Annotated in this window: 65 protein-coding genes and 1 riboswitch (1 of these 66 running past the window's edge); of the genes, 4 read left to right on the plus strand and 61 right to left on the minus strand. The window is 32.2% G+C overall.

Features of this window, described 5'->3' with window-relative positions; genetic code table 11:
* Window positions 1-145 precede the first annotated feature (145 nt).
* From BJS11_RS00005 to BJS11_RS00085, 17 genes are all read right to left on the minus strand, one after another.
* Window positions 146-1,414, minus strand: a complete 1,269-nt coding sequence (locus BJS11_RS00005; RefSeq protein ID WP_069996017.1) for a dihydrolipoamide acetyltransferase family protein — start codon at window positions 1,412-1,414, stop codon at window positions 146-148.
* A 12-nt stretch (window positions 1,415-1,426) separates the two neighbouring features.
* Window positions 1,427-2,410 (minus strand): alpha-ketoacid dehydrogenase subunit beta, encoded by a 984-nt coding sequence (locus BJS11_RS00010; RefSeq protein WP_069996016.1) that lies wholly within the window; start codon window positions 2,408-2,410, stop codon window positions 1,427-1,429.
* Window positions 2,403-3,401: a thiamine pyrophosphate-dependent dehydrogenase E1 component subunit alpha gene (locus tag BJS11_RS00015; protein ID WP_069996015.1), complete on the minus strand. Its 999-nt coding sequence runs from the start codon at window positions 3,399-3,401 to the stop codon at window positions 2,403-2,405. The genes BJS11_RS00010 and BJS11_RS00015 overlap by 8 nt, the downstream gene beginning before the upstream one ends.
* Before the next feature lie 16 nt (window positions 3,402-3,417).
* Window positions 3,418-4,839: a dihydrolipoyl dehydrogenase gene (gene lpdA, locus BJS11_RS00020; RefSeq protein WP_069996014.1), complete on the minus strand. Its 1,422-nt coding sequence runs from the start codon at window positions 4,837-4,839 to the stop codon at window positions 3,418-3,420.
* Between the two features lie 10 nt (window positions 4,840-4,849).
* Window positions 4,850-5,911 carry a butyrate kinase gene (buk, locus tag BJS11_RS00025; RefSeq protein ID WP_069996013.1) on the minus strand — a complete coding sequence of 354 codons (1,062 nt, stop codon included), beginning with the start codon at window positions 5,909-5,911 and terminating at the stop codon, window positions 4,850-4,852.
* A 233-nt stretch (window positions 5,912-6,144) separates the two neighbouring features.
* Window positions 6,145-7,041, minus strand: coding sequence for a phosphate acyltransferase (locus BJS11_RS00030; protein WP_069996012.1), 897 nt, complete (start codon window positions 7,039-7,041; stop codon window positions 6,145-6,147).
* Between the two features lie 70 nt (window positions 7,042-7,111).
* Window positions 7,112-8,788, minus strand: a complete 1,677-nt coding sequence (gene recN / locus BJS11_RS00035; RefSeq protein ID WP_069996011.1) for a DNA repair protein RecN — start codon at window positions 8,786-8,788, stop codon at window positions 7,112-7,114.
* Window positions 8,789-8,809: 21 nt separating this feature from the next.
* Window positions 8,810-9,262, minus strand: coding sequence for a transcriptional regulator AhrC/ArgR (gene ahrC / locus BJS11_RS00040; RefSeq protein ID WP_069996010.1), 453 nt, complete (start codon window positions 9,260-9,262; stop codon window positions 8,810-8,812).
* 311 nt (window positions 9,263-9,573) lie between these two features.
* Window positions 9,574-10,461 carry a polyprenyl synthetase family protein gene (locus BJS11_RS00045; RefSeq protein ID WP_069996009.1) on the minus strand — a complete coding sequence of 296 codons (888 nt, stop codon included), beginning with the start codon at window positions 10,459-10,461 and terminating at the stop codon, window positions 9,574-9,576.
* Window positions 10,451-10,696 (minus strand): exodeoxyribonuclease VII small subunit, encoded by a 246-nt coding sequence (locus BJS11_RS00050; protein WP_069996008.1) that lies wholly within the window; start codon window positions 10,694-10,696, stop codon window positions 10,451-10,453. The genes BJS11_RS00045 and BJS11_RS00050 overlap by 11 nt, the downstream gene beginning before the upstream one ends.
* Window positions 10,686-12,032: an exodeoxyribonuclease VII large subunit gene (gene xseA / locus BJS11_RS00055; protein ID WP_069996007.1), complete on the minus strand. Its 1,347-nt coding sequence runs from the start codon at window positions 12,030-12,032 to the stop codon at window positions 10,686-10,688. Before xseA ends, BJS11_RS00050 begins: the two co-directional genes overlap by 11 nt.
* A gap of 6 nt (window positions 12,033-12,038) precedes the next feature.
* The gene (gene nusB / locus BJS11_RS00060) at window positions 12,039-12,434 is read right to left on the minus strand and encodes a transcription antitermination factor NusB (RefSeq protein ID WP_069996006.1); all 396 of its coding nucleotides are present in this window, start codon (window positions 12,432-12,434) and stop codon (window positions 12,039-12,041) included.
* A gap of 97 nt (window positions 12,435-12,531) precedes the next feature.
* On the minus strand, window positions 12,532-12,894 hold the full coding sequence (locus BJS11_RS00065) for an Asp23/Gls24 family envelope stress response protein (protein WP_069996005.1): 363 nt from the start codon (window positions 12,892-12,894) through the stop codon (window positions 12,532-12,534).
* Window positions 12,895-12,906: 12 nt separating this feature from the next.
* Window positions 12,907-14,265, minus strand: a complete 1,359-nt coding sequence (gene accC / locus BJS11_RS00070) for an acetyl-CoA carboxylase biotin carboxylase subunit (RefSeq protein WP_069996004.1) — start codon at window positions 14,263-14,265, stop codon at window positions 12,907-12,909.
* The gene (gene accB / locus BJS11_RS00075; RefSeq protein WP_069996003.1) at window positions 14,265-14,738 is read right to left on the minus strand and encodes an acetyl-CoA carboxylase biotin carboxyl carrier protein; all 474 of its coding nucleotides are present in this window, start codon (window positions 14,736-14,738) and stop codon (window positions 14,265-14,267) included. The genes accC and accB overlap by 1 nt, the downstream gene beginning before the upstream one ends.
* 233 nt (window positions 14,739-14,971) lie before the next feature.
* The gene (gene efp, locus BJS11_RS00080; RefSeq protein WP_069996002.1) at window positions 14,972-15,529 is read right to left on the minus strand and encodes an elongation factor P; all 558 of its coding nucleotides are present in this window, start codon (window positions 15,527-15,529) and stop codon (window positions 14,972-14,974) included.
* A gap of 28 nt (window positions 15,530-15,557) precedes the next feature.
* The gene (locus tag BJS11_RS00085) at window positions 15,558-16,616 is read right to left on the minus strand and encodes a M24 family metallopeptidase (RefSeq protein ID WP_069996001.1); all 1,059 of its coding nucleotides are present in this window, start codon (window positions 16,614-16,616) and stop codon (window positions 15,558-15,560) included.
* 104 nt (window positions 16,617-16,720) lie between these two features.
* Here BJS11_RS00085 and BJS11_RS00090 point away from each other — a divergent pair, with 104 nt between their 5' ends.
* On the plus strand, window positions 16,721-17,311 hold the full coding sequence (locus tag BJS11_RS00090; protein ID WP_069996000.1) for a hypothetical protein: 591 nt from the start codon (window positions 16,721-16,723) through the stop codon (window positions 17,309-17,311).
* A 20-nt stretch (window positions 17,312-17,331) separates the two neighbouring features.
* Window positions 17,332-17,574, plus strand: a complete 243-nt coding sequence (locus tag BJS11_RS00095; RefSeq protein WP_069995999.1) for an SA1362 family protein — start codon at window positions 17,332-17,334, stop codon at window positions 17,572-17,574.
* A gap of 80 nt (window positions 17,575-17,654) precedes the next feature.
* Here BJS11_RS00095 and lipM read toward each other — a convergent pair whose 3' ends face one another.
* Entirely contained in the window at window positions 17,655-18,485 is an 831-nt protein-coding gene (gene lipM / locus BJS11_RS00100; protein WP_069995998.1) for an octanoyltransferase LipM, read from the minus strand.
* Between the two features lie 170 nt (window positions 18,486-18,655).
* On the opposite strand from lipM, the gene BJS11_RS00105 reads away from it, so the two are divergent.
* A complete protein-coding gene (locus tag BJS11_RS00105; RefSeq protein WP_069995997.1) occupies window positions 18,656-19,042 on the plus strand; it encodes a rhodanese-like domain-containing protein in 387 nt (128 codons plus the stop codon).
* 267 nt (window positions 19,043-19,309) lie between these two features.
* Here BJS11_RS00105 and gcvPB read toward each other — a convergent pair whose 3' ends face one another.
* The 30 genes from gcvPB to ccpN form a co-directional block, all read right to left on the minus strand.
* Window positions 19,310-20,788, minus strand: a complete 1,479-nt coding sequence (gene gcvPB, locus BJS11_RS00110) for an aminomethyl-transferring glycine dehydrogenase subunit GcvPB (RefSeq protein WP_069995996.1) — start codon at window positions 20,786-20,788, stop codon at window positions 19,310-19,312.
* On the minus strand, window positions 20,775-22,127 hold the full coding sequence (gene gcvPA / locus BJS11_RS00115; RefSeq protein ID WP_069995995.1) for an aminomethyl-transferring glycine dehydrogenase subunit GcvPA: 1,353 nt from the start codon (window positions 22,125-22,127) through the stop codon (window positions 20,775-20,777). The genes gcvPB and gcvPA overlap by 14 nt, the downstream gene beginning before the upstream one ends.
* 17 nt (window positions 22,128-22,144) lie before the next feature.
* Window positions 22,145-23,236, minus strand: a complete 1,092-nt coding sequence (gene gcvT / locus BJS11_RS00120) for a glycine cleavage system aminomethyltransferase GcvT (protein WP_069995994.1) — start codon at window positions 23,234-23,236, stop codon at window positions 22,145-22,147.
* Window positions 23,237-23,309: 73 nt separating this feature from the next.
* Window positions 23,310-23,417, minus strand: a riboswitch (glycine riboswitch).
* Complete coding sequence (locus BJS11_RS00125) at window positions 23,414-23,929, minus strand: shikimate kinase (RefSeq protein WP_069995993.1); 516 nt, start codon at window positions 23,927-23,929, stop codon at window positions 23,414-23,416. Its footprint overlaps the riboswitch before it by 4 nt.
* Window positions 23,930-24,093: 164 nt before the next feature.
* Window positions 24,094-24,537 (minus strand): competence type IV pilus minor pilin ComGF, encoded by a 444-nt coding sequence (locus tag BJS11_RS00135; protein ID WP_069995991.1) that lies wholly within the window; start codon window positions 24,535-24,537, stop codon window positions 24,094-24,096.
* Window positions 24,515-24,808 (minus strand): hypothetical protein, encoded by a 294-nt coding sequence (locus BJS11_RS00140; protein WP_069995990.1) that lies wholly within the window; start codon window positions 24,806-24,808, stop codon window positions 24,515-24,517. Before BJS11_RS00140 ends, BJS11_RS00135 begins: the two co-directional genes overlap by 23 nt.
* Window positions 24,795-25,238 (minus strand): competence type IV pilus minor pilin ComGD, encoded by a 444-nt coding sequence (gene comGD / locus BJS11_RS00145; protein WP_245167039.1) that lies wholly within the window; start codon window positions 25,236-25,238, stop codon window positions 24,795-24,797. Before comGD ends, BJS11_RS00140 begins: the two co-directional genes overlap by 14 nt.
* Window positions 25,219-25,536: a competence type IV pilus major pilin ComGC gene (gene comGC / locus BJS11_RS00150; protein ID WP_069996020.1), complete on the minus strand. Its 318-nt coding sequence runs from the start codon at window positions 25,534-25,536 to the stop codon at window positions 25,219-25,221. Before comGC ends, comGD begins: the two co-directional genes overlap by 20 nt.
* 28 nt (window positions 25,537-25,564) lie before the next feature.
* The gene (comGB, locus tag BJS11_RS00155) at window positions 25,565-26,632 is read right to left on the minus strand and encodes a competence type IV pilus assembly protein ComGB (RefSeq protein ID WP_069995988.1); all 1,068 of its coding nucleotides are present in this window, start codon (window positions 26,630-26,632) and stop codon (window positions 25,565-25,567) included.
* Window positions 26,604-27,578, minus strand: a complete 975-nt coding sequence (comGA, locus tag BJS11_RS00160; RefSeq protein ID WP_069995987.1) for a competence type IV pilus ATPase ComGA — start codon at window positions 27,576-27,578, stop codon at window positions 26,604-26,606. Before comGA ends, comGB begins: the two co-directional genes overlap by 29 nt.
* A 92-nt stretch (window positions 27,579-27,670) precedes the next feature.
* The gene (locus BJS11_RS00165; protein ID WP_069995986.1) at window positions 27,671-28,294 is read right to left on the minus strand and encodes an MBL fold metallo-hydrolase; all 624 of its coding nucleotides are present in this window, start codon (window positions 28,292-28,294) and stop codon (window positions 27,671-27,673) included.
* Window positions 28,291-28,620 carry an MTH1187 family thiamine-binding protein gene (locus BJS11_RS00170; protein ID WP_069995985.1) on the minus strand — a complete coding sequence of 110 codons (330 nt, stop codon included), beginning with the start codon at window positions 28,618-28,620 and terminating at the stop codon, window positions 28,291-28,293. The genes BJS11_RS00165 and BJS11_RS00170 overlap by 4 nt, the downstream gene beginning before the upstream one ends.
* A complete protein-coding gene (locus BJS11_RS00175) occupies window positions 28,620-29,606 on the minus strand; it encodes a glucokinase (protein ID WP_069995984.1) in 987 nt (328 codons plus the stop codon). Before BJS11_RS00175 ends, BJS11_RS00170 begins: the two co-directional genes overlap by 1 nt.
* A complete protein-coding gene (locus BJS11_RS00180; protein ID WP_069995983.1) occupies window positions 29,603-29,806 on the minus strand; it encodes a YqgQ family protein in 204 nt (67 codons plus the stop codon). The genes BJS11_RS00175 and BJS11_RS00180 overlap by 4 nt, the downstream gene beginning before the upstream one ends.
* Window positions 29,790-31,247, minus strand: coding sequence for a rhomboid family protein (locus tag BJS11_RS00185; RefSeq protein WP_069995982.1), 1,458 nt, complete (start codon window positions 31,245-31,247; stop codon window positions 29,790-29,792). The genes BJS11_RS00180 and BJS11_RS00185 overlap by 17 nt, the downstream gene beginning before the upstream one ends.
* An 11-nt stretch (window positions 31,248-31,258) precedes the next feature.
* Window positions 31,259-31,801, minus strand: a complete 543-nt coding sequence (locus BJS11_RS00190) for a 5-formyltetrahydrofolate cyclo-ligase (protein ID WP_069995981.1) — start codon at window positions 31,799-31,801, stop codon at window positions 31,259-31,261.
* A gap of 231 nt (window positions 31,802-32,032) precedes the next feature.
* Window positions 32,033-32,182, minus strand: coding sequence for a 50S ribosomal protein L33 (rpmG, locus tag BJS11_RS00195; RefSeq protein WP_019469354.1), 150 nt, complete (start codon window positions 32,180-32,182; stop codon window positions 32,033-32,035).
* A gap of 127 nt (window positions 32,183-32,309) precedes the next feature.
* On the minus strand, window positions 32,310-34,361 hold the full coding sequence (locus BJS11_RS00200; protein WP_069995980.1) for a peptidoglycan D,D-transpeptidase FtsI family protein: 2,052 nt from the start codon (window positions 34,359-34,361) through the stop codon (window positions 32,310-32,312).
* A gap of 121 nt (window positions 34,362-34,482) precedes the next feature.
* Window positions 34,483-35,082, minus strand: a complete 600-nt coding sequence (locus BJS11_RS00205) for a superoxide dismutase (RefSeq protein ID WP_069995979.1) — start codon at window positions 35,080-35,082, stop codon at window positions 34,483-34,485.
* Window positions 35,083-35,367: 285 nt separating this feature from the next.
* Window positions 35,368-35,781, minus strand: a complete 414-nt coding sequence (locus BJS11_RS00210) for a Fur family transcriptional regulator (protein ID WP_069995978.1) — start codon at window positions 35,779-35,781, stop codon at window positions 35,368-35,370.
* Window positions 35,759-36,631 (minus strand): metal ABC transporter permease, encoded by an 873-nt coding sequence (locus BJS11_RS00215; RefSeq protein ID WP_069995977.1) that lies wholly within the window; start codon window positions 36,629-36,631, stop codon window positions 35,759-35,761. The genes BJS11_RS00210 and BJS11_RS00215 overlap by 23 nt, the downstream gene beginning before the upstream one ends.
* Window positions 36,628-37,401, minus strand: coding sequence for a metal ABC transporter ATP-binding protein (locus tag BJS11_RS00220; RefSeq protein ID WP_069996019.1), 774 nt, complete (start codon window positions 37,399-37,401; stop codon window positions 36,628-36,630). The genes BJS11_RS00215 and BJS11_RS00220 overlap by 4 nt, the downstream gene beginning before the upstream one ends.
* 139 nt (window positions 37,402-37,540) lie before the next feature.
* Complete coding sequence (locus BJS11_RS00225; protein ID WP_069995976.1) at window positions 37,541-38,431, minus strand: deoxyribonuclease IV; 891 nt, start codon at window positions 38,429-38,431, stop codon at window positions 37,541-37,543.
* A gap of 9 nt (window positions 38,432-38,440) precedes the next feature.
* Window positions 38,441-39,781, minus strand: coding sequence for a DEAD/DEAH box helicase (locus BJS11_RS00230; protein WP_069995975.1), 1,341 nt, complete (start codon window positions 39,779-39,781; stop codon window positions 38,441-38,443).
* Window positions 39,782-39,914: 133 nt separating this feature from the next.
* The gene (locus BJS11_RS00235; protein WP_069995974.1) at window positions 39,915-41,018 is read right to left on the minus strand and encodes a Nif3-like dinuclear metal center hexameric protein; all 1,104 of its coding nucleotides are present in this window, start codon (window positions 41,016-41,018) and stop codon (window positions 39,915-39,917) included.
* Complete coding sequence (locus BJS11_RS00240; protein WP_069995973.1) at window positions 41,019-41,696, minus strand: tRNA (adenine(22)-N(1))-methyltransferase; 678 nt, start codon at window positions 41,694-41,696, stop codon at window positions 41,019-41,021.
* Between the two features lie 185 nt (window positions 41,697-41,881).
* Window positions 41,882-42,988, minus strand: coding sequence for an RNA polymerase sigma factor RpoD (rpoD, locus tag BJS11_RS00245; protein ID WP_069995972.1), 1,107 nt, complete (start codon window positions 42,986-42,988; stop codon window positions 41,882-41,884).
* Window positions 42,989-43,119: 131 nt separating this feature from the next.
* Window positions 43,120-44,904, minus strand: coding sequence for a DNA primase (gene dnaG / locus BJS11_RS00250; protein ID WP_069995971.1), 1,785 nt, complete (start codon window positions 44,902-44,904; stop codon window positions 43,120-43,122).
* 46 nt (window positions 44,905-44,950) lie between these two features.
* Window positions 44,951-45,772, minus strand: coding sequence for a pyruvate, water dikinase regulatory protein (locus BJS11_RS00255; RefSeq protein ID WP_069995970.1), 822 nt, complete (start codon window positions 45,770-45,772; stop codon window positions 44,951-44,953).
* A 15-nt stretch (window positions 45,773-45,787) separates the two neighbouring features.
* Window positions 45,788-46,432, minus strand: coding sequence for a transcriptional regulator CcpN (ccpN, locus tag BJS11_RS00260; RefSeq protein ID WP_081333118.1), 645 nt, complete (start codon window positions 46,430-46,432; stop codon window positions 45,788-45,790).
* Window positions 46,433-46,755: 323 nt separating this feature from the next.
* Between ccpN and BJS11_RS00265 the strand changes: the two genes are divergently transcribed.
* Window positions 46,756-48,147, plus strand: coding sequence for a glycine--tRNA ligase (locus tag BJS11_RS00265; RefSeq protein ID WP_069995969.1), 1,392 nt, complete (start codon window positions 46,756-46,758; stop codon window positions 48,145-48,147).
* Between the two features lie 181 nt (window positions 48,148-48,328).
* On the opposite strand, the gene recO is transcribed toward BJS11_RS00265, so the two are convergent.
* From recO to dnaJ, 13 genes are all read right to left on the minus strand, one after another.
* On the minus strand, window positions 48,329-49,087 hold the full coding sequence (gene recO / locus BJS11_RS00270) for a DNA repair protein RecO (RefSeq protein WP_069995968.1): 759 nt from the start codon (window positions 49,085-49,087) through the stop codon (window positions 48,329-48,331).
* Window positions 49,088-49,108: 21 nt separating this feature from the next.
* Complete coding sequence (gene era, locus BJS11_RS00275; protein WP_069995967.1) at window positions 49,109-50,008, minus strand: GTPase Era; 900 nt, start codon at window positions 50,006-50,008, stop codon at window positions 49,109-49,111.
* Window positions 50,008-50,412, minus strand: coding sequence for a cytidine deaminase (gene cdd / locus BJS11_RS00280; protein WP_069995966.1), 405 nt, complete (start codon window positions 50,410-50,412; stop codon window positions 50,008-50,010). The genes era and cdd overlap by 1 nt, the downstream gene beginning before the upstream one ends.
* 102 nt (window positions 50,413-50,514) lie before the next feature.
* Window positions 50,515-50,853 carry a diacylglycerol kinase family protein gene (locus BJS11_RS00285; protein WP_069995965.1) on the minus strand — a complete coding sequence of 113 codons (339 nt, stop codon included), beginning with the start codon at window positions 50,851-50,853 and terminating at the stop codon, window positions 50,515-50,517.
* Window positions 50,854-50,861: 8 nt separating this feature from the next.
* The gene (ybeY, locus tag BJS11_RS00290) at window positions 50,862-51,323 is read right to left on the minus strand and encodes an rRNA maturation RNase YbeY (protein WP_069995964.1); all 462 of its coding nucleotides are present in this window, start codon (window positions 51,321-51,323) and stop codon (window positions 50,862-50,864) included.
* Complete coding sequence (locus BJS11_RS00295) at window positions 51,324-52,271, minus strand: PhoH family protein (RefSeq protein WP_069995963.1); 948 nt, start codon at window positions 52,269-52,271, stop codon at window positions 51,324-51,326.
* Window positions 52,272-52,616: 345 nt separating this feature from the next.
* Window positions 52,617-53,294 (minus strand): hypothetical protein, encoded by a 678-nt coding sequence (locus BJS11_RS00300; RefSeq protein WP_069995962.1) that lies wholly within the window; start codon window positions 53,292-53,294, stop codon window positions 52,617-52,619.
* 14 nt (window positions 53,295-53,308) lie between these two features.
* Window positions 53,309-54,292, minus strand: coding sequence for a flotillin-like protein FloA (gene floA / locus BJS11_RS00305; RefSeq protein ID WP_069995960.1), 984 nt, complete (start codon window positions 54,290-54,292; stop codon window positions 53,309-53,311).
* A gap of 12 nt (window positions 54,293-54,304) precedes the next feature.
* The gene (locus tag BJS11_RS00310; protein ID WP_374699937.1) at window positions 54,305-54,988 is read right to left on the minus strand and encodes an NfeD family protein; all 684 of its coding nucleotides are present in this window, start codon (window positions 54,986-54,988) and stop codon (window positions 54,305-54,307) included.
* A 314-nt stretch (window positions 54,989-55,302) separates the two neighbouring features.
* Window positions 55,303-55,479, minus strand: a complete 177-nt coding sequence (gene rpsU / locus BJS11_RS00315; RefSeq protein WP_002483157.1) for a 30S ribosomal protein S21 — start codon at window positions 55,477-55,479, stop codon at window positions 55,303-55,305.
* 147 nt (window positions 55,480-55,626) lie between these two features.
* The gene (locus BJS11_RS00320) at window positions 55,627-56,382 is read right to left on the minus strand and encodes a 16S rRNA (uracil(1498)-N(3))-methyltransferase (protein WP_069995956.1); all 756 of its coding nucleotides are present in this window, start codon (window positions 56,380-56,382) and stop codon (window positions 55,627-55,629) included.
* 1 nt (window position 56,383) lies between these two features.
* Complete coding sequence (prmA, locus tag BJS11_RS00325; RefSeq protein WP_069995954.1) at window positions 56,384-57,322, minus strand: 50S ribosomal protein L11 methyltransferase; 939 nt, start codon at window positions 57,320-57,322, stop codon at window positions 56,384-56,386.
* 3 nt (window positions 57,323-57,325) lie between these two features.
* Window positions 57,326-57,671, minus strand: the 3' portion of a protein-coding gene (gene dnaJ / locus BJS11_RS00330) for a molecular chaperone DnaJ (protein ID WP_069995952.1). 791 nt of this gene lie beyond the right edge of the window; the window shows 346 of its 1,137 coding nt (coding positions 792-1,137); its start codon lies off the right edge, out of view; the stop codon is at window positions 57,326-57,328.

Consider the following 57,671-nt stretch of genomic DNA (forward strand, 5'->3'; position numbering starts at 1 on the left):
TCTAGATTATTTGTCTCTGAACATAAAAAACACATCAAGCAACATTCAAAAGTTGCTTGATGCATCAAATATATTCATTTTTTATAGACCAACCGTTATTGACAAAGAGCCATATGTTCCGACCATCAGAATTACATGATTCAATTTAATAAATGCTTGTATGTTCAATTGAGTATTGCTCAATACGTGTTTTCACGAAATTCATAAAACGACCTGCTTGCAAGCCATCTAAAATTCGATGGTCTATAGAAATACAAAGGTTAACCATGTTACGAATTGCAATCATATCATCTATAACAACTGGTTTTTTGATGACGGATTCAATTTGTAAAATACCTGCTTGTGGGTGGTTAATGATACCCATTGATGATACAGAACCGAAAGTACCTGTATTATTCACTGTAAATGTGCCGCCCTGCATATCTTCTGTGCGTAATTTTTTATTACGTGCTTTATGTGCAAGTTCATTAATTTCACGTGCTATGCCTTTAATAGATTTTTCATCAGCATTTTTAATTACTGGTACATAAAGTTTGTCTTCATCTGCAACAGCGATAGAGATATTTACATCTTTATGCATCACAATTTCAGAATCTTGCCAACTACTGTTTAATAATGGATATGCTTTTAATCCTTCTGCAACAGCTTTAACAAAGAATGCAAAGAAGGTTAAATTATAGCCTTCACTTTCTTTAAAGCTTTGTTTGTGGTAATTACGCGTTTTTACTAAGTCTGTAGCATCAGCTTCTACCATCATCCATGCGTGTGGAATTTCATTTACACTATTTACCATATTTTGCGCAATTTGCTTACGCACACCGTTTACTGGAATAGCCGATCCAGGTGATGGTTCATTATAAGTAACCTGTTTAGATACTTTTGGTGTATCTTTAGGTGCTACAATCGTAGATGGTGTTTTGTTAGTACCCTCTTTAATTACTTTTTCGATATCTTTTTTAGTGACTCTACCTTCAAAACCTGTTCCGACAACTTGAGCTAAGTCAATTTGATGTTCGGATGCTAGCTTAAATACTACAGGTGAGTATCGACCATTATTTTTTGGCGCGTCATTTGTTGTGCTTGATTGTTCAAAAGTCGGTTCTTGTGACTGTTCAACTTGTTGTTTATTATTGTTGTCTTCACTTTCAGATTGGCTTGATTCAGTATCTTCTAAAGTAGCATCATCAGCGTCAAGTATACAAATCACTTCATCAATAGCAACAGTTGTTCCTTCTTCAACAACGATTTCGCGTATAGTACCTGCATATGATGAAGGTACCTCTGCAGTTACTTTATCCGTAATGACTTCACATAATGGGTCATACTCTTCAACTTTATCTCCTACTGAGACAAGCCATTGTTCGATTGTTCCTTCGTGTACACTTTCACCCAGTTTAGGCATTTTGATTTCCATTTTACTGCCTCCTTAAAATTCTGCGAGTTCACGCATTTTAATTTTTATCTTATCTGGATTTATCATAAATTCATCTTCAAGTGTCGGAGCAAATGGCATAGATGGAACATCAGGTCCAGCTAATCTCATAATTGGTGCATCTAAATCAAACAGACAATTTTCAGCTATAATGGCAGCAACTTCTGAAATCACACTACCTTCTAAATTATCTTCAGTAACTAAAAGCACTTTACCAGTTAATTTCGCTCTTTCAATAATTGTTTCTTTATCAAGTGGATAAACAGTTCGTAAATCCACCACTTCTACATTAATGCCATCTTCAGATAACATATCCGCTGCTTGAATACAGTAATTTACACAAAGTCCATATGTAAACACAGTGATATCATCACCTTCACGTTTTACGTCTGCTTTATCAATTGGTACGGTATAGTATTCTTCTGGCACTTCTTCTTTAAGTAAACGATATGCTTTTTTATGTTCAAAATATAAAACTGGATCATTTGATTCAATTGATGCAAGTAATAATCCTTTTGCATCATAAGGTGTAGATGGTATAACGACTCTTAGACCAGGTGTTGAAGCAAACACAGATTCAACACTTTGAGAATGGTAAAGCGCGCCATGAATACCACCGCCAAATGGTGAACGAATCGTAATAGGACAATGCCAATCATTATTAGAACGATATCTCATTTTAGCTGCTTCACTCATAATTTGATTTGTTGCAGGTAAAATATATTCAGCAAATTGAATTTCAGCCACAGGTCGTTTGCCAAGCATGGCAGCCCCAATACTTGTACCTACAATATTAGACTCGGCTAAAGGTGTATCTAACACACGAGCTTCACCGTATTTTTGTTGTAATCCCAAGGTAACGCCAAATACGCCACCTTTTTTACCGACATCTTCACCTAATACGAATACGTCATCGTTTTTAGCCATGGCTTGGTCTAGTCCTTGTTTGATTGCATCTAAATAGCTTAATTTAGGCATTGTTTAAGCTCCCTTCTTCATAAACGTGAGTATAAGTTTCTTCTGGTGATGGATAAGGTGCTTTTTCAGCTTCTTTAGTAGCTTTGTTAACAAGTTCTTTATGCTCACTTTCAATAGCTTCTAACCATTGTTCATCAATGATCCCTTCTTCAAGGAGAAAAGTTTTGAACTTAAGATTACAGTCTAAAGATTTTAATGCATCTCGTTCGTCTTGTGTTCGGTATTTATCGTCATCATCTGAAGAATGTGCTGTCATTCTAGTACACATTGCTTCAATTAATGTGGCACCCTCACCATTTAATGCGCGAGTTCTTGCTTCTTTCATCGCTTTATACATTGCGATTGGATCATTGCCATCGACATGTTCGCCGTGCATGCCATAGCCAATAGCACGATCTGAAAGTTTTTCTGCGCCATATTGTAATTCGTTTGGTACTGATATAGCATATTTATTATTTTCGATTACACAGATAAAAGGAAGATCATGTACACCAGCAAAGTTTAAGCCCTCGTGAAAATCGCCTTGGTTAGAACTACCTTCACCAACAGTTGCCATTGCAATATTTGGTTTGTTATCCATTTTTAAGGCGAGTGCTGCACCGACCGCATGTAATATTTGTGTACCAACAGGTGAACTTTGAGATAATATGCCTTTTTCGCGTTTACTAAAATGAGAAGGCATTTGTTTCCCACCAGAATTGATATCATCGCGTTTACCAAAAGCTGCCAACATTGAGTCTAATGGCGTCATACCCATATATGTTACAAATGCTAAATCTCTATAATATGGTGATGAAATATCGCCTTCCGCCATTGCATAGGCCATACCTATTTGTGTTGCTTCTTGTCCCTGGCAACTGATGACAAAGGGTATTTTACCAGCACGGTTCAATAGCCACATTCGTTCATCAATTTTACGACCTAAATCCATCCATTTGTACATTGTTTTTAAGTCAGACGCTTCTAGTCCAACTGATTTATAATCAAACATCTTATTTCCTCCTTAATTAAACGTGAATCGCTCGACCTTCAACTTTTAAGCCTAATTCCATCAATACTTCTGACAGTGATGGATGTGCATGTGTTGTTAAGCCAAGTTCTAAACTAGAACCATTCATAAATTGTAGTAGAGATACTTCATTGATTAATTCAGTTACATGGGGACCTATCATATTGAATCCAAGTATCTCTTCATTATCTTGATCGATGACGACTTCACAAAAGCCGTTTTGGTTTGTTATATTTTCGATAACAGCTTTACCAATAGCTTTAAATGGGACTTTATATGACTTGGCATTTTTATTTTCGGCTTTAGCTTGTTCTTGGTTTACGCCAATGCTCGCTACTTCAGGATGTGTGTATACACATTTAGGCATTTTCATATAATCAACAGGTATAGGTGATTGATCGAACATGTGTTCAATAGCGTTGATGCCTTCTTTAGTACCGACATGTGCAAGCTGTAATTGCCCTATGCAATCTCCTGCAGCGTATATATGTTTATCTTCAGTTTGTTGATACTCATTGACAATTATATGATTAGATGGTGTGCATTTAATCTTCGTATTGTTTAACCCGATATCATCAGTATTTGGTTTACGTCCGATAGAAACTAAAGCTTTATCAAATTCTAATTGTTCTTCATTTAGCTCAATTGTTATTTTTTCATTTTCGATAGCAATTTGGTCTTCTGAAAGTTGTGTATTTTCATAAAATATTGTCCCACGATTTGTTAATTCTTTTTTTAATTGAGTAGCAATTGATTTACTTTCAGTAGGTAAAATATGTGAACTAGCTTCTATTACAGTTACTTCTACACCAAAATCTGTCAATAGAGAAGCAAATTCTAAACCTATAACACCCCCACCTATAATGACTAATGAGTTTGGTAGCTGCTCTAGTTTTAATATATCGTCACTAGATAGAACTATCTCGTGATCAAATGGTAAGAATGGTAGTGACATTGGTCTTGAACCAGTAGCTATAAGTACATTATTATTTGGAATAAGTTCTGATTCACCGTTTTCAAATTCCACGGAAATTGTGCCACTTTGAGGTGAAAATATGGAAGGACCTAATATACGTCCGATTCCATTATAGACATCAATTTTATTATGTTCCATGAGATGGGACACGCCACTGTACATTTGATTAACTATGTCATTTTTACGCTCTTGAATACGTGAAAAATTCAATTTAAACGCATCTATATCTACACCATAATCTTTAGCATTTGAAACTGTGCGCGAGACTTCAGCAGATTTTAATAAAGCTTTGGTAGGTATACATCCTTTATGTAAACACGTACCGCCTAAGAGTGACTTTTCTACAAGTGCTACTTTTTTTCCTAATTGTGAAGCTCTAATTGCAGATACATAACCTGCAGTTCCACCACCTAAAATTACTAAATCATATTTTTCTTCTGCCATTTTTTTGCTCCTAACTATAAGCCTTAACTAATTCATTTCCATTTAAAACTGCGGTTGTTCTAAGGGCCAAAGCATCCATTTCTTTTTCTCCGGGATATACAATTACAGGTGCAATCCAATCAACATAAGATTGAATTTGATTATTGATGTGTGCATTATAACTCAAGCCACCAGTTAATATGATTTGATCGATATTGCCTTGCAAAGTAACTGCTCTTTCACCGATTGATTTTCCCACCTGATACGCCAGAGCATCAAATGCTAGTTTAACTTTGGAATCTGTATCATACATTTTTGACAATTGTACTAGGTCATTTGTTTTAAACATGCTAATGAAACCACCTTCTTTGCTCAAAAAGTGATTCATTTCTGTCGGTGTAAAATTATGTTGATAACCAAATTGATACAGCTGATCATTTGGAATGGAACCGCTACGTTCAGGGCTAAACGGTCCCTCGCCGAGCAAGCCATCGTTAACATCTATTACATTTCCTTTTTTGTGTGCGCCTATTGTTATGCCACCACCCATATGTGCGACGATTACATTGACTTCTGAATAACGTTTGTTTATGGAATTCGCGTACATATGTGCTACAGCTTTTTGATTTAATGCGTGAAATACACTACGACGTTCAATACCTTCAATTCCAGTTAGTCTTGCAATAGAAATCATTTCATCGACAACAACTGGATCTACTGTAAATGCTGGAATTTTATAAAGCTGTGCAATTTCATATCCAATAATACCACTCAGATTGGAAGCATGTACACCATATTTACAGATTTTGAGGTCGTGATACATTTTATCGTTAACGTCATATACGCCTCCGGGAATAGGTTTCAGCAAGCCGCCTCTACATGCGATGGCGTCTATTTGGTTAAAATTCATGTTCATCGTATGATTGATAAAATGTTCAATCTCTTTTTTTCGAGGTGCTTTTTGATCAATTAACGATAGTGATGTGATTTGTAACTGATGTCTAATTGTTTCACTACGTACACCAACGCCGTCATCATAGATTGCGACTTTCGATGATGTACTACCTAGGTTTAACACTAATATTCGAGCCATTTTGACACCTTCTTTTAACATAAAACATTTATCTAGTGACTGATTTATGAAATTAAATGATATGCTTTTAAAATAGTTTAGAACTAAGTACCAATATTAAGCTTGTACATTAAGTTTCAATTTTTTAATAAACAAATTATAATATCCTATTTCATTTTACATCAACTAGACGGATTATAAAATTAATAACCTATTCTACTTATTAGTCAGTCATTGAATTAAATTTATATTCACTAATTTAAAACCTTCAATCCGAGAAATAATGAGTCAAGTTTATTTTGTTTTGTATCAGCTCTAGAGGTTAATACTATTGGGAATTTAGCACCCAATACTAAGCTAGCCACACTTGCGTTACCGAAATAGGTAAATGATTTATACAGTGCATTACCAACATCGATATGTGATACCAATAATCCATCGACATCACCAGCGACTGACGATTTTATATTTTTCTTTATGACACTTTCCATACTTATCGCATTATCAAATGCTAAAGGCCCATCTACATATAGAAAATTTGATGAATGACGATTGAAACTATTTTTTAATTTTTCGGCATCTAGTGATGATTGTATTTTACGTGTAGGATGTTCTACAGATGATAGGATTCCCATTTTAAATTGTTCATATCCTAACGATTGCGCAAAATTAGCAACGTTATAAATGATTTGTTTCTTTTCCTCAACGGATGGATTAATATTTAATGCAACATCACTAAGCATGAGCGTTTTATGATATTTAGGTATATTAAAACAAGCTACGTGATTTAAGAAACCATGTTTACCAATAAATGATTTGTTACTTAATACAAATGACAACAAAGTCGATGACATCATGTTACCTTTCATAAGCAGATGTACTTTGCCTGTCGCTAAATCCTTTGAACACTGTTGAAATAATTCATGTTCTGAATTACTTAAAACGATATGAATTCTATTTAATAACTGAGCATCTATATCAAAAGATCTAATAATCTCAGTTGGGTCTTCAGTATCATATAAAAAGACCTCAATATTCGTAATTTCAAGTGCTTCAACAACCACAGATAACATTTTTTCGTCGTTTGCAAATAATATCGCGACATTCCCAGTTAAAGATTTTGATGGTTTAATTAAATGTTGATATTGCACCAAAAATCAACACCTTTCATATATAATTCATCCTAAAATGACGTTCTATATAACACTTTTAATTCAATTATTATGTTTGTTGATTTTGCTCAATCATTTCTTTAGCGTTTTGACGGGAGAGTTCTGTTACACTCGCTCCAGAAATCATTCGTGCAATTTCATCGACACGGTCATCCCCTGAAAGCTCCTGCACATGTGTTGTTGTGCGATCATCCTTTGAATTTTTACTGATATATAAATGATGATCACTCATGGTTGCAACTTGTGGTAAATGTGAAATACAAATCACTTGAATATAAGTTGCTAAATCTTTCATTTTTTCAGCCATTTTTTGCGCTGCTTGACCAGATACACCTGAGTCTACTTCATCAAATAGAATTGCCGTTTGACCTCTTGTTTTAACAAATATTGTTTTGAGCGCTAGCATAATTCTGGATAACTCACCACCTGAAGCAATTTTATTCAAGCTTTTGAGTGGTTCTCCTTTATTAGGGCTGATTAAAAATTCTACAAATTCAATACCTTCGCGATTGGGCTTCTCTAACGGTTTGAAAGAAATTTCTAAATTAGCATCTTTCATTTGCAAGTTTTGAATTTCTTCAACGATATGATTTCGTAGTTTTTGAGCTACAGTCCGTCGTTCTTTAGATAGTTTTGTACCTAATTGCATGACTTTATCATATAAATCATCAATTTCTTTCCTTAATTGGGAGGTACTCTCTTCATAATTTTCAATTTTGTTTATTTCATCGTCTAATTTAGTTTGATAGACAATGAGTTCATTTATGTCTTTGCCATATTTTCTCTTAAGGTCATTGAGTAAATTCATTCTAGATTCAAGTTCATTTAAATATTGTTCGTCAAATTCTGTATTTGTTAATTCATCATAGAGTTGATGCTTCGCGTCTTCTAATGTGTAATAGAATTGATCGACTTCTTCTTTAAGTGTGTCATATTTTTCTGGCAAAATATGACTGATTGCTTGTAACTGATTGCTTAATTCATACAACCTGTCTGTGATTGCATGTTCATCGGTTAACGTTAAATGTGCATTATTAAGGGCTAAACTAAGGTTTTCTGAATTTTGAATACGCTTAATATCTGATTCAAGTTGTTTTACTTCACCTTCAACTAATTTAGCTTCTTGTAATTCTTCGTATTGGAATTTAAGTAAATCTAAGCGCTGTAACAAAGCTTGGTCTGCTGATTCTAAATCCTGTAATTCTTTTCTTTTAGCATTGTATTGATCGTAAGTAGACACATAATCATTGAGTAAATTGCTGTATGTATCTTCAGCATAATTATCAAGTAATTGGAGATGGTATTTCTGTTTGAGCAAAGTTTGTGTCTCATGTTGCCCGTGAATATCTAATAATTCTTGCATAATTTTACGTAAGTCTTGGAGTGTGACAATTTGGTTGTTCACTCTGCACAAACTCTTGCCTGTACTAAAGATTTCGCGTTTAACTAATAAGAAATCTTCATCTATATCAATATCTAATGCTTCTAAAATTGACATAGCTTCTTTACTTTCATCTATATCAAAGATGCCTTCGATAACCGCTTTCTTCTCACCATGTCTCACATAATTTGATGATGCACGCATGCCTATAAGTTGGCCAATTGCATCGATAATAATAGACTTACCTGCGCCAGTTTCACCGCTCAGTACTGTAAGTCCATCACCGAAATGAACCTCAAGTTCATCAATAATAGCAAATTGTTTAATAGATAACGTTTGAAGCATTCGTTATACACTTCCTTATAATTATAATAAATTGAAGATACGTGCTTTGATTTTTTCGCTTGCTGAATCATCACGACAAATGATTAAACAAGTGTCATCACCACAAATTGTTCCTAGCACTTCTTCCCAATCTATTTGATCTAAAATCGCACCGATTGATTGTGCATTGCCTGGTAGTGTTTTGAGTACTAATAAATTGCCTGTACCATCAATATTCACAAATGAATCCATTAAATAACGACCTAATTTTTCCAATGGATGATATTTTCTATCGTTTGGCAAACTATAAACATATTGGCCGGTAGGCGTAGGTACTTTTATCAATTGTAATTCTTTAATATCTCTGGAAACAGTTGCTTGTGTAACGTTTAATTCATATTCATTTAAACGTTTTACTAACTCATCTTGTGTCTCTATTTTTTCATTAGAAATTATTTCTCGTATTTTAATATGTCTTATTGATTTTTTAGCCATGGATAGCACCTCTATAAACGAATATTTATACATTTATCTTAACACATGCTATGAAATAGCTCTAGCGAAGTATGATTGTAATTTTACTTAACAAAACCATAACTATGGCTTTTTTTGAGAGATTTTTTAATGATATAACTACTTGAAAGTTTCATTAGGTATAATATATAAATGGAACTCATGTTTTCCGATGAATAATTATTAAATATTTGCAAAACGAAAAAACAGGCAAAGACATAGTTAGAATTGTCTTTGCCTGTCTATATATTTAGTTTATACGTATCTTTAAATCTACAAATTACTTTAATTATCTAAGATTCACGATTATTGAATAATTCTATGATATAAACCAAGTTGTCAGTATTATAACAATCAGGAAGTTGTTTTAAATCTTCATATGCTGCATCAGTATGATATTTCATTTTATCTTCAGCACCTTGTTGACCAAGTAAAGAAACATATGTGCTTTTATCATTTTCTATATCACTACCTACTGATTTACCTAATTTTGCTTCGTCACCATAGACATCCAACAAATCATCCTTGATTTGAAACATGAGGCCTAAATGTTCACTGTAACTTTCTAACTTTTCAGCAACATACTTTTCTGGATTTGCAATATCGACAGCTGCCATGACAGCAAATTTTAAAAGTGCTCCTGTTTTGGCATTATGAATTTGTTCTAATGTTTGAATATCAACAGAAGTTCCTTCACCTTCACTTTGCATATCAAGTGTTTGACCACCTACCATACCTAAATGGCCACTTGCAAAGGATAGTCGTTGTATTAACTTGATTTTGGCAGAATTCTCTAGCTTGTCATCATTAACAATAATATCAAATGCTTTAGTTAAAAGTGCATCACCTGCAAGGATAGCTTTCCATTCACCGAAAACTTTGTGATTAGTTAATTTACCTCTTCTATAATCATCATTATCCATTGGTGGTAAATCATCGTGAATTAAAGAATAGGTATGTATCATTTCTAATCCTAATGCAGCAGAAATGCCCTTTTCATATTCATTAGAAAGCATTTCAAGTGTCAAAAGTAACAATACCGGACGAATACGTTTACCGCCAGCTTCTAAAGAATAACGCATACTGTCTTCTAAGTTTGTATTTAGTGAAGATTCTGGAATTGATTTGCTTAATAATTGATTAATTTCGTCAGCTAACTGATTCATTTTATTATTTGTCATCACTATTTACCTTCTCTGTATCACCATTTTGATTAGTGTTTTCTTCAGACATTAGTTCATTCACTTTCTTTTCAGCATCTTTTAATGTTTCATCGCATGTTGCAGATAGTTTCATACCACGTTGGTATAAATTTAAAGATTCTTCCAATGAAACATTTTCGTTATCTAGTTTTTGAACAATAGTCTCTAGTTCTTTCATCATATCTTCGAAACTTTGCGTATTATTATTCGTCATCATTACACCTAACTTTCTTAACTTGTGCATCAACAAGACCATCTTTCATTGTTAACACAATATTATCATTTTCTGATAAATCTTTAGTACTTGTAATTACAGAATCTTTCTTACTTATAATTGAATAACCACGTAACATCGTATTGGTTGGACTTAAATTATTAAGATTTTCCAATTTTCTAGTAAGATTCTGCTTTTGATTTGTAATAAAATTATGAATGACCTTAGTTAGTTCATCACGCTTCTGCTGATTCATTAACTGATTTCTATTTATATCTTGCCTAAAGGCTTTTAAATTAAACTTGTTATTTAATAATGTTAACTGTTGCTGATGATTTTTTATCATCATACTGGCAGAAAAATTAAGTTGTTTTTCCAAATCATCACGTTTTTGTATTTGTTGATCATATAGTAATGTTGGTGTTTGAAATTTATAGTAAGAAGCTACATGTTCTAAGTGCTTACGTTGTTGTTGCATATGTTGTTTGATAAAACGAGTCAATGATAGTTTGGTTTGTTGAATATATTGTCTGATTTCGTATTGATCTGGTGTTGCCATCATAGCTGCTTGTGTTGGTGTAGCAGCACGAACATCAGCGACAAAATCACTTAGTGTAAAATCCGTTTCATGCCCAACAGCTGAGATTATTGGCGTATTACAATGATATATCGCTTTAACGACATCTTCTTCGTTAAAATTCCACAAATCTTCGATTGAACCGCCGCCACGCCCAATAATAATCGTATCAACACCTAGTGTGTCTGCCTGTGCTATTTTTTCAATAATGTCTTGTTTTGCTTGTGTACCTTGGACAAGCGTGTTGATTTGAATTTGTTCAGCTAGTGGATACCTACTGTTTATCGTAGTATGGATATCACGAATGGCTGCGCCCGTACCAGCAGTTAAAACAGCAATCTTTTTAGGAAATTTAGGAATTAGTTTTTTATGGTTTTGATCAAAAAAGCCTTCCTTAGTTAATTTCTTTTTTAGTTGTTCTAGCTTTTGATACAAGTTTCCAACACCATCAATATGCATCTTATTAACATATATTTGATAATTACCACGTCGTTCATACACTGATACACGTGCTTCTAATAGTACCTCGTCGCCTTCTTTAGGATCGAAATCAATTTTTGCAGCACTACCTTTAAACATCATCGCACTAATCACACTATTTTTATCTTTTACATTAAAGTAAAGGTGTCCACTACTATGTTTTTTAAAATTGGAGAGTTCACCCTTGATTAGCACCGACTGTAAGTGCGGATCTTGATCAAATTTATATTTGATATATTTGGTTAATGTTGTAACACTTAAATATTGTGGTTCTGCCATAATTTATCACTCTTCTATTTCAATATTGCTCAATACACCATTGATGAATTTAAAATGATCGTCATCGCTGAATTGTTTTGCTAATTCAACAGCTTCATTAATAATAACTTTTTGTGGTGTTGAACTATGTAACAATTCAAAAGTAGACATTCTTAGAATAATTCTGTCAGATTTTAGTAATCTAGATAAAGTCCAATCTTTTAAATGTGGTTGAATTTTTGTATCTAATACGGATTCGTGATCTTTAACGCCAGTCACTAACCAGTTTATAAAATCGAATTCTAAATCAGGATTATCATCTTTTATAAAACTGATTGCTTCTTCAATTGTTAATTCACTATTCTTCATTTCTAGTTGAAATAGAGTTTGGAAAGCTTGTGTTCTGGATTCTTTTCGACTCATTATAAACTCCCTCAAGCATATTTGATTTGTAAATCTTCCGCGAAAAAGTGAAGCATGGTTTTTCGCGGTATAGATTTTTAAATTTGCTTATCAATTTTTATTTTGTTGGTTCTATATGTGTTATATGGATATTAATCTGAGTAGGTTCAATAGTAGTCATTGTTGTAAGTGAATTGAAAATGGCTTGTTGAACCTTTTTCGCTGTTTCTGAAATATTGACACCGTAAGCTAGTGAGCAAAATACGTCAATGTAAATGCCATCGTCTTTCGTATCAACTTTAACGCCTCTTGTTAATTGCTTCTTACTTATATGTTCAATGCTAACATTTCGCAACTCTTTAAAGTGGCCTTGAATCCCTTTAATCTCAGATGTAGCGATGCTTGCAATGACAGTTAGTACCTCAGGTGCAATTTCAATTTTGCCTAAATTGGAATGTGATGTTTCAGTGACCTTGACCATTTCACATACCTCCTATTTAGATTCTTCGTCCATAATGTTATACGTTTCTAAGAATTTCGTATTGAATTCTCCGCTTCTAAAAATATCATTATTTAATAATCGTATATGGAATGGAATAGTTGTATCAATTCCAAGTACGAGAAATTCTCCTAGTGCTCTTAATCCAGTCATTACTGCTTCATCCCTAGTTGGCTCATGTACAATGAGTTTAGCAACCATAGAATCGTAATATGGAGGGATTGTATAGTTAGTATAACATGCAGATTCAATTCTTACGCCAAATCCACCTGGAGCTAAATATTGTGTGATTTGACCAGGAGAAGGCATGAAGTTTTTAAATGGATTTTCTGCATTAATCCTAAATTCCATAGCATGACCTTCAATTTTAATATCTTTTTGCTTAAATGGTAGTTTTTCACCCATAGCAATTTTTAGTTGTAATTTCACTAAATCAACACCAGTTACCATTTCTGTTACAGGGTGTTCTACTTGAATACGTGTATTCATTTCCATAAAGTAAAACTCATTTGAATCTAAGTCATAAATGAACTCTATAGTGCCTGCATTTTCATAATTAACAGCTTTAGCAGCCCTAACAGCTGCATTTCCCATTTCCTTACGCTTAGACTCAGTAAGTATTGGTGAAGGTGCTTCTTCAACAAGTTTTTGCATTCGACGTTGAATCGTACAGTCACGTTCACCTAGATGTATTACGTTACCGTAGCTGTCTCCGATGATTTGGATTTCAATATGTCTAAAATTCTCGATGAATTTTTCCAAATACAATCCACCATTACCAAAGGCAGTCTCAGCTTCTTGTTGGGTCATTTTAAAGCCTGTTTCTAATTCTTTTTCATCACGTGCTACTCTAATGCCTTTACCGCCGCCACCAGCAGTTGCTTTTATGATAACTGGATATCCAATTTTGTTCGCAATTTTCTTGGCATCATTAATGTCTTGGACTAAACCTTCACTACCAGGTACTACCGGAACTTCTGCACGCTTCATTTCTTCTTTAGCTACATCTTTGATACCCATTTTTTGTATTGATTCATAGCTAGGTCCAATAAACTTTAATTGGCAAGCTTCACATAGTTCTGCAAAATCACCATTTTCAGCTAAAAAACCATAACCTGGGTGAATACCATCGCATCCTGTTGATGTTGCAATTGATAAGATATTTGGGATATTTAAATAAGAATCTTTGGATTGTGTTGGGCCAACGCAATATGCTTCATCAGCAATTTGAGTATGTAGTGCGTCTTTATCTCCTTCAGAGTATATTGCCACAGTTTGTAATCCAAGATCATGACAAGCACGAATAATTCTTACTGCAATTTCCCCACGATTTGCGATTAAAATTTTATTCATTATTTCACCTTAAATAACGGTTGGCCATACTCTACCATTTGACCGTCTTCTACTAATATTTCGACAATTTCACCTGTTACTTCCGCTTGGATTTCATTAAACAATTTCATAGCTTCTAAAATACAAACTGTTGATTCGTTAGTAACGGAATCTCCGACTTGGACATACGCACTTTCCTCTGGAGACGGTGATTTATAAAAAGTTCCAACCATTGGTGCGTTAATCGTTTGTAAATTATCATCAATTGATACAGAAGATGTATCTTCACCTGCATTATTTGGTGTTGGTGCTTGTGAAACACCTTGTTGCGGTGCAAACTGTTGCATTGGTTGTTGTGATATTTGAGGTGTGATAATTTCAGTTTCTTTTTCTTTCTTTAAGTTAACAACATTACCTTTATCTTCAATATTGATTTCAGTCAAACTAGATTGGTCAAGAATCTCGATTAATTCTTTGATTTCTTTAAAATTCATAAATACTGACTCCTTCAGATTGTTTTCATTTACCTTGTTTATTTTACTTTAGTGATATGCTCAATTCAAGCATATACACACTTTCTATAATAAACGGGTTTTTATTTATCATATTCTTATAATTTTTCTGTAATTTGAAAAGCTTTGTTAAAAACGAAAAACCTCTCCAATACATTACACAATTGGAAAGGTTTAATCAAATGTATTTTTAAAATAAAATACAAAGTAAAATGTTACGCTCTTGAGATGTAGCTTCCATCACCTGTATTTATTACAAGTGTGTCACCTTCATTTACGAATAAAGGAACATTTAATGTGTAGCCTGTTTCAACTGTCGCTGACTTAGTTGCACCGGTAGCAGTATCGCCTTTGATACCTGGTTCTGTTTCAGTAACAGTAAGCTCAACAGTTTTTGGTAATTCAACACCTAACGTTTCGTTTTCATAAGTTTGAATTTGAACTTCCATATTAGCTTTTAAGAAGTTAAGTTCATACTTCAAATAATCAGCAGCTAATTCAGTTTGCTCAAAAGTTTGATTATCCATAAAGACATGAACATCGCCATCAGCATATAAATATTGCATACGACGATTTTCAATCATAGCTGTTTCTACTTTTTCGCCGCCTCTGAATGTTTTTTCTTGAATTGCACCCGTTCTTAAATTACGTAATTTAGAACGAACAAATGCAGATCCTTTTCCTGGTTTTACATGTTGGAAATCTAAAACTTTCCAAATACCATTATCTACAGAAATTGTTAAGCCTGTTTTAAAATCATTAACCGAAATCATTCAGTTTCCTCCTCAAATATAAGGTCTTCTATAAAATAATAAGGTTTTTAGGCGATTTAGTAAAGCATTCACAACCATTTTCTTTAATTAAAATGTCATCTTCTATCCGAACGCCACCTAAACCATCTAAATAAATGCCGGGTTCAATTGTAACACAATTATTGACCTCTAATTCAGCATCAGAATTTTTTGAGAGATTCGGTCCTTCATGCACGTTTAATCCTATTCCATGACCCAAAGAATGACCAAATGCATCTCCATATCCTTGTTCAGTTATATAATCTCTTGCAATTGCATCGAGCGCCTTCCCATTAATTCCTTTTTTCGCAGCAGCTATTCCTTTTTGGTTTGCTTCTAATACGATGTTATAAATTTCTTTCAACTTAGGTTCTGGTTCCCCGATGGCAAATGTGCGTGTAATATCGGAACTATATCCTTTGTAGTATGCACCAAAATCAAGTGTGATTAATTCACCTGTCTGAATGACTTTATCACTAGCTACGCCATGAGGTAGTGCTCCACGAGTGCCAGAAGCCACAATAGTATCAAATGAAGTACCTTCTGCACCAAGCTCTAACATTTTACTTTCTAATTTGGCTTTTAGTTGCAACTCTGTCATACCTTCTTTTGCAACAGTTAATATATATTCAAATGTTTCGTCAACAATTTCTGCAGCCTTTTGGATTAACGCTATTTCATTATCATCTTTAACTTCACGTATTTTTTCTATTAATCCAGAAATACTAATTAAACTAATATATGATTTACTTAATTGTAAATATGTATCATAACTCACTAAATTACCTTCAAATCCAACATTTTGTACATTTAATTTTTTCAATTCTTGTTTTACATAATCTATTAAATTCCCTTGTTGTTTGATAATTTTAAATTTAGGTGCTTGCTCAGTCGCTTGTTCTATATATCTAAAGTCTGTGATTAATAAATTATCCGCTTTGGTAATAATAAGTGCGCCGCTTGTTCCAGTGAAACCTGATAAATATCTTCTGTTAAAATCAGTTAAAACAACTATTGCATCTAAATGTTTAGCTTCTAAGACAGCATTTAATTTTTCAATTCTAGTCATTTCTAATCCTCCCATGCGATTAATTTGTGCATTTTCAATTTATACATTAAAATGATAGCATAATTATTGTATAAATTTATAGTTTTTGAATTAGGAGATATTAAATGAAGAAAAAATTTCTGGTTATTTTAGGTGCTTCGTGTTTACTTGCTGGATGTGGAAGTCAAAACTTAGGACCCTTAGAAGAAAAGACGACGCATCTCCGAGATGAGAATCATAAATTAAAGAGTAATATACAAGATTTGAAACAGGGTATTAGTAAAGAGAAAAATAATATTGCTGCTTTAGAAAAAGACAAAAAAAATATTGGTAAGGCGAAAAATAATAAAAAGAAAGTAAGCAATTTAAAAGCTTCGTCTAAATACTATCAAGACATTGCTAAAGCCATAGATGCCTATAATGGTATTGAAAGTACCGTCACAAAAAATAAAGGTAATAAGAAAACTCAAGAAAAATTAACTAACATTACCAATGATGTAGACACAGCATTTACTACATATAAAAATGACATCGACAAGGCTAAAATGAGTGATGACGATCAAGAAAAGAACAAAAATATCACCAAGTTAAATAAAGATTTAAGTTCTGCAATGCGTGATATTCGAGAAGGTTATTCCTCCAAAAACAAGAAAAAAATACAAAAAGGACAAAATGCATTGTCAACAATCAGCATAAACAATAATCAAAGTAAGTAATCGCATGGGAGTGTTTTAAAGTGAAGCAAGTTTTATTTTATTTCGTCATCTTGATAGCTATCATAGGCTTAGTACTAAACCTAGATGCATTTATATTTAGTTTTGTCAGAATGGCAATCAGTTTTATAATCTTTGCAGGTATCATTTATGCAATCTATTATTTCTTTTTCCTTACTGAAGATCAACGTAAATATAAACGTGCGCAACGTAAATATAAACGTGCGCAACGTAAATATAAACGTCAAAATAGAAAGCGTAAATAGTAAAAATATAAAAAGGTGCAGACATTATTTGAAAAAATGTCTGCACCTTTTTAGTAAAGTAATGGTATTTTTATAGAATTTTATTTACGATAATTCCATTCATCTGATTTATATTTTTCGACTAATTCTAGCACTTCTTGTTGTTGTTGTTCAGTTAATTCTAAAGGCTTGAAGTCGATATTTAACCCTTTTTTAAAACCAATTTCAAATGCTTCTTCCATTTCTTCGATTGTAATATGGCGATTAGATATATCGTTAATTGCAACTGCTTTTTCTACGAACGCTTGTTTCATTTTATCTTTCAGTCTTTCATTTTTAAAAATAAACATATCGAATAAATCATCAATATCTACATCTTGTAACAATGAACCATGTTGTAGGATGACTCCTTTTTGACGAACTTGTGCACTACCTGCAATTTTGCGACCTTCTACTACTAATTCATACCAACTTGGTGCATCGAAGCAAACTGAACTACGTGGTTGTTTAAGTTTCTCTCTTTCTTCTTTAGATCGAGGGATAGCAAATGATGCATCAAATCCTAAATATTTAAAACCTTCTAACAAACCTTCAGAGATTACTCTGTATGCTTCAGTAACAGTAGAAGGCATGTTAGGATGTGATTCAGGTACAATAACACTATATGTGAGCTCTTTGTCGTGTAAGACACCTCTACCGCCAGTTTGGCGCCGTACTAAACCATAATCTTTTTCTTTCACTTTGGCTATATCTATTTCTTTAGTCAATCTTTGAAAGTATCCTATAGACAATGTTGCAGGATCCCACGTATAAAATCTGATGACAGGATCTATTTCACCTCTAGCAACAAAATTCAGTAAAGCTTCATCAAATGCCATATTATAATATGGATCTTTACTACCTGTATTTATAAAATTCCATCTTTCTGTCACTTTCAAAACTCCAATCGCTAAATTAAAATTGTGATAACTTAGAAACTATGTTATCGTTTTCAATAATTGTATTAGTTTGTCAGCGCAACGTTATTTTAATAAAAAAATTTTGATAAATTGAGCTAACAGTCTTATAATATATAATATCGGTTAATTAGGGAGGATGCAAGATGAGTAACTTTTGGTTTTTAGCATTAGCAGTTTTAATAATTATTATTGCTTATATGCTAATTAATTATCTTCTTAATAAAAGAGCAGTCACAGAATTAAACCAAAATGAATTTCATAATGGTTTGCGCAAAGCTCAAGTTATTGATGTAAGAGAAAAAGTGGATTACGATTATGGACATATTAATGGTGCGCGTAATATACCTATTACAATGTTCAAGCAAAGATATCAAGGGTTACGAACAGACCAACCAATCTATCTTTGTGATGCAAATGGTATAGCAAGCTATCGTGCTGCTAGGACCTTGAAGAAAAATGGCTATACAGATATATACATGCTAAAAGGCGGATACAAAAAATGGACTGGAAAAATCAAGTCTAAAAAGTAATACGTCTTGCTAGCAAAATATGTATGATTTAAAGTTAGAATTGTTTTAAAGCTCCATATAACAAAATAATTTGTGCTAGAGACTAGATAAACTATTTAGTCTCTTTTTTAATTATTATAACTAAGAAAGTTAGTCGAAAAATATCTAATAAACAGACATTATAACTATCATTAAGTCTATACAAATATGTATTATTAAAAAAGGAGAGTTGAGACATAAAATATGTCCAACTCTCCTTTTTTGTAAAGAAATTTACTATAATTAGTATTATTGCTTTTCGGAACGTAAGTCCTCAAATTTCAATATTGGCTGTCTAGCGGCTTTCGTTTCATCTAGACGATCTATAATTGTAGTATGTGGTGCTTCTAACACTTTATCTGGATTCTCTTTTGCTTCATTTGCAATATTTATCATTGTATCACAGAAATAATCTAACGTTTCTTTAGATTCTGTTTCAGTTGGTTCAATCATCATCCCTTCTTCTACGTTTAATGGGAAATAAATTGTAGGTGGATGAACGCCAAAATCTAACAAGCGTTTAGCCATATCTAATGTTCTAACGCCATGTTCTTTTTGTTTTGAACCGCTTAAAACAAATTCATGTTTACAATACTGTGGATATGGAATTTCAAAATGATCTTTTAAGCGCGCTTTAATGTAATTAGCATTTAAGACCGCAGCTTCTGATACTTCTTCTAATCCTTTGTTCCCCATTGTACGGATGTAAGTATACGCTCTTAAATATATACCAAAGTTTCCATAGAATGGTTTAACTCGACCAATTGAATGTTCAATATCGTTGTCGTATTTAAACACATCGTTTTCTTTTATGACCATTGGTTTTGGTAAGAAACTTGCCAATTCTTTTTTAACGCCGACTGGACCTGAACCTGGTCCGCCACCACCATGTGGTCCTGTAAATGTCTTGTGAAGATTAAGATGAACAGCATCAAATCCCATATCACCAGGTCTAACTTTATCCATAATTGCATTTAAATTAGCGCCATCATAATATAATAAACCACCAGCGTCATGTACGATATTACGTATTTCCATTATATTTTTTTCGAAAATACCTAATGTATTTGGATTGGTTAGCATGATTGCAGCTGTATTTTCATTTACTACACGTTTTAAATCTTCAATATCGACTTCGCCACGTTCATTCGATTTAACAGTAACAGATTTAAAACCAGCAAATGCTGCAGATGCTGGATTTGTGCCGTGTGCTGAATCAGGTACAATGACTTCATCACGGTGACCTTCACCATTTTTTTGATGGTATGCTTTGAAAATCATCAATGCAGTCCATTCTCCGTGTGCACCAGCTGCAGGTTGAAGTGTTACTTCATCCATACCAGTAATTTCTTTTAATTCTTCTTGTAAACTATGAATAATTTCTAAAGAACCTTGTACTTGTGATTCATCTTGAAGTGGATGAGATTCTGCAAAGCCTGGGATTCTAGCAATTTTTTCATTGATTTTTGGATTGTACTTCATAGTACAAGAACCTAGCGGATAAAAACCTGAATCAACGCCAAAGTTTTTATTTGAAAGTTCAGTATAATGGCGAACTAAATCTAATTCAGCAACTTCTGGCAATTCTGCTTTGTTTTTCCTAATAAATTTGTCATCTAATAGCTCATTTACCGCACCATTATCAATCTCTTTTTTTGGTAATGAGTATGCATATCTACCTTTTTTTGAACGTTCGAATATTAATGGACTAGATTTACTTACTGCCATTTATTTCACCCGCTTTCTTAACAAATGTATCAATTTCTTCTTTAGTTCTTAATTCTGTAACGGCTACTAGCATTTGGTTTTCAAAGTCTTTTGATACTTCTTTAAGGTCAAAACCGCCTATAATACCCTCTTGAATTAGTGCGTCATTGACATCTTTCACAGGTTTATCAAATTTAACGACAAATTCATTAAATGACGTACCGTTTGAAACTTCAAAACCTGCAGACTTGAATTGTTTCTTAGCATAGTTTGCATTTTCAAAGTTTTGTACAGAAATATCATAAATACCTTGTTTACCTAAAGCTGACATACAAATGGATGATGCTAGTGCATTTAATGCTTGGTTAGAACAAATGTTAGATGTCGCCTTATCGCGACGAATGTGTTGTTCACGTGCTTGTAAAGTTAATACAAAACCGCGATTTCCATCGGCATCCTCAGTTTGACCAACTAATCTGCCTGGTGTTTTTCTCATTAACTTTTTAGTTGTGGCAAAGAAACCACAATGTGGTCCGCCGAATTGTGCTGGTATACCAAAAGGTTGTGTATCTCCAACAACTATATCAGCACCAAAACTACCTGGTGGTGTTAATAAACCTAATGCTAATGGATTAGCATAAACAATAAACAATGCTTTTTTACCTTCAATAAACGAATTAATTTTTTCTAAATCTTCAATTGAACCGTAAAAGTTAGGGTATTGAACTGCAACAGCTGCAGTATCGTCGTCAATTGCATTTTCTAATTTTTCTAAATCTGTAATTGTACCATCTAAATCAACTTCAACAACTTCAAATTCTTCACGCGTCTTAACGTAAGTGTGTAAGACTTGTAAAGCTTGATAGTGCATACCTTTAGAGACTACGATTTTGTTTTTACGTGTTTGGTTAAATGCTAAAATACATGCTTCAGCAAAGCTAGTGATTCCATCATACATAGAGGAATTGGCTATATCCATATCTGTTAATTCACAAATTAAAGTCTGGAACTCGAAAATTGCTTGTAACTCACCTTGTGAAATTTCTGGTTGATATGGTGTATAAGCTGTATAGAACTCTGAACGTGAAATCATAGCATCAACGACTGCTGGTGCATAATGATCATAGACACCTGCGCCTAAAAATGAACTATGTGTTTCTTTTGTAATGTTCTTACTTGCTATTCTACTTAGACGTTTAGATAATGTTGTTTCTGATTCACCCTCTGGAATAGCTAATTCTCTATTTAATAAAATATCTTTTGGAACATCTCCAAATAATTCACCTATTGAGTTTGCTCCAATCGTTTCTAACATTTCTTTTTTATCTTGATCTGTTAATGGAATATAACGATGACTCACAGTAACACCCCTTTAAGTTATTTTGAAATTTGATTTTTCTTAACAATTTTTGCTTTTACTTGTCTTTTTCTTACTTGAACAATAACTTCTTTACCCATTTCGAATGCATCTCGATTTATTAATGCCAAGCCAATTGATTTGCCAGATAAAGGTGATTGTGTACCAGATGTAATCTCACCAATTTGATTTCCCTCTAAATCAAATACTTCGTAACCTGTTCTTGGAATTCCTTTATCGATCATTTCCAAACCAACAGTTCTACGAGGTGAACCATTTTCTTTTTGATCTTTCAAAACAGCTTTACCAATGAAATCTGCCTCGATTAATGGTTTGGCTGCGAATGCAATCCCTGCTTCATATGGAGTGATTGTTTCACTTAAATCTTGACCGTGTAAAGGTAATCCAGCTTCCAGTCTTAATGTATCTCTTGCCCCTAATCCACATGGCACTACATTATGTTTAAGGATTTCATTCCAAAGATACGGTGCATCATCTGCTTTACAGTAAATTTCAAATCCATCTTCACCAGTATAACCAGATTGAGATAGAATTACATTTTTGCCGAAAAATGTTACATCTTGTTTAAATTCAAATGGTTGCATTTCTGAAACATCGATTTCAACATGTTCTTGCACTAAGTCACGAGCATTAGGTCCTTGTACTGCTAATTGTCCATATTCGCTTGAGACATTTAATACTTCGACATTAAAATCTTTAGATTGTGTGCTCATCCATTCAAAGTCTTTTTCAGTATTTCCTGCATTCACCACTAATAGAAAAACATTTTCATCCAATTTATATGTTATTAAATCGTCAATTATACCACCATTTTCATTGCATAATGCAGTATATTGCGCTTTTGTAGCTGTTAAGTTATCAGTATCATTCGAGAGCAAATATTGAACAAACTTAGCAGCATCAGGTCCTTGAATAATAATTTCTCCCATATGGCTTACATCAAACAAACCAATATTAGTTCTTACTGCATTATGCTCTTCTTTAATACTTGTAAATTGAACAGGCATTGCCCATCCACCAAATTCAACAATCTTAGCACCACTATCTACAAAAGTTTGATAGAGTGGTGTTTTTTTAAGTTCACTAGACATAAGAAACCTCCTATTGATGATATATTAAAAAAACAGAGTAGACTTAACTACCCTGTTTAATATTCCAGGAATGCGTCACAGTATTATCCTTTTGCCTGAGAGTTTCGTGTAAACTTGCACCTTCGGCGACGGACTAAAGTCATATTCAATATAACTAACCATTCTCTCTAATACTGATCATTCGCAAACTACCTCTTCCATAATTTTATTTTCTAAAATAGGCAGAGATTCATTACTATTCACTTTTATGAATGCGATTTCATTATATCTTGAAACCCTAGATAAATACAAGTTTTTTAATTCCATAAATGTTTTATTATTAGCATTTGGTCTATTTTTATCATTTCTTATTCTATTGAAAATTATATTTAAATCACAATCAAGCCAAATAACATTTTGTTGTGATTTTAAATATTGGAATGCACTCTCTCCTTCAATAATACCACCACCAGTTGAAATGATGTCGTATTGCTTTAGACAAGTTTGAAGGTATTTAAATTCTAATTTTCTGAATCCTTCTTCTCCTACACTTTCAAATATCTGAGGTATCGTTCTATTTTCACAAGTCGCAATATGTTCATCCAAATCAATATAACTAAGGTGATTATTTTGCGAAATATACTTACCTAGCGTAGTTTTACCTGTTCCCATGAATCCTATAAAAATTAGTGGTTCTATATTATTTTTTCTCATAACCGTCGTCCTTTTTCATAATATGAGATATTTGCGAATCATAATATGACTCAATATTAGTTAATGTTTTTAATTCTAACACGAGTTGTATCGAATGCAGTGTAATTAATGATAAATATAGCATAAATAAAAACATAACAAAAGGTGAGATATAGGCTGAAGGATTAATAAATAATTTTTTTAACATAAATTTGTCCTTTTTCCACTTTTTTTAAATTAAGCACAACTGATTTATTATTAACAATTTTAAAGTGGACCATTATTACATTGTTTAATACAGTAATATTGCCCCTACCATTAACGGTTTTTATTATTTTATTGTTTTTAAACTCATAAGAGAGAACTTTATGAGTATTTTTAATTGAAATTTGGTGCTCATTACTTTCTTTTAATAATATTGTTGCATTATCGTCAATTAAATCTTGGGTAAAATCTCTAGAGAAAAATGCCAATTCAATATCAGAATCGTTTAGTACTTGATTGTTTATGATACTAACTGTTTTTATAAGTGAGGGTAAAATCGAAAAAATAATTGTAATTAAAAATAATGTGAATAGTGTTTCTAAATATGTAAAAGCATGATATTTATTTTTTATAACAACGTTCATTTTTTTCACCCAATTTAGTTATGCAAATTTTGATATTGTTTCGTTTGATAAAGTAGTTTTCAATATTAATACCTTTTCTAAGTTGTGAATTTTGATAATGATATAAAGTGTTTACAATAATTTTTTTCTGTTCAATTTCTTGTATTTTATCTTGCTTTGAATTATTTAATTGTATAAGCATTGGTAGAAATAAAATACATATAGTAATAATCATTGAAAACGAGAATATAGCATCTAATAATAATGAAGCAGATATATTAAACTTTTTCATAACGAATTCGTCCCTTTTCAATATGGAAAATGATTTTGTATTTAGTTTCATTTAATTTTATATATAAACTGCCGAATTTGTTAACATTTCCGCTCTTATCGAAAGTAATCATTGTAATATTTGTATGTGGAAGTATATAGCTATTTTGAGGTAATATTAGAGGATTATTTTTGAGGTATTGTTCATTAACAATAATTTTGTTAGAAAAATCATTAAATACTAATGCAATTGATTGTTGATCTTTGATTGCTTTTGATTTTAAATATTCAAATTGTGTAATTAAATGTTTTATTTGATGTTGTTCTGAATTAGATTTAATTAAATAAAGTGGAGTTAAATTAAGCTGAATAAATAAAATGATAACAATTATAGATAATACTAGTAGCATTTCTAAATAAGTGAATGCTGATTTAATTTGCAACTGCTTCACCATTGTTTATAGTTATTGTAGCGCCTGATTTACATTGTTTTTGATTTTCTTTAATATAGCCTTCAGTGATAAGATCGTCGATTGAATTAGGTTTTTTATTAAATTTTAGCGAATATGCTTCGATTTGGCTATCAATCATTTTAAGTTGTGCGTCACATCCTGTATTTTGTATATGCGAAGATTGCTTGGCGATATTTGGAATTATTAGAATTAATAATAGACTAATTATTAGCAGTACTAATAACATTTCTATTAATGTAAAAGCTTCTTTATTTAATTTGTTTTTTAACCGGTTCATTCGATTCATTTTTTCAATCCTTTTTTGTTTATTTAATAGTTTGCATTAGATCAAACATAGGTAACATAATTACTAAATATAAAGATACAATTAAAATTGCAATGAGAAAGAAAACAAAAGGTTGTATAAATCTTATGATTAATTGTAATAATTGCTCTATTTGTTCGATTATTAATTCACTATATAATTTCATTTCAACCTCTAGTCTGCCCTTTTTTTCACCTTCTTCGATGAAAACTGATAATGACTTATCAAAACAAGGTACCATCTTTAGAATTTCACTTAATTTAAGTCCATTGGTACTACCAAGTGCTATTTTATTAGCAAGGTAACTTAAATATTCATCGTCAGATTGACCACCATAAATTTCTACAATTTGCTGTAAATTAATTCCGTTTTTATAAAATAAACTCAATTCTGAGGAAATTTGAAATGTTTTATAGAGTCTGTAAAATTTCGACATCAAAGGTATGTGCAAAATGAAATTCAGCTTATTTTCTATTGAAAGTCTTTTATAACTAAGAAAGATTATTAGAAAAATAATAAATATACATATCAAGAGGTAAATCAGCATTTGTGGGAGTTTCATAATAAAAGAGGATAAATAAAATTGTATTGGTGAAACATTAACATCCAAATTTTGATATAAACTTTGAAATTCAGGAATAATAGTATGATTTATAGTTACTAACATGCTCATAAATATAATGAGTAAAAGTGCGGGATATTGAATTGTTTTGAGGAATTGACGCTTGGCATTATAATTTTTCAAAAGATATTCATGTGCATGTGGTAACGTAATTGATAAATCACTAAATAATTCTGCAAAATAAATTAATGTAACAATCGCTTTGGGATATTTTAATAGTTTAAGTATATGCGCACAATTAGCACCATTTTTTAAATCGTTTTTAATTTGTATTTTAATATCTGAATCATTCAGGTGTGTACGCTGTAATAAAAAATCAAATGACTCAGACAAGGTATAACCATGCTCTAGTAAATCTTTCAATTTAGCGAGTAATGTCAATTTATGTTTATCGCTTATTATAGTATGTTTTTTTACCCTAAAGATATTTATCCATTGTTTCTTCACAAATTATCCCCTCTTTAGTCATTTGATTTAACTTATAGCTTAAATTGTGAAATGATTCTGGCATCATTAAATTATTTTCGAAAAAGTAATTTATTTGCTTACGAGTTAGTTGTTCGTAAATTAGCTTTCTATCTTTTTGATAAGTAGTTATTAATCTTTGGTTCAAAACACTCAGTAATGATTGATTTAACTCCTGATTTGTCACTCCCATTTCAATTAATCTTAATAATGCGCCTTTACAATTATTAGCATGAATTGTAGTTAATACAAGATGTCCACTTAAACTTGCTTGAACTACATATTTAGCAATTACTGCATCTCTGATTTCACCAATTAATATGATATCAGGGTCACATCTTAATATTGCTTTGAATGAATTAGCATATGTGATGCCTGCTTTTTCGTTTATAGTAACTTGGGTAATACCAGATACAAGTTGTTCCACGGGGTCTTCAACAGTTATAATATTTAAATCTAAACACTCTTTAGCATAAATTACCATTTGATACATGAGCGTACTTTTCCCAGAACCAGTAGGACCACTAAATAAAATAAGTCCTTGTTTTTTATGCATAAGTTTAAATAAATCTTTAGTATTATTTGTAACCTTCCGTGTTTGAAAGTATTGAGGAATGATTCTAATCACGCAACTTTCTATACCTAATGATAATGGTAGTGTCGATATTCTCAAAAAATATATTTGTTTCAATTTAAAAATGTATCTTCCACTTTGTGCTGAATTATGTTTTGAGACATCTAATCCGGCTTGATATTTCATGTATGTTAGCAATTTTGAATAGGTATGTCGCTGGAGTGTCTCAAATGGGGTTAAAGTATCCTGTATCCTAAATTTAATCAAAATACTTTCTTCTGTTGGAATAAAATGAATATCAGTTGCATTATTTTCTAAAGCCTTATTTAACAGATTATTAAACAATAACTTCAAAAAAATCCACCTCCTACAAATATACACGAAAGGGGTGGATAAATTACTTTACTATTTATTGAATTAGTTGCAGTTTTATTAAAAGAATTCATTTAGCCATGCAAATATGGATTTAGTTGCTCGTCTTCCACTGTTGTATAAGGTCCATGCCCTGGGAATAATGGAAGGTCGGAATCTAATTGAAATAACTTATCTAATATAGAATCTACAAGTGTTTCGTAATCGCCTTTATATAAATCAGTTCTTCCAATTCCTTGATTAAATAATGTGTCACCTACCACTGCAAATTCATTAAAAACAAAACTCAAGCTACCTGGAGAATGCCCAGGTGTGTGCAGTACTTTAAAATGAAAATCACCTACATTTGCTTCGCCTTCATCCATAGCTAGTGGTGTGATTTGACTAGTTATTTGAGGCATACCGTATTGTTTAAATTTCTCTGACCCATTTTTCTCTGTATTAGTTAAGAAATCAAATTCTGCCTTATGCATATATACCGGAACGTTATATTTAGCAACTATATCGTCTAATGCTCCAATATGATCGAAATGTGCGTGCGTCAGTAATATGGCCGTTAAAGGTTTATTTATTTGATTCAGTTTTTTTATTATTAAATCACTATCACTTGCGGGGTCAACTAGTATGACATGGTTATCATTTTCAATAAAATAAGCGTTTGTATCAACTAATCCTAATGTTAAACTGGAGATTTTCATGAATTGTTTCCTCCATTATCTAGGTGTTTTTGAACAGAATCTAGTTTCTCATTCATTTTGCGAGATTTATCTCGTCTATCGTCTATTCTGATATTTGTGCAAACACGATCTAAACCTTTGTTGAACGGTAGTTCGTGAATTTCTTGTATGACTTCAAATAAGTCTTTTAAATCTCCTTCTATTAGTGTATTCATTGGTGTCAATTGATAATCAATTTTACCCTGTGACTTAAATTCATTCAATTTTGTTTGAATTTCAGCAATATATTTACTTACACTTGGTCCTTCAGTTCCAACTGGAATAACCACTACATCAACGATAGCCATTATTTAACTCCTTCCTTTTCAATAATATACGTATAAATCAAACCTGCTGCACCGGTAATGCCTGCATCATTGCCTAATTGCGCTTGTACGATTTTTGTATCTTGTTGTGCAGGTGAGAATGTTAAATTGTGGTATTCAGTTTTAATATTTTCGATTAGGATTAATCCAGCTGTAGACATACCACCACCCAATACAATGTATTTAGGGTTACTAGTAACACTGATAATACTGCATAAATAAGCAATATAGTTCGCAACACGTTCAGTTATAAAAATACAAAACTGATCCCCAGCTTTTGCTGCATCAAAGACTGCCTTTGCAGTTACCTTGTTATCTTTTATCAGTTGTAAAATAGAAGATTTAAAGGTTAATTTTGGATAATAAAAATTAACTAAATTTACCACACCTGTTGCTGATGCAACCGTTTCAATACAGCCTGATTTCCCACAATTACATTTAAATCGTTGATCATGATCTACTCGAAAATGACCAATTTCAGCTCCAGAACCATTGTGACCATGAACGATTTCTCCATTAGAAATGATACCACCACCAAGACCTGTACCTAATGTGATCGCAACAACATCATCCGAGCCATTACCTGCACCTTTATGTTTTTCACCTAAAGCTGCTACATTTGCATCATTATCAACATATACTGGACAATCTACAAATTGTTGGAAAATTTCTCTTACATTTACTGTCTCTGTCCAATATAAATTAACAGCACCGTTTACTTCTCCAGTTTCAAAATTAACTGGACCAGGTACACCTATACCAATACCTACTACATCTGAAAATTTATATTGTGATTGATCAATAAATTCAACAAAAGCTTCATAAATATTTTTCAGTAATTGATAACCGGTTGAATCTGAAGTATCAGTATGAATTGACCATTTTGCAATTTGATTTAACGTTTCATCAAAACACCCTAATTTACAAGTTGTGCCACCAATATCTGCAGCTAATATGATTCTTTTCATTTATTACCCGTCCTTCTTTGATTAATAATTAGTCTACATTTTAAATATTCATCATTTGAAATAAGTCCGAAATTAAATAATGATTTAATCTCTTGTTCCATCATTTCATACATATCATTTTTCTCTTTAAAATATACAATAAAACCAAACTTTTTTAAAAGTTGTTGCACATCATAGAAATTACTAATCTGTTGATTCACTATTATCGCTCAATTCTTTATATAAATTCTTATAATCTGTATTAGAAGGATCAGATTTCAAAGCATCTTTAATATATTTTTTAGCTTTATCATTATTATCTAGCGATCTGTTCACAACTGCTAATTGATAATTTAAAAGAGCTGATTTTGGAAAATATCTTAATCCTCGTTCCCATGACGCAATACCTTCTGCTTTTGAATTTTGCGTTGAGTTAATTAATCCTTTTAAATAGTATGTTTCATCATCTGCATATTTCTTATCAATAGTATGTTGAACCATATCTTTAGCTTCACTATAATTACCCTGTTTCATCTCTTTAGTAATAATTGTATTGTAAATATTATCTTCTTTAATTGTATATATTCGAACTTGAGCTGCAATAAATAATACAAGCATTAATATGACTAATATCCAAAACCAAGTTTTGTTTTGTTTGAAATAATAACCAATCAATGTGATTAGTAAACCAGCAATAAATCCACCAATATGGGCAACTATATTTATATTATCCATCAATAAAGATAATCCAATCATAATTACTAAGACAATTAGCAATTGCCCAATTAATTTTCGATTAAACTGTTTACCTATATACATAAATGTGAAAATTGCACCTATTAAACCGAAAATTGCACCGCTAGCACCTACCGATACAGTGTCGGTATTAAACGATAATGATGCAAAATTACCATACAACCCGGCCACAAAGTAAATTAAGAGCATGCGCCAATGTCCTACAATTGATTCTACAATTTTACCGAATATAAATAAGCTTAGCATGTTCATTAAAATGTGTTCAAAATTGTAATGTAAAAAAAGTGAACTAATTAAGCGGTACCATTCACCATGCACTACATTAAAATGAACTAAACCACCAACATCTAATAATTTTAAATCTGAAAAACGATTCAAGAATAATACCATGGATAGCCAAATGATAACGTTAATAAATATTAAAGCATAAGTAACAGGTGCAAATTTAATCATATGCTTTTCTATTGGGTTTGTATTTAAAGCACGTTGTTTATAATAAGATTTCGTATGTTTAGTATCACGCGTAAACATTTGCTTTATAAATATGTTTGGCATTATACTTTCAAGTTGTTGTTCTTCTCTAATTATTTTGACTTTGAATCTTGCTGGATGCGATTCATTTAAATTTTCATCTGTAAACATTTTATCAGTGAAAATAAATAATTCACACGCACTCGGTGTAAAATTTAAAAATTCATTTATATTTTCTTGATGATCTTGTATTTTACTTTTAACAAATCTGACATCTTGAGTTGAATTTGCTCCAAACTTAAAAATAGCAACTTGCTTTTTTCTAGAATTTGCAAGCCAAATTTCACTATTATCTTGATTACGATGAACAACATGATAATTTTGATACTTTATCCAAGTATAGATGCACTTCCAATAATGTTTTTCTGTAACCATTTTTCCCTCCATTAACGTGTTGTAGCTATAATTAATTTTTCTACGGGTTGATCATGCATTTCAGGATTAAATTCATTTAACTGAAAATCATATAGTAGACTAATGGTCATTTGCTGATTATGGCTTAAAAACTTATCAAAGTATCCGCCGCCATATCCTATTCTGTATCCACTTTGATTAAAAACGACTCCTGGTACAACTAATAAATCTAAAGCACTAGAAATTTCAGAATTTTGAATAACATGATTGATACCTTTTTCATCTGGACCTATATTGTCAAGATGTGTCAAACGCTTAAATGTCATTATTCGGGTTTGATAATTAGTTTCTGGTACAAATACTTGTTTTCCATCTGAAAGCATATGCTGAATTATAGAATATGTATCAACTTCATGTGCCATGGACAAGACAATTCCAATTCTAGTTGCTACTTGATATTCTTCTGTATTGAAGAATAGTTTTGCTAAAAAACCATCAGCTAATTTTTTATCAGATAGTTGTGAAAATAATTTCATCTTTTCTAGTTTCTCTTGTCGCAATGTTTTTTTAGTCATAAGAACACCTTCCCGTAAAGCATACTTACATTATTATAACGTTAAAAAATTATAATGTCATTTAACTGTATTTGAAATTTGATCGATGTTATATATATTTACAAACCATTTAATGTTAACTTTTTGCATAAAAATAGAGGCTAGACATAATTGTGTCTCAGCCTCTATAATAGAGTAGATACTACTTAATCTTAAAACATTAAGTTTTTGTAGTCTTCTCTTAAAAGTTAATTATTTTGTTTCACGGTGCAATGTGTGTTTATTATCACGTGCACAGTGCTTTTTCATTTCTATACGTTCAGGATTAGTACGTTTATTTTTTGTAGTAATGTAGTTTCTTTCTCCACATTCTGTACAAGCTAGAGTTACGTTTACGCGCATGCTAATTCCTCCTTACCTTTTCAAAATACGACCTACTAATCATACCATTTAGTTATAAAATTGAAAAGTATTATTTTTACTAAAGTCGATTATAACAGTATTGTTTATCGTTGTAATCGACACAATATTAGTCTTTAGATTTTTCCTTGAAGTAATAATTAATGACGTCTCGTCCTAAATCCCCACCATTTAACCACGGTTCAGGTACAGGTTGATTGGTATAAACGATTGAAAATGCCAATTTAGGATTCTTAATTGGTGCATAACCAATATATGTTGAGTTTACTCTAGGTTTGCCATCTTGGAATACTTCGGCAGTACCTGTTTTACCAGCTGATGGAACTTCGGTATTTCTAAAGCTCTGATAACCAGTACCATCTTTTTCATTAAATGCCATTTTAAAGCCTTCTTGTACTTCACTTATTTGTTGTGGTGTATTATTTACTTTATTTAAGACATTTCCTTTGAATTTTTCTTTAACTGGACCTAAAGTATCTTTATTTGTCGCTTTCCTTACTTCTAAACCTACGTGTGGTTGAACTCTATATCCGTTGTTACCAATGGTTGAGACATATTGAGATAATTGCATTGGCGTGTAGGTGTCATACTGACCAATAGATAAATCTAAATAGTTACCCGGATTATCTGTTAATGGCTCAATTTGACCATTCGTTTCGTTCGGTAAATCAATACCTGTTTTCACACCGAGACCAACTTGATTTAGTCCTTTACGTAATTTCTGTCCTGCGTCAGATATATCCGTAGGTAATGACATATTTGGAGTGTAAGGTGAACCTGCTAACTTTAATGCAGTTTTAAACATATATACGTTTGATGAGTGCATTAGCGCCTCTTTATCATTAATTCTTACTTTACCATCTTGGTTGAAATAAGAGCGCTTAGTTAGCCCGCCAGCGAATTTCAGTGGCTGATCTATCATTTCTTCTCCAACTTTTATAGCATTGTTTTGATATCCAGCTAATAACGTACCGCCTTTTACAGAGGATCCCACAGCAAATTGTGCTGTGAATGTTCCAATATCATAGTCAGTCAAATTACCATTTTTATCAATTTGTTTACCTGCCATGGCTAAAATATCACCATTGTTAGGGTTTTGAACAACCATGAGTGCATTATCCATGTCTTTTGCACCTTCACTACGTAATTTTGAAATTTGTTTTTCTAGATACTCTTCTGTTTTCTTCTGTAAATCTACATCGATGCTTAAGACTAAGTCATCACCACGAGAACCATGGCTAATTACCTTAGAATCGATGACATCACCCGATTTGTCAGTTGTATATTTCATTTCTTTTTTCTTACCTTTTAGAATGTCGTCGTACTGATATTCTAAATATGATTTACCAACACGATCATTTCTTGAATATCCTTTTGCTAAATACTTCTCAGTCAACTCTTTTGGAATACCTTCTTCTGTTGTCGAAACGTCTCCAAAGATACCCCTCAATGTATCGCCATAAGGGTATTTTCTGTCCCAATCCATTGTTGTATTTACGCCAGGTAGTTCTTTAAGTTTTTGGGAAACTGCAGCATATTCTTCGTCAGTCACATCTTCATTTTTTATGGTTTGGGGATCTAATGAAGATCCAGACATCATTTCGCGGTATATAGCTAGTATTTGCAAATCTTTTGAATTTAATGTATCAATTTGTTTTTTACCTATTTTCTTATAGAGTGTCTCATCGTAATCCTCTTGACTTATACTACCATCATCTAAAAGTGTTTGTTCTTTTTTCATTAATTCTTTTGCTTGATTAGGATGAAGTTGTATCCAATAATCTTGTTTATCACGCTCTGTAATTTTTTTTGTATCCATTTTTATAAGCTTAGATAAATCTTTTGCAATATCCAACACTTCAGAAGGTGTTGTTTTTCTACCACGTGCATATGTAATTGCTTTTTTAGATGCGTTATCAACTAACACTTTCCCATTACGATCTAAAATACGGCCTCTTGGGACAGCTTCATTCACCGTTAAATTTTCACTATTCTTAATCATTTGTTTATAGTGAGAACCTTGAGCAATTTGTAAGTATCCTAACCTTAAAACTATGATTGCGAAAATAAAGACGATGATACCAAAAATAAAACTTATCCTCTTATTCATTGTATTTCTGATTTTTTCATCATTTGATTTTTCTTTTAATCTTTTTAACAAAACAACCTACCTCTATTCAAAAGTTCTCACTCTAAATGATATATGAAATCAGCCAATATTTCTATTATTTTAACTAAAAAAATGACGACCTTTGTATAGGCCGTCATGTATATCTCTGCAATTATTTTGCAGCGTTGTATAATTCGTCAACTTTTTCCCAATTAACAACGTTCCAAAATGCACTGATGTAATCTGGACGTTTGTTTTGGTATTTAAGATAATAAGCATGTTCCCAAACATCTAAACCTAAGATAGGTGTTTTACCTTCTGTTAATGGGTTATCTTGGTTTGGTGTAGTAACGATTTCTAAGTTACCGTTATTAACTACTAACCATGCCCAACCAGAACCGAAACGAGCTGCAGCTTTATCTGCAAATTCTTCTTTAAATGCATCTAAAGAGCCCCATTGTTCTTTAATTTTATCAACAACAGTACCTTTTTCTTCTGAGTTTGGAGATAATAATTCCCAGAATAATGAGTGGTTTAAATGTCCACCGCCATTATTTCGAACAGCTGTTTGAATGTTTTCTGGAACACTGTCTAAGTTAGCTACAATTTCTTCGATAGATTTAGATTCTAAATCAGTACCTTCAACTGCTGCATTTAATTTAGTTACATAAGTGTTATGGTGTTTGTCATGGTGAATTTCCATTGTTTGTTTGTCAATGTGTGGTTCCAATGCATCAAAACCATAAGGTAAATTTGGTAATTCAAAAGCCATAAATAATCATCCTCCTAATTAATCTTTAAGTTAAGGATAACAAGTAATAATTATGACAACAATTAATATGCTTAGTTATTAATTGTAAAGTCATAAAATTGTCTATGTCATCTTTAATTACTTTATTAGTATATCTCAAAATGCACTGATTTAAACATTATTAAGCCACAAATTTGATAAAATGGCTTAATTCATACTAATGGCCTATGTTTAAAAATGACATCTGAAGCAGATCATTAATTGGTATACGTGTGTAAAATGATTAATTTCTAGCTATATAAAAATTTATGCGTTTTTACATGATTCACAAACACCATAAACTTCTAGCTTATGTGTATGTATATCCACATTCGGTAAAAATGATTTAATTTGCTCAATCGGACAAAAATCAATAACTTTTGTATCGCCACATGCTTCACAAATAAAATGATGGTGATGATGATCAGTACATGCAATTCTAAATTTCATTTCCCCGTCTAGTTCTGTACCTTCAACAATGCCAAGTTCTTTAAATAAATGCAAATTTCTATATATTGTGTCGAATGAAATACCAGGATAGTTCTTATCCATTTTTTGTTGAATCATTTTTGCATTTATATATTTATCTTCAGATACGAAAAAGTCTATCATATCTCGTCTTTTATTTGTGTATTTATGACCATGCTCTTTTATTATATTAATTGCTTCTTCCGTTTTCATTTTTAGCCGCTCCTTTTAACGCACGAGTTTTAAATCTTTGAAATAACATCGTTATTGCTAATATCAATACAAGTAATACTACAATTACTCCACCTGGAGAAATATTCATGTAAAACGCTAAAATTAGTCCTCCTACAACTGATATTTCTCCTATAATGACACTTAAAATGATTAATTGTTTAAATCCTTTCGTTATTCTCATCGAAATTGCGACAGGTAAAGTAATTAATGCACTTACTAATAAAATACCTACTACGCGCATAGATGCAGAAATAACCATTGCAACAATGATAATAAAGAGTAGTTGTATCCATTTGGGGATGCCAATTACTTTACTATATTCATCATCAAACGATAATATAAACAATTCTTTGTAAAATGACAATATAAACGCAAGTACAATCACAACTATTGCGATGATTGTCATTAAATCGCTTAATGTAACTGCACTAATCGAACCAAATAACAAACCAACGATTTCTTGGTTAAAACCATCTGCAAGAGAAATGAATATCGCACTTAGTGCAATCCCAGCACTCATAATAATAGGAATCGCAATTTCTTGATAGTTGTTATAAGACGTTCTTAAATATTCAATAAGCAGTGCACCAATGATTGCAAATAAAATACCAAACCACATTGGATTAATAAAGGCAAATGCCGGAATAATCGTTATGACGAACATACCAAATGATATGCCACCAAGTGTTACATGACTTAATGCATCGGCAATTAAAGACAAACGTCGAACTACGATGAATGCACCAATAAGTGGAGCAATAAAACCAATTAGGATACCACTTAACATCGAATAGCGCATAAAGTCAAAATTTAATAAGGCTTCTATCATGATGAACAGCACTCCCTACTATGTTGATGATCAACGAATTGTATAGGATGTCCGTAAATTTTGGAAATTTCGACCTCATCAAGTGATTTAAAATCTTCTGTTGTTCCATGGAAGTGAAGATGCTTATTTAAACAAGCGACTTCTGTAGCCGTGTCTGCAACAACACCAATATCATGCGTAACTAGAATAATCGTTACACCATCATTTTTAAGCGTCTCTAATGTTTCATAGAATTCACTAACATGCTTGGCATCGATACCATTTGTTGGTTCATCTAGTATGAGTACAGATGGATTACTGATTAATGCACGAGCAATTAAGACTCTTTGTTGTTGACCACCTGATAATTCAGCGATATTTTTATCTATCAGATGTTCAATATTTAAACGTTTTAAAACTGAAACAACTTGTTGCTCATCATTTTTGTTAAACCATTGAAATAATCTTTTACGTTTTGTAAGACCACTAATAACTACTTCTTTAACGCTTGCAGGGAATCCAGCTTTGAATGCTTGAGCTTTTTGTGAAACATAGCTAATTTTTAATAACGATTGCTTGCCATTATAATCAATGCCATCAACAAACATTTGACCTTTTTGAATGGGCAATAAACCTAAGATAATTTTTAATAAAGTCGATTTTCCAGCGCCATTTGGACCGACAATTGCTACAAATTCTCCTCTATTAATTTTTATATTTATATTTTCAAGTACTTGTTTATTATCAAAATAATAATCTATATTTTTTAATTCGAATACTGGCGTAGACATATTTTCACCTCGTTCTTTACTATACAACGTGCATAGCTCATTGTAAATAGTAATGTTTACGACTTAAATAAAAAATCAGGCTAAGACACGGTATAATGTCTTAACCTGAATCAAAGTTACTTTTAACTTGAGTTTAATACTATTGATTTAAGATTTTAGTTTTCAAATCTGCATCAAATTGTTGTGCTTTTAGCATTTCAATTTCTAATTTATATGGAGGTTTTTTATTCTTCTTATCTTCACCTACATATGGTGTTTCTAATATTTTTGGTACATTTTTAAAAGTATCATGATGTACGATGTAATTTAATGCATCGAATCCAATATAGCCAAAGCCAATATTTTCATGTCTATCTTTGTGTGCACCGATATCATTTTTACTGTCATTTACATGTACAACTTTAATACGATCAACGCCAACAATTTTATCAAATTCATTTAATACACCGTCGAAATCTTCTTTGACATTATAGCCTGCATCATGTGTATGACACGTATCAAAACAAACAGACAAACGTTCATTATGATTGACGCCATCAATGATACGAGCAATTTCTTCAAAATTCCTACCGATTTCTGAACCTTTACCAGCCATAGTCTCTAATGCGATTCTAACATTATTATCATTAGTAAGGACTTCATTTAAACCCTCTATTATCTTTTGTATGCCTGCATCTGTTCCTTCACCAACATGTGAACCTGGATGTAATACAATATCTTGTGCGCCGAGTGCTTGGGTACGTTCTATTTCACTTTGTAAGAATTCGACACCTAATTCAAATACATGTGGTTTTACTGTATTTGCTATATTAATAATGTATGGTGCATGTACCACGATGTTAGAAAGTCCATTCGCTTCCATTACTTTATGTCCTTGCTCGATGTTTAATTCTTCGATAGGTTTTCTTCGCGTGTTTTGAGGCGCACCAGTATAAATCATAAATGTAGATTCACCGAATTTCGCTGCTTCTTCTGCGGAACCTTCTAACATTTTTTTACCGTTCATTGATACATGTGACCCTAGTAACATATTTCCCACCTATCCTTTTCTATTTTTTCTTTCTTGCCTACTTTTTTGTTTACTAAATTGTTTACGTTCTTTACGTTTTAAGTCATCTAAATCACGTTTAAATTTCTTTTTATAACCTGGTTTAACTTTCTTCTTGTTTGTTTTCACTTTATATTTCAATTGATTTGTTAAATGATCATCTTTATTTTTACGTGATTGACGCATATTATGTGCTTTAATTGGTTTTAATTCATCATCTTTAATATCAACATTTTCAAACTTATAACCACGTTGTTCAATTAAAGCAATATTATGCTCTTCATCAGGACTATATAGCGTAATAGCAACACCCTTATATTGACCGCGGCCTGTACGTCCAACACGATGCGTAAAGAAGTCGATATCATTAGGTACGTCAAAATTAATTACATGACTAACTCCATCAATATCAATACCACGAGAAGCTAAATCACTGGCAATAACAAATTGAAATTCTAAATTTCTAATTCGTTTCATTTGCTGTTTACGTTCTCTTGGTGTTAGCCCACCGTGAATCATTCCCAATTTTAACCCAGCAGCATTTAATTGTTTTGCCAATTCATCTGCACTATCTCTACTATTACAGAATATAATGCATAGATATGGGTTTAATATATCTATTAATTTTAATGTTTTTTCTATTTTTGCCTCACCTTTTGTAGGTATCAAATAGAATTCTATATTTTTCTTGTTTTTTTCAGTATTTTCAATTTCCACAAACTCTGGATTTTCTAAATACTTATTTAAAAATGGGTGTAAAGATTTAGGGATTGTCGCACTAAATACTGCTATATGAGCATTTTCATCTAATCTTGTTGCTACATGATCTACTTCATCGATTAAACCTAAATCAATCATTAAATCAGCTTCATCAATTACCAAATAAGAAGCTAAATGTACATGTAAATCCCCATATTTAGCCAAATCATTAATTCGTGTTGGTGTACCTATGATGAGTTGTGGTTGATTTTTAGCACGGTTACGGTCTTTCTCTATATCTGTTCCACCAATAAACAGTTTCACAGAAACGCCTTCTTTAAAACGTGTTAAGTGTGTTGCAACATCGAATAATTGTTGTGCGAGTTCGCGTGTCGGTGCTACAACAATTGCTTGCGGTTCTTTAAAGTCAATATCAATTAAATTTAATAACGGTAATAAAAATGCATGTGACTTGCCCGTGCCTGTTTGTGACTGTCCTATTAAATTTACTTGTTTTATAATTTTAGGTATAACACGTGTTTGAATTTCAGTTGGTTGGTCGAAATTCAAATCTTTTATAGCTTCAATTAGACTTGGTTCTAAATTAAATTTTTCAAATGGGTGATTTGCCATGTCTTGGCCTCCTTAAATCTTCATCTTATCTATTATAAAGCATTGTCTTATAATTTTGAACTAAATTTTTTATTTGAAAGTTTTAATTACGTGTAATAACTCGAACCTACAAATAGTAAATTCGAGTTAATTTCTATAAATATTCAAATGGGTCTGTATTTATTTGTGATGCATAAATATTAAATTCTATTTCACTGTTTTCTAACCAATTACTTAAAAGGGAGGCTAAACCTTCACGCATGACATATTCACTATAATGATTAATGTCTAATAAATTAATACCTGCAATTTTTGCGTCCAATGCATCATGATGTTTAATATCACCTGTTACAAAGATATCCGCACCTTTTCGACGAGCATCATATTCAAAACCGATACCAGAGCCACCGATAATTGCAACAGTTTCTATTTGGTCAGAGATGTTTCCGCTAAATCGAACACTTGGCATTGCTAGTTTTGTTTTAACATGTTTAACAAAATCATCGACACTTAATGGTGTTTCTAATCGACCAATCATACCTAAGCCATAATCAGCTTCTTTTTCAAGTGCTATGAAATCAAATACAGGCGTTTCGTAAGGATGGTATTTTTCAATTAATTGTTGAGCTAGATGCTTCTGATTGTTATTAATCATAAATTCAAGTTTACACTCATCAACGTAAGCAATATGATTTAATTCCCCAATATGTGGATTAGCACCTTCAACAGGTTTAAATTGACCTTGTCCCACACTTTCAAAGAAACAGTATTGGTAATCCCCTTCTTGTGCTAAGCCTGCTTCACTTAATTTATCTTTAAAATCAGTTAGGTTTTCTTGGGGTATAAATACTTGCACTTTATAATATGTTGTTATTTCTGGATTTAAAATGGATTGATGTTTCAATTCCAATTTATCAGCCAGCATAGCATTTACACCTTTTGGGTACACGTCTAAATTTGTATGCAAAGCAATGAGATTCATGTCATTTTTAATCAATTTTCGTAATATTGCACCATAGCCTTCTTGTTCAATAATTTGTTTTACACCTTTAAAGATAAGTGGATGATGACAAATAATTGTATTGCAATTTTTATTAAGTGCATCTTCAACGACTTCATTTGTACAATCCAAGGCAGTCACTATACCTGTAATGTTAGAAGTTTCATTTCCAACTAATAATCCAACGTTATCCCATGATTCTGCGGTATTTAACGGGGCATGTTTATCAACCATTTCAATTAATTGTTTAATTTTCATTTACATCACCTCATCTATTAATAGAAGTTCATTATTAATTTCTGCTAATCGTTCTTTGTGTGTATCTGAATTTAAATTTTGTTTAATTTTATCCAAAGCTTCGCGCTCATGCTTCCATTTTTTAAAAAATAATTCAGTTTTTTCTTGAAGTAATTTAGGTCCAAATTTAATTTCTTGTTCAGACATTGTAGCAGTATTTTTATCAAAATCTGCAACTATAATTTCATATATATGTCCTTTTTCTTCTAGAATTTCTTCTTCAACAATTGAATAATTTAGTTTAATTAGCTGTCTTCTGATTGCACTTGATTGGATGTTACTTTGAAGTATGAGTCTTGGTTTGTTTTCTAATTTTGAAGCACCTGCTTCTAATATTTTAGCAATCAGTGGTCCACCCATGCCGCATATCGATATACTTGAAATATTATCATCAGATTGTATGACTGATAACCCATCACCCAATCTCACTTGTATTTTATCATTTAATTGATATGCTTTCACATTTCTTAATGATGCTTCATAGGGTCCTTTTATAACTTCACCGGCAATAGCAGTTTGCGTTAAACCGTGTTCTATAGAATAGATAGGTAAATATGCATGATCGGAACCAATATCTGCTAGACAATCGCCTTTGATATAAGTGCTTACTTTTTTTAACCTTTGTTTTAATGGAATCATGTATGCGCTCCTTTTTAAATATGTAAAAAGGCTGGGACATCATTACTTGTCTCAGCCTCGAACGTTTTATTGACAAAAGTAGCTTAAATTGAAAATATGTATATTCGCATATTTCCGGTTTAAACTACTTTGCCGAGAAAGAAAAGCAACTATAATTGATATAAATCCTTTTTCATTCTCTAAGATTAATCCATAAAGTCTTTTAATCGTTTGCTTCTGCTTGGGTGTCTTAACTTTCTTAAGGCTTTCGCTTCGATTTGACGAATACGTTCTCTTGTTACACCAAACACTTTACCGACTTCTTCAAGTGTACGTGTACGACCATCATCTAAGCCAAAACGTAAGCGTAAAACATTTTCTTCACGATCAGTTAATGTATCTAAAACATCTTCTAACTGCTCTTTTAGTAATTCATAAGCAGCATGATCTGAAGGACTTTGAGCCTCTTGGTCTTCAATGAAATCACCTAAATGACTATCATCTTCCTCACCAATAGGCGTTTCTAAAGATACGGGTTCTTGAGCAATTTTTAAAATTTCTCTTACTTTTTCAGGTGGTAAATCCATTTCTTCACCAATTTCTTCTGGAGCAGGATCACGACCTAAATCTTGTAATAATTGTCGTTGAACACGTATTAATTTATTAATCGTCTCAACCATGTGTACTGGAATACGAATTGTACGTGCTTGGTCAGCTATCGCACGTGTTATTGCTTGACGAATCCACCACGTAGCATATGTGGAAAATTTAAACCCTTTATTAAAGTCAAATTTTTCAACTGCCTTAATCAAGCCCATATTTCCCTCTTGAATAAGATCAAGAAATAGCATACCACGACCTACATATCTTTTCGCGATACTTACAACCAAACGTAGGTTGGCCTCTGCTAAACGTGATTTAGCAACTTCATCACCTTGTTCAATTCTTTTCGCTAATTCTATCTCTTCTTGAGCATTCAATAAGTTTACGCGTCCGATTTCTTTTAAATACATACGGACTGGGTCATTAATTTTTACGCCTGGAGGAGCACTTAAATCATTTAGGTTTAGTTTCGAATCTTTATCTGAACTATCTTTTTCATTAACTAAACTAATATCGTTATCAGTTAATTGGTCGAATAGCTCATCCATTTGATCAGAATCCATTTCGAAGTTTTGCAGTTTTTCTGCAATTTCTTCGTGACTAAGGTGTCCTTCTTTTTTACCTTTTTCAATTAATTGTTTTTTTACATCTTCTAAAGTTAGAGATGGGTCAATAGTTTGTTTTTTAACTTTAACTTTATTTCCAGACATGAAAAGGCCTCCCGAATATAATATCAACTTGATATCAAAATATTTTATAGATAAAATTAGTGAAATCTACTCAAAATATTTACATTTATACATTTTAGCAATCCTATAACTATACAGTTAAATTTTAAACTTCAATTCATTCTATTTTTATTGTGATTTACAATTTTTTCTAAATAATATTTTTGCAGTTCTAGATCACCTAGTCTAGATGCTTCGCGCAACTTGTGATTAAGTGATTCAATCGTTTCTTCATTTCTATTAGCAATTACCGTGTTAATATAGTCATCCATCTCATATTCATAAGGTTCTTCATTTATCATATAGTTATCTAATGATATAAATGCTTCTTTAATCTCATTGGAATCAATGTACTGTAACACATCGCTAATTAAAAACATATCATTTTCAGAGTAAAACTCGTGTAAAACATTAAATATACGCTTAAAATATTGATTTGTAAAGTCTTCTGGTTGAAGTAATTTGTGATAATTTAAGAATACGTCTTTATCATTCATAAAATGTTTTAATAATGCGCGTTCCGCTTTTTCTTTTTTACTCAAATGGTTAAACTGAGGCACAGATGGCGTTTGATAATTTTGCGTTTGATAAAAGTCTTGTTGTTGTCCTACTTCATTATTTAGACTATCCATGCTAACTTTAAACAATTCCGATACTTCTTGCAATATCTTTTTACGTAAAATTGATGATTTCATATAGGATATATCATTTGTAATTTCATTCAAGTAACGTTCGTATGCTAAATCATTATTTTCTATCTCATCTTGGTGGGTATGTACTTTGTATATAATAAATGATTTTTTTTCATGTTCTACAAAATAGTTAAAAGCTTCGGCACCATGTTTTCCAATATATTCATCTGGGTCCATGTCTTTTGGAAGTTGTACTACAAATACATTAAAACCCTGTTGTAAAAGTGCTTGGCCAGATTTCAATGTAGCTTCAGTACCAGCAAAGTCACCATCAAACATCAGTGTTACATTAGAAGTTAATTTTTTCATAAAAGCAATATGTTCATTTGAAATTTGTGTGCCCATACTTGCTACGACTTGTTTCAGACCCGCATGATCTGCTTTGATAACATCCATGAAACCCTCTAGTAAGATAATCTCATCATTTTTTCTAATCGCTTTTCTTGCATGATTAACATTATATAGTAATCTACGTTTTTGAAATATGGGTGTTTCAGGACTGTTCAAATATTTCGGCTCTTGATTCTTGTATGTTCTTCCAGAATATCCGACTGTTCTACCTTGAGCATTCATTAACGGAAACATTACACGATCTCTAAAACGATCATAATAACTAAAGTTTTCCTCGTTACGCGACAATAATCCAGCTTCATACGCTAATTGGATATCATACCCTTTTTTCTGTAAAAAATCATGACAAAAATGCGCATTATTAGGTGCATAACCTATCTTTCTTGCGTCAATTAAATCATCAGTAAATCCACGATCTTTTAAATAATTTAACGCGTCTTCACCTTCAACTGTTTTTTTCAAAGCATAGTGATAATATTCTTGCATCAATTCATGCATTTCTATCATTTGTAAATCTTCAGAAGCTACTTGCGTCCCCTTTTCTTGGCTATTATCGCTGTAACCTGTATCTACTTGAATATTTACACGTTCTCCAAGTTCCTTAACTGCTTCAGTAAAGGATATATCTTTAATTTCTTGTGTAAACTGAAAAACATTTCCACCTTTTTTACAACCAAAGCAATGACAAATTTGCTTATCTTCAGAAACAGTAAAAGACGGTGTTTTTTCATCATGAAAAGGACACAAACCAATATAATTGCGTCCCCTTTTTTCCAACTTCACATACTCACTTACCAAATCGAGTATATCTGTTTTATCCTTTATTTCATTTATTGTAGCTTGTTCAATCCTCAAAATTATCACCTATTAAACATTAGTCATATTATTATAGTTGCTTTTATTAATTTTTAAAACTATTTTGCTCAATAAGGCTAATAATGTCGTTTGCAGTCTCTTCGATTGCTTTGTCGGAAACATCAATAACTGGACATTTTATTTTATCTACTAATTCATGGAAATAGTTCAATTCTTCGGCAATACGTTGTTCAGTTGCATATCTTGCACTATCACCTAGCCCTAATTGTTTCAAGCGTTCCTTACGTATTTTATTAAGTTTATCTTCACTTATTTTTAAAGCAATGCATTTTGACGGGTCTATATTAAACAAATCATCCGGAGGTGTTACTTCTGGAACAATTGGAATGTTCATCACTTTATAGCTCTTATGAGCAAGATACTGAGATAAAGGAGTTTTGGATGTTCTAGAAATACCTAACAATACGATATCTGCTTTAGATAGTCCTTTTGGATCTTTGCCATCGTCGTATTTTACAGCAAATTCTATAGCGTCAATTTTTTTGAAATAAGCTTCATCTAATTGATGTACTAATCCTGGTTCAAAATATGGTTGTTCATCAATTTTATCTAATAGAATATTCATTAATGGACCCATAATGTCAACGGATTTTATTTTGAATTCTGTTAACTTAGCTTCCATGTATTTTCTGATTTCAGGTTTTACTAATGTATATACGACAATAGCATCAGTATCCTTTGCAACTGAAATAACCTCATCAACATTTTCAAGCGCTTCTATGTAGGGATATCTACTAATTTCACTGTCACATTCATTTGGGTTGAACTGTGAGATACATGCTCTTGCCACAAGCTCAGCTGTTTCGCCTACTGAGTCTGATGCGACGATTATTCTAATATTTTCCATAAAATTAATCCCATCCTATTCATTTAATAATGATACAAATATTTTTGTGATTGTCGTTTTCGATATACGTCCTTTAACTTCATATTTACCATTGTCTTTTTGTACTACAATAGGTAAAGAATCTATTTCTTTTTCTATCATGAGATTGGCAGCAATCATTACTCTTTCAGTTTCTAGAACAAAGCTTAGGTTTGGCATACGTGTCATGATAATGTTTACGGGCATTGTATGTATATCATCACCAATCATTGAGGCTCTCAACAAATCTTTACGAGAACAAACGCCAATGAAATCACCATTTTCATTGATTACAAATAGCGTACTCACATCTTCTAAAAATATTGTGCATATTGCGTCGTAAACAGACATTTCACTTTTGACTACAACAGGATGTGATGAATAGTCCTTGACGACATATTTTTTAAGTTCATCTTCTATGAGTTTGTTCTTGGGCTTTCCTGAATAGTAATAACCTACTCTAGGTCGCGCTTCTAAAATGCCAGACATCGTTAAGATTGCTAAATCTGGTCTTAATGTTGCTCTGGTTAAACTAAGGTGATCAGCTATATGCTCACCTGTAATAGGTCCATTATTTTTTACAATTTCAACAATTTGTTGTTGCCTTTTACTTAGTTCGATAACACTCACCCCTTTTTTCATTCTTCTTAATTATACATTGAATTTTAAATTGCTACAAATACATATATTTACTTGCTTATCAAGATTTAATCTATTAAAATTATATCTAAAGCGAGTTAAGGATAGTGAAAGCTTAACAGGTATGAATGGCTACAACTAAATGATTTTTAAAAGCGAGTGTACACACTAATTTGGGTGGAACCGCGGGTTAAATTCAATTCAGTAAACTAACACATATTTTTAATATGTGATTAAAAATGATTAACTCGTCCCAAGATATAGATTAAGTTTTTGGCTTTTTCTATGTCTTGGGACGTTTTTATGTTAAAAGGAGTGTATTTCAGATGGCAAAAGATATGGAAACAATTGTTTCGTTAGCGAAACATAGAGGTTTTGTATTCCCTGGTAGTGATATTTATGGTGGTTTATCAAATACGTGGGATTACGGTCCATTAGGTGTTGAATTAAAAAATAATGTTAAAAAAGCTTGGTGGCAAAAATTCATTACACAATCACCATATAATGTTGGTATTGATGCTGCTATTTTAATGAATCCTAAAACTTGGGAAGCTTCAGGTCATTTAGGTAACTTTAACGATCCAATGATCGATAATAAGGATAGTAAAATTCGTTATCGTGCTGATAAAATCATTGAAGACTATATGTTAAACGAAAAAGGTGACGAAAATTTTGTTGCTGATGGTTTAAGTTTCGATGAAATGAAACGAATTATTGATGAAGAAGGCATTGTGTGTCCTGTAAGTGGTACAGCAAATTGGACAGATATTCGTCAATTTAATTTAATGTTCAAAACTTTCCAAGGTGTTACTGAAGATTCAACAAACGAAATCTTCCTACGTCCTGAGACGGCACAAGGTATTTTTGTGAACTATAAAAATGTACAACGTACAATGCGTAAAAAATTACCTTTTGGTATTGGTCAAGTAGGTAAATCATTCCGTAACGAAATTACACCTGGTAACTTTATTTTCAGAACACGTGAATTTGAACAAATGGAATTAGAATTTTTCTGTAAACCGGGTGAAGAAATTGAATGGCAAAATTACTGGAAAACTTTTGCTAGCCAATGGCTTAAAGATTTAAATTTAAGTGAAGCTAATACGCGTTTACGTGATCATGATGATGACGAATTATCGCACTACTCTAATGCGACTACTGATATCGAGTATCGTTTCCCATTTGGTTGGGGAGAGCTTTGGGGTATTGCTAGCCGTACGGACTTTGACTTGAAAAAACATAGTGAACATTCGGGAGAAGATTTCCAATATCACGATCAAGAAACAGGAGAAAAATATATTCCATATTGTATCGAGCCTTCATTAGGTGCTGATCGTGTAACATTGGCATTCTTATGTGATGCTTATGATGAAGAAGGTGTAGAAGGAAGTAAGGATTCAAGAACAGTATTACATTTCCACCCTGCTCTAGCACCTTATAAAGCAGCCGTATTACCTCTAAGTAAAAAATTATCTGGCGATGCAATAAAAGTATTTGAAGAATTAAGTGCTGATTTCTCAATAGATTTTGATGAATCTCAATCTATTGGTAAACGCTACCGTCGTCAAGATGAAATTGGAACGCCATACTGTATCACATTTGATTTCGATTCATTGGAAGACGAAAAAGTAACTGTACGTGACAGAGATACTATGGAGCAAATCCGTATGCCAATCTCAGAATTAAAAGCATTTTTAGCTGAAAAAACTAAATTTTAATATAACACTATGACTTTTAATAGTCATTGAATCTATGTCCATCAATCTTGTCATATCTAAACGACAATTTGATGGGCATTTTCTATTTTTGTATATATATAATACATTCGTCGTAATTTTGATTTGAATTAATTAAAAAACAGACCTAACGAAATTTTCGAAAGGTCTGAAAAATAATTAATTATGACAAATTATCTAAACGATGCAATTGATTGATTAACTTCTGACTTTTAAAATACATACCTGCATATTCTTTATAGAGCAATATCACAAGCTGAGACATTTCATCCACAATTTCTGCATGAATACTTAACGAGCTCATTTGGCTAATAGGTAATTTTTGAAGAATATCAAGTAAATACAATGTTTTATTGGATAATATCAGGGCATGTGGATCTTGATAGCTGACGTTTTGCGAAATAGCACCGTCAAATTTAAAGCTGTAGCCTATAAGTTTAGATTGATCATTATCATCTGTAATAACACATTTATCAAAAATAGCGTTAAATCCAAATCGAGTCATACATTTTAGCAAAACAACTACAGACATCAATTGCGCAGATATTCCATTTTTGATTTTGTCTAAAACAAAATGTAATAATTCATAACTATATTGTGACACTTCATTTGATTCTAATGAGCGATCAATTGTTTCTGCGCAGAGACTAGCAAAACTGCTTTCGTAAATATCTAAACGCAGATGATAATGTTGATCTATGACATCAACAGAACTGAGCGTCCCCATACCTTTCCATTTAGAATAAATAAACAAGCCATACACAAATAATTGTGTATTAGCTTGCAATCCACTCTTACTCTTTTTAGCTTTTCTCACCATAAGTGGCACTTTCGCACCAAATTCGTTAAGTATCGTAATAATTTTATCGGATTCGCCATAATCAACAGTTTTAATAATAATACCTTTTTGTTTGATTAACATACGAACACACCGACTTTCAAATTAATCTTGATCTTCCAAATAACCCATTTGACGAATGAAATTAACTTTATTACGCCAATCTTTTTGTACTTTCACCCAAAGTTCTAGATAAACTTTCGAGCCAAGTAATCTTTCAATATCTTGGCGCGCGCGCTTTCCGACTTCTTTAAGTTTTTTACCACCTTTTCCTATAACAATACCTTTTTGAGAATCTCTTTCTACATAAATAGTAGCCTCAATTCTCACTCTATCTTCATCCTCTTTAATCATACGATCAACATTGACACCTATAGCATGTGGTATTTCTTCGCTAGTTAAATGGAGTATTTTTTCTCGGATAAGTTCACCAACGACAAATTGTTCAGGATGATCAGAGATTTGATCATCTGGGTAGTATTTAGGACCTTCAGGCAAATAAGACTTGATTACATTAATAAAATGATCAACATTAAGTCCCTCAAGCGCAGAAATTGGAACAATTTCAGTGAAATCCATATATTTTTTATATTTTTCTATTCTTGGCATTAATTGATCAGGATGTACTAAATCTATTTTGTTTAGCACTAAGAATACTGGTGTTTTAATAGTCTTGAGCATATCCATAATATACTCATCACCTCTACCGATGTCTTCATTGACATTAACCATAAACATGATTGCGTCGATTTCAGACAGTGTATTGGTAGCAACACGCATCATATAGTCCCCTAATTTATGTTTAGGTTTATGTATCCCAGGTGTATCTAAAAATATGATTTGAGCATCTTCTTGTGTCATTACACCTTGTATCTTATTTCTTGTAGTTTGAGCTTTATCAGACATGATTGCAATTTTATGTCCGATAACACGGTTAACAAATGTTGATTTCCCTACATTTGGTCGACCGATAATTGATATAAAACCTGATTTGTGTTCATTCATTAATTTAAATCCTTTCCAGAAAATCCTAAAGGTAATAAGTCGTTGACCGTTGAAGCAATCATTTCTCCATCTTGATTCGTCATATAGACAGGCATATCATCATCACATAATTCTTTCATAACTTGTCTACATGCACCACAGGGTGATGATGGTTTATCGGCATCTACAGTTACTGTAATTGATTCAAAGTCTCCTGGACGATAACCATCAGCAATTGCTGCAACTAGACTAGATCTTTCAGCACATATAGCCATTGGATATGCCGCATTTTCTACATTTCCACCATAATAGCTCTTCCCATCTTTAGTTCTTAAATATGCACCAACTTTGAAATTACTATATGGTGCATAAGCATTTGCTTGTGCTTTTCTTACTTCTGTAAAATAATGCGGTTGATAAGCCATTATTTAATCTCTCCTATTCAACATAAAATGTTGGTATTTTTAAACTTTTATATAATTATATCTGTCTCTTCTAGTATAAACAATTTCCATAAAAATACACTACTATTTAAAAATATAGGGACAAAATATAATAATTCCAATGATAAAAGCTACAATTGAAACTAAGCAAACACTAAATGCTGCAATATCTTTAGCATTTTTAGCTAATATATGATAATCCGATGTTACTAAGTCAACCACCAACTCAACTGCAGTGTTAATAGCTTCAAAAGCAAGAACTAGACCAATTGCAAAAATGATGAAAAACCATTCTGTTATTGTAATATTAAATATAAAACCACAAAACATTACAATTATAGCAATTATGAGATGTAATAAGAATTTATGGTCTTTCTTTAGTAACGTAAGTATGCCTTGCAATGCATATTTAAATCGATTCATAATTGCCTCTAATCTCTAGATAAGCCATAAGCATCAAGTATTTGATCTTGTCTACTAAACATTTGTTTCTCGTCATGTTCGTTCATATGGTCATAACCTAGTAGATGTAAAAAGCCATGCAACGCCAAAAAGCCAAGTTCTCTTTCAAAGGAATGACCATAAGTTTCAGCTTGTTCTTGGGCCACATCAGTACATATTATAATATCACCTAATACTCTAGGCATATCTAATCCACTAATTTCTGGTTCATCTTCTTCTAAGGCAAAAGAAATAACATCTGTAACTTTATCCTTATCTCTGTACATTTTATTAATCTCTTGAATTTCATTTTTATCAACAAACGTGACTGATAATTCAGCTTCTTCATTGATTTCTTCTTGTTCTTTGGCAAAAGTTAAAAGTTTATCAATTTGAGTAAACCAATCGTCTTTAACTAAATCTGTATGATCACTAAAGTCTATTGTAAACATTTATTCTTCTCCTTCATACCGATCAATAATTTTCCCAACTAAAGGATGACGGACAACATCAGTCTGATCTAAATAATGAATGCTAATTCCCTTAACATTTTCAAGCTTTTTAATAGCTTCTTTTAAACCACTTTTAACGCCTTTTGGTAAGTCAATTTGTGTTTTATCGCCTGTTACAATCATTTTAGAACCAAATCCTAATCTAGTTAGGAACATTTTCATTTGGGCATGTGTAGTATTTTGTGCTTCATCTAATATTACAAATGCATCATCTAGTGTTCTACCTCTCATATATGCCAGAGGTGCTACTTCAATGATTCCTCTTTCAATAAATCGTTCGGTTTGTTCTCTACCTAACACAGTGTTCAATCCATCATATAGAGGTCTCAAATATGGATCAACTTTTTCCTTCAAGTCCCCAGGCAAGAATCCAAGTGACTCTCCTGCTTCTACAGCTGGTCTTGTAAGTACAATACGTTTAACGGTACCTTTACGTAATTGTTTAGCCGCATATACAACAGCTAAAAATGTTTTCCCAGTTCCCGCTGGTCCAACTCCAAAGACTAAATCATTGTGATGCATTGCGTTAACATACAGACGTTGCCCCATTGTTTTAGCACGTATTGTTTTACCAAATGCATCTTTAGTTATTTCATCTTCATATAAATCTAATAAGTATTGAATCGTACCATTTTGAGCCATCTTCACTGCTGCTTCAACATCTTTTATAGATATCGTCACACCTTGTTGGATCACTTTTAATAAATTAATAAGTACTAATTCTGCTTTTTCTACATGCTCAACTTGCTCTCCCTTTACAGCAATTTCTTGACCTCGAGCATGTACAATGACATCAAATCCTTCCTCAATTGATTTAAGGTGTTCATCATTATTACCAATGAGTGCTTGTGCTTCATTGATGTCACTTATTTGAATAATTCCAGGCATATAGTTGCTCCTTTACAAATATATTCGTTTCTATTATTTTATCCTATTAGATTTTAAGATACAAAAATATTAATTTCTAGTATATCATTTGTATAATTCAATTATTATTACAATATGATTATAACTATTGCTATTACAACATTATTATATCATGAATAAGCAAGTTATTATTTTAAAGTGAATTGAAATGCACATGATTTCATTAATTTTAACAGAAGATTAACAATCCATCTAATTGGAAATGAAATTATTAAGTTGTGGAGTAAAAATACAACTCAAATTGCGGTATACTGTAAAACAAAAACGCCTTATGAAATCTTTATTGTAATTTCATAAGGCGATAAATTATAATTTTTTAGGTCTTTCTAAAACCTCTGACCAAATAATACCATTAACAAATTCATCATCAGCAAATCTGAATTGATCTCCAGTAGACGTACTTTGAATCGAGTGCGCATTCATAAGCTGTTTTAAACGATAACGCTTCGTTCTTTCTGATAAATATTTATCTGCGATAATTGCACGTGCTTTGCGTTCTGTTCTTTGAAGTTTTTTCTCATTTTCACGATCAATTTCGCTACGAACATCTTGCATTTGTCCCATAAGATCAGCTTCAAGTTCTTTTTGAAGTTGATGGTCTTTTGCTTGTTGGGAGCGTTTAGCTTTTTCGGCTTCTGTTTCATTATCCGTTCTCATTGTTCTAGATGACTGATCTGAAGTAGGTGTTTCCATTTTTTCAGCACGTGTTTCTACTGGTTGACTTTGTATTTCTTTAGGATATGATGTTGGACGTGTCTCTTTTGGTTGAGACATTGGATCTTCATTCAACTGTTTCTCAATTTCTTTGAATGTTTTACCTAATTCATCAAAAAAGCCACGTTTTTCAGGTTGCTCTGAATTAGATTTTGGTTGGTTATTATTTGGTGGTTTTTGGTTCTGTCTACCTTTATGGCTATTATCATTAATAGCACCTATTATTGTTACAATCACAGATATTATGAAGATAATAATACCTATACTCATTTAATCACCCCTAATTATTTATCCGGTGATTCATCATCTTCTTGATTTGTTCGTTTGTTTATTGAATTTCTCATGCCTGTGTCTGCTTCAACGTTTTTTAAATTATAGTAGTCTTTGACTCCTAAATTACCTGAACGCAATGCTTCAGCCATAGCTAATGGAACTTCAGCTTCTGCTTCCACTACTTTAGAGCGCATTTCTTGTACTTTGGCTTTCATTTCTTGTTCTTGGGCAACAGCCATCGCACGGCGTTCTTCAGCTTTAGCTTGAGCAATATTCTTATCAGCCAACGCTTGTTCAGTTTGTAAATCTGCACCAATGTTTTTACTAATGTCCACATCAGCAATATCAATTGATAAAATTTCAAATGCAGTACCAGAATCCAATCCTTTACTTAAAACGGTCTTAGAAATGTTGTCAGGATTTTCTAATACTTGTGTGTGGTGTTCACTAGAACCGATAGTAGAAACAATACCTTCACCAACACGTGCGATAATTGTTTCTTCGCCAGCACCACCGACTAAACGTGCGATATTGGCACGAACAGTGATACGTGCTTTTGCTTTTACTTCAATACCATTCATTGCTACACCAGCGATAAAAGGTGTTTCAATTACTTTAGGGTTAACTGACATTTGGACTGCTTCTAAAACGTCACGTCCAGCTAAATCAATTGCTGCACCACGTTCGAATGGTAAGTTAATATCTGCTCTTTGTGCTGCGATATTTGCATCAACAACACGGTCAACATTACCACCAGCTAAATAGTGTGATTCAAGTTGATTTGTAGTTAAATGTAAACCAGCTTTGTGAGCTTTAATTAATGGTGAAATTACTTTACGTGGAGAAACTCTACGTAATCTCATACCTACTAATGTTCCGATGCTAACTTTTACGCCAGCAGCAATTGCAGAAATCCACAATCCAACTGGAACAAATGAAAATAGTAATAATAATGCTATTACTACAATTGCTACGATAATAATTAATCCAATCATACTTTCTCTCCTTTATGATTCGTTTTCTCTAACAACAACTCTAGTACCTTCTACCTCTAATATAGTTACCTGTTTATTTCTTAAAATAAACGAACCATCTGATACAGCATCGATACGTTCATTGTTGAAAGTAATGATTCCTGCTGGTCTTAAATCTGTTGATGTAGTTGCAGTTTGACCAACTAAATGAGAGCGATCTTCATGTGAAGTATAGCCTGCTTCTGCATTTGTAGAATCTTTCAATACAACTTTATCTAAAAATGGAATCTTACGTTTAAAAATCTTCACAAGTATCACCCATTCAATAATTGATAATATTAGTGCCACGACAACATTAGCAATCATATAAACTAAATTGTCTCCTAAAGTAATAATACTGAAAACGATAAGTGCCATCCCTATAATTCCTATGATTGCACCTACAACAAATAATTCAATTATAACTAATATGACACCTACTCCAAATAATACAATGGAATATAAATTGACATCTCCTTTTACAAAGAAACCTAAAAAGAATATCAATAGCGCCAATGTTGCAATTATTCCGACAGCATTAATTTTATTTGAATATAGTTGAAATAGAAATCCAAGAAAAATAATACATGTCAAAATCAAAGCACCAATAGGACTAACGATAATACTTGCAATATGATCAACCCAGTTTCCATTCTCAACAAAATTGAGTGAAAAAATTGTATGTAAACTACTCGAAGGAATCACTCTATCACCTCGCTCTCAATTTGATTATACATGAAATTAATACGTGATTATAGCGTTTTCACTCTGAAATATCATTATTTTTAAAATATTTTATTGCAAGTAACCATAATTTAAATTTGCAATTATCTAGACTAGTATAGTTGTAATTTGAATAATAAATTTCACTAGTTCGATAAACATTTTAGTAAATAGTGAATAAAAAAATAATAGTCTCAGTTGTCATCACAACTAAGACTATTATGGTTTATAATTAATGTTGGTGTTGAGGGAGTCAACGAAACAATTAATTATTTGAATTTACGTTTACGCGCAGCTTCTGATTTCTTTTTACGTTTAACGCTTGGTTTTTCGTAAAATTCACGCTTGCGTACTTCTTGAATTGTACCGCTTTTAGAAACTGTACGTTTGAAACGACGTAACGCATCTTCAAGTGATTCGTTCTTTTTGACTACTGTTTTAGACATGTGTATTTCCCTCCCTCCAAATATCAACGAAACTTTATTATCAATACATGGTTTTAACCATGTATAACATAGTATAATATATCTGATTAATGTGGTCAATTACTAAAATCCAGATTTTTAATTTTACCGATTAACTAGAATAGTAATTTACTTGGTTTGTAAGTCATGTTCGTAACTTATTGCACTAAGCGCATACAATGGAGCCGTTTCTGCTCTTAAAATCCTCGCCCCTAGTCCAATTTGCTCACTCATGGATTCAGTCAAAGTGATTTCATTTTCAGATAATCCACCTTCTGGACCAAAAATGATAAGAATACGGTCATTTTTTTTAAAGTTTTGAACTAAAGTTTTAAAGTTGCTTGTTTCCCCATTTTTTGCCGCATCTTCATAAGCAATCAATATATAATCATATTGTTCTGAATCATATAGCACTTCTTTTATAGATGGTTGATATGACACAGTGGGAATTACTAATCTATAGCTTTGTTCTGCTGCCTCTTTTATAATTTTTTTCCAACGTTCTATTTTTTTAGACAGCTTGCTCTCATTTAACTTAACGACAGAGCGATCCATACCGACAGCAATAAATGCACTTGCACCTAATTCGGTGGACTTCTGTAACATCCATTCATATTTATCAGCCTTAATAAGACCACTACAAATCGTAATGTGTTGTGGTAATTCTGTATCTATATTAATCGAATCCCCTAAAGACAATTCAATATCATTATGATTTATACTTTGAATTGAACACTCGTATACAGACTGATTTGAAAAATTGATGATAATTTTATCGCCAACTTGATAACGCATAACATTAGTAATATGATGTATATCACCTTGATCAGTAATCGAAAATGGTTGGTTAGCATCAGCTGTTTGATCAATAAAATACCTTTGCATATTAACCACTCACTTTCTTGCCAACAATACACACCCAACTATTGTCATGATTAATAGAAACAATTTCAAAACCAATTTGCTTCATTTGTTTAACGATTGCTTCATGTTTTTCCTCAATGATACCTGATGTTATAAAATATCCACCTTCATTGAGTGTGCTAAAGGCATCTTCTATCATTTCTTCAATGATATGCGCTAAGATATTCGCAATAACTACGTCGAATTTTTCAGTTTCTTCTTGTAATAGATTTCCTGGAACTGCTTCGATAGCTTGTTCGCAATGATTTTTTTGAAAATTTTCTTTGGCAACTCTAACTGCCATTTCATCTACATCTAAAGCTTTGATTCGTTCAACGCCTAATAAATGTGCAGCTATACTTAATATACCTGAACCTGTACCTACATCAATTACCGAATGACTTGGTTGTACGTATTTCTCAATTGCTTTAAGACACATACTTGTAGTTGGATGATCTCCTGTACCAAATGCCATTCCTGGATCTAATTCAATACACATTTCATCTGCATCTGTTTGTTGGTATGTTTCCCAACTAGGCACAATCGTGAATTTTTCAGAAGCACGGAAAGGGTGGAAATAATTTTTCCATTCATTTTCCCAATCTTGTTCACGTATAGTTTGTTCTTCAAAACTAAACAAAGATAAATCTAACGATTGAACATCTTTTATAGCATTAACTAAATCTTGTTTGAAGGCTGCAGTATATTTAATATCATTAAAGTACGCTTTAATCCTTATACCTTGTGTTGGATAATCAGCAGATTTCAATGCATAAATTTCCCCGAATTTATCTTCGAATGCATTGGTTAAATCATGAGAATCCTCTAATACAACGCCATTCGAACCAAAATCCTCAAGTATATTAGAGATAATTGGTGATGCTTCATGATTGGTAATAATTGATACTTCGGTCCAGTTCATATATTATTCTCCTTTAAAGAATCTTTTCGCTTTATCTCTAAAATTTGAAGGCTGCTCTGATAATTCCTGTCCATCTATTTTTGCGAATTCTCTTAGCAATTCTTTTTGACGTTCAGTAACCTTAGTCGGTGTAACAACATTAATATTTACAAATAAGTCGCCATAACCATAACCATGAACATTTTTGATACCTTTTTCTTTTAGGCGGAATTGTTTATCTGTTTGTGTACCAGCAGGAATAGTTAGCATAACACTCCCTTTTAATGTAGGCACTTTAACTTCATCACCTAAAGTAGCTTGAGCAATACTAATATCTAATGAATAGTATATGTCGTCGCCATCTCTTTCA

Origin of the sequence: Staphylococcus caeli, from assembly GCF_900097965.1 — a bacterium.
Taxonomy (GTDB): domain Bacteria; phylum Bacillota; class Bacilli; order Staphylococcales; family Staphylococcaceae; genus Staphylococcus; species Staphylococcus caeli.

Coding starts and splice junctions, on each gene's coding strand:
- rpsU (WP_002483157.1), bottom strand. CDS start 55,479: ATGTCTAAAACAGTAGTCAAAAAGAACGAATCACTTGAAGATGCGTTA.
- prmA (WP_069995954.1), bottom strand. CDS start 57,322: ATGAACTGGACCGAAGTATCAATTATTACCAATCATGAAGCATCACCA.
- BJS11_RS00125 (WP_069995993.1), bottom strand. CDS start 23,929: ATGAGAAAAAATAATATAGAACCACTAATTTTTATAGGATTCATGGGA.
- BJS11_RS00175 (WP_069995984.1), bottom strand. CDS start 29,606: ATGAAAAGAATCATATTAGCTGCAGATATTGGTGGCACAACTTGTAAA.
- ybeY (WP_069995964.1), bottom strand. CDS start 51,323: ATGTTTACAATAGACTTTAGTGATCATACAGATTTAGTTAAAGACGAT.
- recN (WP_069996011.1), bottom strand. CDS start 8,788: ATGCTTCAAACGTTATCTATTAAACAATTTGCTATTATTGATGAACTT.
- BJS11_RS00295 (WP_069995963.1), bottom strand. CDS start 52,271: ATGCCTGGAATTATTCAAATAAGTGACATCAATGAAGCACAAGCACTC.
- BJS11_RS00240 (WP_069995973.1), bottom strand. CDS start 41,696: ATGATTCCATTAAAACAAAGGTTAAAAAAAGTAAGCACTTATATCAAA.
- BJS11_RS00210 (WP_069995978.1), bottom strand. CDS start 35,781: ATGAAAACGGAAGAAGCAATTAATATAATAAAAGAGCATGGTCATAAA.
- buk (WP_069996013.1), bottom strand. CDS start 5,911: ATGGCTCGAATATTAGTGTTAAACCTAGGTAGTACATCATCGAAAGTC.
- floA (WP_069995960.1), bottom strand. CDS start 54,292: ATGATTGGATTAATTATTATCGTAGCAATTGTAGTAATAGCATTATTA.
- efp (WP_069996002.1), bottom strand. CDS start 15,529: ATGATTTCGGTTAATGATTTTAAAACAGGCTTAACAATTTCTGTAGAT.
- rpoD (WP_069995972.1), bottom strand. CDS start 42,988: ATGTCTGGAAATAAAGTTAAAGTTAAAAAACAAACTATTGACCCATCT.
- xseA (WP_069996007.1), bottom strand. CDS start 12,032: ATGGCAGAACCACAATATTTAAGTGTTACAACATTAACCAAATATATC.
- BJS11_RS00010 (WP_069996016.1), bottom strand. CDS start 2,410: ATGCCTAAATTAAGCTATTTAGATGCAATCAAACAAGGACTAGACCAA.
- BJS11_RS00045 (WP_069996009.1), bottom strand. CDS start 10,461: ATGACAAATAATAAAATGAATCAGTTAGCTGACGAAATTAATCAATTA.
- cdd (WP_069995966.1), bottom strand. CDS start 50,412: ATGGCTTATCAACCGCATTATTTTACAGAAGTAAGAAAAGCACAAGCA.
- BJS11_RS00165 (WP_069995986.1), bottom strand. CDS start 28,294: ATGAAAATCTCCAGTTTAACATTAGGATTAGTTGATACAAACGCTTAT.
- accB (WP_069996003.1), bottom strand. CDS start 14,738: ATGAATTTTAAAGAAATCAAAGAATTAATCGAGATTCTTGACCAATCT.
- ccpN (WP_081333118.1), bottom strand. CDS start 46,432: ATGAAAAAAGGGGTGAGTGTTATCGAACTAAGTAAAAGGCAACAACAA.
- BJS11_RS00005 (WP_069996017.1), bottom strand. CDS start 1,414: ATGGAAATCAAAATGCCTAAACTGGGTGAAAGTGTACACGAAGGAACA.
- gcvPB (WP_069995996.1), bottom strand. CDS start 20,788: ATGGCAGTAAGTAAATCTAGTCCATTAATATTCGAACGTTCAAAAAAA.
- BJS11_RS00090 (WP_069996000.1), top strand. CDS start 16,721: ATGAAGAAAAAATTTCTGGTTATTTTAGGTGCTTCGTGTTTACTTGCT.
- BJS11_RS00300 (WP_069995962.1), bottom strand. CDS start 53,294: ATGAGTATAGGTATTATTATCTTCATAATATCTGTGATTGTAACAATA.
- rpmG (WP_019469354.1), bottom strand. CDS start 32,182: ATGCGCGTAAACGTAACTCTAGCTTGTACAGAATGTGGAGAAAGAAAC.
- comGC (WP_069996020.1), bottom strand. CDS start 25,536: ATGAACCGGTTAAAAAACAAATTAAATAAAGAAGCTTTTACATTAATA.
- BJS11_RS00185 (WP_069995982.1), bottom strand. CDS start 31,247: ATGGTTACAGAAAAACATTATTGGAAGTGCATCTATACTTGGATAAAG.
- BJS11_RS00230 (WP_069995975.1), bottom strand. CDS start 39,781: ATGGCAAATCACCCATTTGAAAAATTTAATTTAGAACCAAGTCTAATT.
- BJS11_RS00065 (WP_069996005.1), bottom strand. CDS start 12,894: ATGGTCAAGGTCACTGAAACATCACATTCCAATTTAGGCAAAATTGAA.
- gcvT (WP_069995994.1), bottom strand. CDS start 23,236: ATGTCTAGTGAACTTAAAAAAACACCACTCTATCAAACTTTTGTAGAT.
- accC (WP_069996004.1), bottom strand. CDS start 14,265: ATGAATAAAATTTTAATCGCAAATCGTGGGGAAATTGCAGTAAGAATT.
- era (WP_069995967.1), bottom strand. CDS start 50,008: ATGAATGAACACAAATCAGGTTTTATATCAATTATCGGTCGACCAAAT.
- lpdA (WP_069996014.1), bottom strand. CDS start 4,839: ATGGCAGAAGAAAAATATGATTTAGTAATTTTAGGTGGTGGAACTGCA.
- BJS11_RS00255 (WP_069995970.1), bottom strand. CDS start 45,772: ATGGAAAATATTAGAATAATCGTCGCATCAGACTCAGTAGGCGAAACA.
- BJS11_RS00205 (WP_069995979.1), bottom strand. CDS start 35,082: ATGGCTTTTGAATTACCAAATTTACCTTATGGTTTTGATGCATTGGAA.
- ahrC (WP_069996010.1), bottom strand. CDS start 9,262: ATGGCTAAAAAATCAATAAGACATATTAAAATACGAGAAATAATTTCT.
- BJS11_RS00135 (WP_069995991.1), bottom strand. CDS start 24,537: ATGAACGTTGTTATAAAAAATAAATATCATGCTTTTACATATTTAGAA.
- BJS11_RS00190 (WP_069995981.1), bottom strand. CDS start 31,801: ATGACTAAAAAAACATTGCGACAAGAGAAACTAGAAAAGATGAAATTA.
- nusB (WP_069996006.1), bottom strand. CDS start 12,434: ATGAGTCGAAAAGAATCCAGAACACAAGCTTTCCAAACTCTATTTCAA.
- BJS11_RS00235 (WP_069995974.1), bottom strand. CDS start 41,018: ATGAAAATTAAACAATTAATTGAAATGGTTGATAAACATGCCCCGTTA.
- BJS11_RS00085 (WP_069996001.1), bottom strand. CDS start 16,616: ATGACTAGAATTGAAAAATTAAATGCTGTCTTAGAAGCTAAACATTTA.
- BJS11_RS00170 (WP_069995985.1), bottom strand. CDS start 28,620: ATGGCTATCGTTGATGTAGTGGTTATTCCAGTTGGAACTGAAGGACCA.
- BJS11_RS00220 (WP_069996019.1), bottom strand. CDS start 37,401: ATGTCTACGCCAGTATTCGAATTAAAAAATATAGATTATTATTTTGAT.
- BJS11_RS00215 (WP_069995977.1), bottom strand. CDS start 36,631: ATGATAGAAGCCTTATTAAATTTTGACTTTATGCGCTATTCGATGTTA.
- recO (WP_069995968.1), bottom strand. CDS start 49,087: ATGTTAATCAAACAAAAAGGTATTATTATTAAAACTGTTGATTATGGC.
- BJS11_RS00105 (WP_069995997.1), top strand. CDS start 18,656: ATGAGTAACTTTTGGTTTTTAGCATTAGCAGTTTTAATAATTATTATT.
- BJS11_RS00265 (WP_069995969.1), top strand. CDS start 46,756: ATGGCAAAAGATATGGAAACAATTGTTTCGTTAGCGAAACATAGAGGT.
- BJS11_RS00285 (WP_069995965.1), bottom strand. CDS start 50,853: ATGAATCGATTTAAATATGCATTGCAAGGCATACTTACGTTACTAAAG.
- BJS11_RS00140 (WP_069995990.1), bottom strand. CDS start 24,808: ATGAAAAAGTTTAATATATCTGCTTCATTATTATTAGATGCTATATTC.
- BJS11_RS00015 (WP_069996015.1), bottom strand. CDS start 3,401: ATGTTTGATTATAAATCAGTTGGACTAGAAGCGTCTGACTTAAAAACA.
- BJS11_RS00050 (WP_069996008.1), bottom strand. CDS start 10,696: ATGACGAATAATAATACGCAAAGTTTCGAAGATATGATGAAAGAACTA.
- BJS11_RS00320 (WP_069995956.1), bottom strand. CDS start 56,382: ATGCAAAGGTATTTTATTGATCAAACAGCTGATGCTAACCAACCATTT.
- BJS11_RS00225 (WP_069995976.1), bottom strand. CDS start 38,431: ATGTTACTAGGGTCACATGTATCAATGAACGGTAAAAAAATGTTAGAA.